Here is a 50938-nt window from a genome sequence, read left to right on the forward strand (position 1 = left end):
AGGCGCGAATGACACCTTCGGCATCGAACTCGTTGAAGGCTGGATCCGTCTCGATGGCAGGCGCCGTGCAACCCGCATCGTGCAGGCACTGGAGCGTCAGCCGCGCGGTGTCCTGCTGGCGCCGGAGGTCACCGGCAATACAGCGGTCCAGGCGCAGGCCCAGTTGGACCAGGTGTTCGCCAAGCGCCTGACTCTGCTGCACGCCCACGGGGGAGAGGACGTCGTAGTCGTCGGCACCGAATGAAGCCTGGCCATGTCGGATCAGATAGATGCTGCCCACGTCGGTCATCCGGCAGTGGTGAGGGTTGCTGCGAGGTTAGGTTGCAGCCGGGTGGCTGTCAACGAGAAAACATACAAGCGTTTGAAAAGGTCGTTTGAACTGTGTTGCGAGCATTTTCCCGTGCTGGCAGCCAGGGGGACGCACCGGTATGCTTGCAACAGTTTCGCGCCGCGACGGCGCAGGTATATCAAGGAGTCAATGTGGAGTTTCTTGCCGAGTACGCAAGTTTTCTCGCCAAAACGGCAACCCTGGTGATCGCCATCCTGATCATCCTCTCGGGTATTGCTGGCTTGCGCAGCAAGGGCCGGCGCAAGGCTGGCGGGCAATTGCAGGTCACCCGCCTGAACGATTTCTACAAGGAGCTTCGCGAACGACTCGAATCGGGCCTGTTCGACAAGCCCCAGCTCAAGGCGTTGCGCAAGCAGCAGGCCAAGGCGCTCAAGCAGCAGAAGAAAAAGCCGGACGAGAAGGGCCGCGTGTTCGTGCTCGATTTCGACGGCGACATCAAGGCCTCCGCCACCGAGAGCCTGCGTAACGAGATCACGGCGCTGCTGACCCTCGCTACTCCGCGCGACGAGGTGGTCCTGCGCCTCGAAAGCGGTGGCGGGCTGGTGCACAGCTACGGCCTGGCGGCCTCGCAACTGGCGCGTATCCGCCAAGCGGGCGTGCCGTTGACCGTGTGCATCGACAAGGTGGCCGCGAGCGGTGGCTACATGATGGCCTGCATTGGCGAGAAGATAATCAGCGCGCCGTTCGCCGTGCTCGGCTCGATTGGCGTGGTGGCCCAGCTGCCCAACGTCAACCGCCTGCTGAAGAAGCACAACATCGACGTCGAAGTACTCACTGCCGGCGAGTACAAGCGCACCCTGACTGTGTTTGGCGAAAACACCGAGAAGGGCCGCGAGAAATTCCAGGACGACCTCGACGTCACTCACAAGCTATTCAAGGACTTCGTTTCCCGCTATCGCCCACAGCTGCACATCGACGATGTCGCCACCGGCGAAGTCTGGCTGGGGGAGGCCGCGCTCAACAAGCAACTGGTGGACGAGCTGCGCACCAGTGACGAGTACCTCAGCGACCGTGCCCGTAACGCCAACCTGTACCATCTGCATTATGCCGAACGCAAAAGCTTCCAGCAGCGCGTGGGCCTCGCGGCCAGCAGTTCGATCGAGAGCGCCCTGATCAGCCTATGGAGCAAGCTTGGGCGCTTTCGCTAAGGCTTTGACCACCTTGAAGATTTTTTCCATTCAAGGGGTTGCAAGCTGTCTGCAATGCGGACATAATGGCGTCCATTGAAGCGCAGCAAGCTTGAAAAAGTTCAGCGTTTTCAAGGAGATAGCGAAGCGTCAAGCTGCTGTTTCCGAACTTTGAGGCCGAGTAGCAAAGTGGTTATGCTCCGGATTGCAAATCCGTCTACGCCGGTTCGATTCCGACCTCGGCCTCCATTATTTGAAAAGCCCCGCAGATGAAAATCTGCGGGGCTTTTTCTTGTGCCTCTGATACTGCCCGATCTCAAAAGTTGACCGCATAGAAGCAAGTCATATTGGCCAGCAAGCGGGGTGTGGGCTATTACTCCTTGTTCGCAATAAACCGAAACAAGGGGGTCACATGGCTTGGGTTGTCCAACTGACCGACAGTGAAGGCAATGTACTCTACAGCTCCGGGCTGTCCTCCAGCGGAACGCGGGTGGTTTGCAGCGCTGCGATCGAGGCTGAAACCTTCGATTCAGAAGCCAAGGCCAGGTCGATGTTTTTCTGGATTCACCGCAATGCGGATCTGCAGCGCTTCGACTTGAAGGCGGTATCGCTTCCTGCGTTTGACCAGGAAGGGGGTGCCAGTGCGCCTTTGATGAAATCCGGGACTGCACTTCCGGGCCTGCTGGGGGGTCATACTCGTACACGATGAGGAGATCCCCATGACAGACGAGAGCAAGCCCCAGCAAGAGCGTACCAATGTCCCCGCGCATTCCACCGAGGAAGAAAAGGCGCGGCTCAAGGACAGGAACAAGGACGGCATTCCCCCCGGGGCGGAATGACTGGAAGCGATCGCCAGACAAAGAAAAACCCGCCAGTGGCGGGTTCAAAGAACGTATCGAAGCCTGGTCAGTGTGCCTGGCTAGTTGTCGTAAATTCGTGAAGACCGTGTCATTAGGACATTCATGAATTTATTCATGCATCAGTTGCAGGTCACTGATCACACACACCGATCCATCCTCGGCCAACGTGGCGTTGCTGTAGTCAATCTGGTTATAGACACCGCCATGGAAGTTGAAGGTCTGGGCCTGCCACGTTGCCGCCATCTGCATCGGGCCGGATGTTCCCGTACGCCCGTTGCATTGGGCGGTAACCGTGGCAACGCCTTGGCCGGTGACTTCGATGGTCACGCTGAAACGCGACCCCAGTGGCACGTCTGCAAGTACATTGCTGCTGACAGGAGTGACCTGGTTGAAGTCCTGGCGGAAACCCAGTGTGATCTTGCCTTTGTTCCAGAACACCTTGATGGCAGGGCTGTCGTCGCCTTTGACATGCAGTTGTGAGATCACCACTTTCAACGCGGCATTGACTTTTTCCAGGGTCATTTCCTGCAGGTTGCGGTGGGTCGTTGCGCTTGCCAGTGGCCAGTAGGTGGTCTCCTTCCACTCGCAGCGGGTCCGGTGGGTGCTCTTGCTTGAAGCCCCACGGGTTGGGGCGCTCATGCGGATGGAACCGTCGTCCAGGCGTTTGATGACTTCTGGCAAGGTTGCCAGGGCCTGCGCGCCGCTGAGTTCGAGCGCTACCGGGTTGGTAGGGGATTTTGCAACTGGGGTAGTGATGGTCAAGTTGTCCATGTTTACAGCCATCGTATATCTCCTCGGTGAAAAATCAGACGCTACCTATTTGTCCGAGAAGACGGATAAAGTTCCATTGGCCTGCCCGCAATTGACCTCAGGGCTCGTTAGGCCTATACAGGCGGCCAGCAAAACAGGAGCCGCCCATGCACGACGAAGATGACATCCACGAGCCGGAGCACGATCACCTGCTCGATCACGAATTCCACGAGCGCGAGGAGCAGGAGCCGGATGCGTCCTCGTTTGAGGACGCGCTGGATGAAGATGAGGACGAAGCGCTGGCGGACGAGCTCGATGGCATGGACCACCCCGCCTGGCATGACGATGTCGAATGAGCCGGCGCGGCCCTCGCAAGACCGCGTCGTGGGCCAACTGTCTTAGCGGCGATCGAGCGAATAACGCCCTGCGCCGGTCACCGCAAGTAGCAGCAGCCCGCCAACAATGCTCAGGTTCTTGAAGAACTGAACCGTGTTGGCGCTGCGCTCAGGATCGACCATGTTCCAGAACGGATGGCCGATCAGCGCTGTGCCGGTCACAAACAGCGCAAACAGCAGCGCCAGCGGCCTGGTGTAGAAGCCCAGCACCAGCAGGATCCCGACAATCAATTCCATGATCACGGCTATTACCGCTGCCAGTGTGGGCGCTGGCGCGCCGAGAGAGGCGAGGTAGCCGACCGTGCCATCGAAAGCGGTGAGCTTTCCCCAGCCGGCGGATATGAACAGAATCATCATGAAAACACGGGCTATAAGAATGATGACGTCGCGTTGACCTTCTAGCAGGCTGTAGCGCATGGCGGCATTTCCAGTGGACAGGGTCACCTTCCACTCTAGCCGCAGGCAGCGTCCCTCGCGGACGCCAGACAGCAAAAAGGCGCCTTCAAGGCGCCTTCGTCAAAAATGGTGCGAGTGGCGGGACTCGAACCCGCAAGGCTCACGCCGGCAGATTTTAAGTCTGCTGTGTATACCAATTCCACCACACTCGCATGCTTGAAAGGGTCGGTGACCGGCACGCTTCAAACAAGAAGAGCCCAGGAGCCAATGTGTTTGCTCCGCAATCAAGCGCGCTTTATAACCCATCGTTATAGGTGCGTCAACCGCGCGGCTTTTTTCCATCGGCATAGGGTAGCGCCCGGACGCCGCGCATGACGAGTTGATTGACGTCGCGATATCATTGGGCCATCCTTTTTGGCTTTAAGTCTTTACCCTACATCGACGCGGCAAACCGATCGAATGCTGAAGTTTGTCTTCCCAGGCGTTGTCCGCGAGCGCTATTGTCTAGGCTCATTACAATACTGCAGTGCCTTGTGGAGTCACCATGGTGTCGACAGACTGCCCAGATCTTCCGGTGATGGCCGCTACTCGCTATGAGCAATTGGTCCAGTCGGTTGTCGATTACGCCATCTACATGCTCGATCCCACTGGCCGTGTCGTGTCTTGGAATGCTGGCGCCCAGCGCATCAAGGGCTACCGTGCGGAAGAAGTGATCGGCCGGCATTTCTCGTTGTTCTTCACCGAACAGGATTGCGCTGATGGCCGGCCTGAACGGTTGCTCAAGCTCGCCTTGACCACGGGTGTGGCGCAGGACGAAGGCTGGCGCCGGCGCAAGGATGGCACCCAGTTCTGGGCGCTGGCGGCGATGGACGTGATCCATGACGAGCACGGCCAGGTCATCGGGCTGGCCAAGGTCACCCGCGACATCACGGACCGGCGCGATTCGGCCTTGCAACTCGACGCCATGCGCGCCCAGCTGTTCCATGCGCAAAAGCTTGAAGCACTGGGACAGTTGACCGGCGGCCTCGCTCACGACTTCAACAACCTGCTGACCATCATCCTCGGCTCTGCCAGGCTGGCGCGCGGCAGTCGCGATCCCAAGCGCATCGAGCGTCTGCTCGAGCATATTCTCGATGCCGGCGAACGGGGCTCCGCGCTCACCGGGCAACTGCTGAGCTTTGCCCGGCACAAGCACCTCCGCGTGGCCCGCATCGATGCCCGCGAGCTGGTCGAGTCCACCCGCGGCCTCGTGTCCCATGCCCTGCCGCCTGGCATCGAGCTTAGCGAAAACCTTGCGGCCGAGCTTCCGGCCATCAAGGTCGATGCGGAACAATTGCAGATGGTGCTGCTCAATCTCATCTTCAACGCCCGTGACGCCATGGGCGAGGAGGGGCTTATCACGCTCCAGGCCACCGCCAGCGAGCTGCGTGGCGAAGTGGACGACTTGCATGGACACTTCCTGCGGCTTGACGTGCGGGACACCGGCAGCGGCATTCCCGCCGATGTAATGCCTCGCATCTTCGAGCCATTCTTCACCACCAAGGCTTTCGGCAAGGGCACCGGGCTCGGGTTGAGCCAGGTGTATGGCTTCGCCAAGCAAAGCAACGGAGCGATTACCGTGACCAGCAAGGTAGGCACAGGGACGTGCATGAGCCTGTACTTGCCGGTCTGGCACGCGCACGACGACAACCTGAACAGAACCGGTGACTGACGATGGTCGAATCACTGAAACGTCTAGCCTCGGGTATCACAGGGCTCGACCACCTGCTCCAGGGTGGGCTCGTGGCAGGATCTTCCTATGTCATCCAGGGCCATCCCGGATCGGGCAAGACAATCCTGGCCAATCAGCTGGCCTTCAATCATGTCAGGCAGCAGGGGCGGGTGCTTGTCGCCACCTTGCTGAGCGAGTCCCATGAGCGGTTGTTCCAGTACCTTTCCACCCTGGAGTTTTTCGATCAGAGCATGATCGGCAACCAGATCCAGTTCGTCAGTGCGTTTGACGTGCTGGAGGAGGACGGCCTGGGCGAGGTAGTGAAGATCCTGCGTCAAGAGATCGCGCGTCAGCAGGCCAGCCTGTTGATCGTCGACGGGTTGCTCAACGCCCGGTCGCGGGCCGAAACGTCGCTCGATACGAAGAAGTTCATCTCCGAGCTGCAGGGGCATGCGGCCTTCGCTGGCTGTACCGTGCTGCTGCTGACCAGCTCGCGGCTGGAGGAAGGCAGCCCCGAGCACACCATGGTGGATGGGGTGATCGAACTGAGCGAACAGCTGTTCGGCAGCCGTGCAGTGCGTCTGATCCAGCTGCGCAAGACGCGTGGCAGCGGCGCAATGGCGGGTCTGCACGAGTTCGAGATCGGCCAGGCCGGGTTGCAGGTCTACCCGCGTCTGGAGTCGCTCTACAGCCTGCCGAGCCACCCCGGTGCCGACATCGTGACCCGCACTTCAAGTGGGACCGAGTCGCTCGACCAGGTTCTCGAGGGCGGGCTTCCCAAAGGCGCCATCACCTTGGTGATGGGACCGTCAGGCATCGGCAAGACCTCCCTGGGCCTGAGCTTTCTCGCGGCTTCTACCGCCGCCGAGCCGGGACTGCATTTTGGTTTCTACGAGACGCCCGAGCGTCTGCGCCTGAAGGCCAGTGCACTGGGTCACGACTTCAAGGAGCTCGAGCGCAGGGGGGTGTTGCACCTCTGCTGGCAGCCGACCACCAGGGGATTGCTTGACCAGGTGGGCGCGCGGTTGCTGGACATGGTCCAGACCCAAGGGATCAAGCGCGTGTTGATCGACAGTCTTGGCGCTTTCCATCGCCTGGCGAACAATCCGGCGCGGCTCAACGAGTTCTTCTGCGCACTGACCGGGGAGCTGCGTGCCCGGGGCGTGACCGTGGTGCTCACCTGGGAAATGCGCGACATTTTCGGCTCGGAGATCAACGCCCCGGCGCCCGACCTCTCAAGTATCGTCGACAACCTGCTCCTCATGCGTTTCGTCGAGCATGATGCGCGTCTGAAACGCATGCTTTCCGTGCTCAAGGTGCGTGACAGTGACTTCAATCCGGAACTGCATGAGTTTGTGATCAGTCACAATGGCATAACCCTGCGCCAGAGCTTTGCAGGCGTCAGCGGTGTTCTTTCGGGTACACCCGTGCCCGCGAGTGCGGGTTGATGATAGGTAGTGAACAATGCACACCATCCTGATCGTCGATGACGAGTACCTGATCGCCGATATCCTGGGCTTCGCCCTGGAGGATGCAGGCTTCCTGGTCGAGAAGGCCAGCAATGGGCGCAAGGCCTTGGACGCCCTGCGGGACAAGCGGGTGGAGCTGGTGATCACCGACTACATGATGCCGGTGCTCAACGGTGAGGAGCTGGTCCGGGCGATACGCGAGGAGCTGCAGCTGCTCGACCTGCCGGTGATTCTCATGAGCGGCGCGCAGGCCAGCCAGGGACGTAACCGTCCGCAGTTGTTCTCCGCGGTGTTCGACAAGCCGTTCGACATGGACAGGATGATTGCCAAGGTGCACGAACTGCTCGACACCTGAGACTGGAAACAGGATCCCGCATGGGCGGGCAATCGGGTCAAGCGCATCCGTGCGGCTTGAAGCAGCAGTCATCAGTGTTGATCTTCTCCCTTTTCCGGCGCGGGATTGCCAGCCTGGATACGTTTGAAGATTTCTTCACGATGAACCTGTACGTCCTTGGGCGCATCGATGCCGATCCTCACTTGCATCCCTTTAACGCCCAAAATGGTGACTTTGATGTCATCGTCGATGACGATGCTTTCGCCAACCTTACGGGTGAGTATCAGCATGTAATTCTCCTTGGTGATGTAGAGTGCCGCGCAGTGGTCTCACCGCGCGGCCGGGAGCGGGGCCCCTTGGCCTGTCCCTCTTCCTTATCATTAAAGACGCTTTCGGCGGATATTAATTCCCCCGCAGGCAAATTCTGCTGCCTGTCTTTAGTTGCAGGAGCCGACAGACAAAGTGTGTTTGCGCTGTCAGCGGAGGTGCTCTGAGGGGAAGGATAGGGGGCTTCGAAGCAGATGGGAAATTTCTCTGCATGATGAAGGGCATAGACGTCCTCAATCAGCGACAACTGCCGCTTGCAAGTTTTGCAGGAACAGCAGAAGTGCTACTTCCTCGGGCTCCAATCCCTTGCGCGAACGTGTGCGGGGCAGAGCGGCCAGTTGCCCGAGCGTGAAGTGTTCCAGCACCGCCGGGTGAATGTAGCAACGTCGACAGACGGCCGGCGTGTTGCCCAACCGCGCGGCCACCTCCCGCACAGTCGTCGCGACTTGCCGCTTGGCTTCGGTGTCCGGCTCCCAGGCCAGCGGCCTCAACAGGTGGAGCGCCAGTGCGCTGCCAGCCCAGGTGCGGTAGTCCTTGGCAGTGAAATCAGCGCCTGTGAGGCTCTGCAGGTAGAGGTTGATGTCGCTTGAGCCGATGCTGTGCCGCTGGCCGTGCTCGTCCAGATACTGGAACAGCTCCTGCCCCGGCAAGTCGAGACAGCGCTTGACGATCCCGGCCAGCCTGCGGTTGCGCAAGGTGACATTGTGCTCTACGCCGCGCTTGCCACGAAAGTTGAAGCGGATGGTGCTCCCTTTGACCTCGACGTGACGGTTGCGCAGGGTGGTCAGTCCGTATGACTTGTTGTCGCGCAGGTAGCGGCGGTTACCGATACGGATCAGGGTGTTGTCAAGCAGGCTCACCACCAGCGCCATGACCTTCTCGCGATCGAGTCCTGGCCGGGACAGGTGGGTATCTACCTGTTTGCGCAGCTTGGGCAAGACCTTGGCAAAGGCCAGCATGCGTCCGTACTTGTGCTCGTCGCGGTGCTCGCGCCATTGGAGGTGATAGCGATACTGCTTGCGCCCGCGCGCGTCGCGGCCTGTGGCCTGGAGGTGACCTTGGGGGTCGCTGCAGATCCACACATCGGTATAGGCCGGCGGGATTACCAGGGCGGCGATGCGGGCAAGCGTGTCCTTGTCGGTGACGCGTTCGCCGTCGGCGTCGTGATAGATGAAGCGGCCACGCCACAGGCGCCGGGTCAGGCCCGGTTGGGTATCGTCCACATAGTGCAGCGTCCGGGGCAAAGGGCAGTCGAGCATGGGCATGATCCATTGACGGTGAGTCTAATCAATGGACCGCGCCGCTTCGCCACGGTGCCGGATTTCAACCGAGCAGCGCCACAGACTTGATCTGCGCCCACAGCGCCTGCCCTGGATGCAGCCCGAGCTGGTCGGCAGAGTAGCGGGTGATGCGGGCCATCAGCTGGTTGCCGGCAGCATCGAGGCTGACCAGCACGTGGGCGGCATTGTCAGCGGGCCTGGACGCGAGGACCCGTACCGGAAGGCGGTTGAGGATGCTGGAGGCGCAGTCTTCGGTCAGGCTCAGGCTCACGTCCCGGGCCTGCACCTTGACCCGTAGCAGGGTGCCGCTGGCCTGCGCCGGATGGGCAATGCGCAGCATCGGGCCATCGCCCGGCAGTTGCAGGTCGAGCAACTGGTAGTGCGGGTCATGCCCGCGCACTTGCCCTTCGAACACCACGCCAGCGTCTTCGCCCTGGGCAAGCGGCAGGTCCAGCCGGGCCAGTGTTTCGGCGATGGGTCCGCTGGCCTGGACCTTCCCCTGTTCAAGCAGCACCAGGTAATCGGCCAGGCGCGCGACCTCGTCCTGGGCATGACTGACATAGACAAGCGGGATATCCAGCTCGCCATGCAGCCGTTCGAGGTAGGGCAATATTTCTCGCTTGCGTGGCCCATCCAGAGCCGCCAGGGGCTCGTCCAGCAGCAGCAGGCGCGGGCTGCTCAACAGCGCCCGGGCGATGCCCACGCGCTGCGCCTCGCCGCCGGACAGCGTGGCAGGCTTGCGCTCGAGCAGGTGATCGATGCCCAGCAGTTGGCAGGCCTGGTCAAGACCGATGGTGCGCTCGCGGGGCGCGATGCGTCGCCAGCCGAACTCCAGGTTGCCGCGTACCGTCATGTGCGCGAACAGGCTCGGCTCCTGGAACACATAGCCCACAGGGCGCTTGTGCGGGGGCAGGAAATAACCGCGCTCGGCGTCTTCCCACACCTCGCCGTTGACTTCGGTATAGGCACTGGAGGCGCGTTCGAGCCCGGCCAGGCAGCGCAGACAGGACGTCTTGCCCGACCCCGAGTGGCCGAACAGGGCACTGATGCCGCTCCCCGGCAAGCGCAGGTCGACATCCAGGGTAAAATCGTCTCGGCCCAGGGTCAGCCGGGCAATGATCGCGTTGCTCATGTTCAGCTCCAGCCGGCCTTGGTGCGGCGACCGCCATACAGCATCAGCAGCACCAGGAAGGAGAACACCAGCATGGCACCAGCCAGCCAGTGCGCCTGCGGATAGGCCATGGCCTCGACGTGATCGAAGATCTGCACCGACACCACGCGAGTCTTGTCGGGGATGTTTCCCCCGATCATCAGCACCACGCCGAATTCACCGACGGTATGGGCAAAACCCAGGATGCTCGCCGTGACAAAGCCTGGCCGTGCCAGCGGCAGCGCCACGTGAATGAATGTGTCCCACGGACTGGCGCGCAGGGTCGCGGCCACTTCAAGCGGGCGCTCGCCGATCGCGGCAAAGGCGTTTTGCAACGGCTGCACCACGAACGGCATGGAATACACCACCGAGCCGATCACCAGGCCCGCGAAGCTGAACACCACGGTGCCCAGGCCGAGAGCCTGGGTGGCCTGGCCGATCCAACCGTTGGGGCCCAGAGCGATCAGCAGGTAGAAGCCGATAACCGTCGGCGGCAGCACCAGTGGCAGCGCCACCACCGCGCCGATCGGCCCACGCAGCCAGGAACGCGTGCGCGCCAGCCACCAGGCGATCGGCGTGCCTACCAGCAGCAGTATCAGTGTGGTCAGGCTCGCCAGTTTCAGCGTAAGCCAGATCGCCTCAAGGTCGCTGGCGTCGAGCGGCATCAGATTTCGTAACCGTAGGACTTGATAACCTCGGCGGCCTTGGGGCCCTTGAGGTATTCAACCAGCGCCTTGGCGGCCGGGTTGTCCTTGCCTTTGGAGAGGATCACCGCGTCCTGTCGAATCGGCTCATGCAACTGGGCCGGGACGATCCAGGCCGAACCGCTTTGCACCTTTCCGTCCTTGAAGATCTGCGACAACGCGACGAAGCCGAGTTCGGCGTTGCCGGTGGAAACGAACTGGTAGGCCTGGGTGATGCTCTGGCCCTCGACCAGCTTGGACCGGGTGGCCTCGGTCAGCTTGAGCTTGTCCAGCACCTGGGTGGCGGCCAGGCCATAGGGTGCGGTCCTGGGGTTGGCGATGGACAGATGCTGGAAGGCATTTGCCTTGAGGATATCCCCCTTGTGGTCGACGTAGCCTTCCTTGGCCGACCACAGGGCGAGCGTGCCGATGGCGTAGGTGAAACGCGAGCCTGGCACGGTCTGGTTTTCCGCTTCGAGCTTGGCCGGGGTACTGTCATCGGCGGCCAGGAACACCTCGAACGGAGCGCCATTCTTGATCTGCGCGTAGAACTGCCCGGTCGCGCCAAAGGCAGCTACCAGCTTATGACCGGTGTCTTTCTCGAAGCCCTTGGCCAAGGCCTGGACAGGGGCGGTGAAATTGGCGGCGACCGCCACCTGGACTTCGTCGGCCCAGGCGCTGCTCAGGGTGAACAGGGAGGCCAGGGCGAGGGGATAGAAGCGGATACGCATGAAGACAGCTCCAACGGCCGGTTATCGTTATGTGGTGGACTATATAACGACAACCTGCACAACGGAATATCCTCCGCGGTGCCGCCTCTACGAATTGATCGCGTCGCTGGCCTGCTGCGCGATCGTGCGAGTCAACTCCCCCGCATCCATTGCCACGCCCAGCCGCAACCCCTGGCCCGCCCACAGGTTGCTGAAATCACTCGACTCCCGGGGCTCGCTGATCGCGCGCAGGGGGATCAGCGCGCCACCCGCCAGGGGAAAGCGCGGCGCAAGCTCGTTCACCGGTCCAAGCTCGCGCATGATGCGGTTGTTGATACCGCGCGCCAGGCGCCCGGTAAACAGGTTGGTCAGCGAAGTCTCGCTGGCCGGCGCAGTGTCCAGGGCTCGCCGATGGGCAGGCGACACCTTGGCCTGTGGGCTGAACAGATAGGCCGTTCCCATCTGCACCGCCGAGGCACCGAGGGCGAGCGCGGCGACCAGGCCACGATGATCGCCAATGCCGCCCGCGGCGATCACCGGCAACTTCACGGCGTCCGCTACCTGCGGTACCAGCGCGAAGGTGCCGATCTGGCTGTGAATGCTTTCGGTCAGGAACATGCCGCGATGGCCACCGGCTTCATAGCCCATGGCGATGATCGCGTCACAGCCGTGGGCTTCAAGCCACAAGGCCTCTTCCACCGTCGTGGCGCTGGAGAGCACCTTGGCGCCGCTGGCCTTGACCCGTTGCAGCAGGGCAGCCTCCGGCAGGCCGAAGTGAAAGCTCACCACCTCCGGGCGCATCGCCTCCACCAGCTGGCAGCCCTGCTCGTCGAACGGCGCACGGTTGGACACCGGCGCCGGCGCGGCAAGGTCCACGCCCAGTTCGTCATAGTAGGGCTTGAGGGCCTGCTTCCAGCCCGCCTCACGCGCGGCGTCGGGCGCTGGGGGCTGGTGGCAGAAAAAGTTGAGGTTCAGCGGGCCTTGGCAGGCCGCCCGAAAAGTCTCTATATCGGCGCGCACCTGATCGAGGGTCAGCATGGCGCAGGGCAGGGCGCCCAGGCCGCCGGCATTGCCCACGGCAATCGCCATGGGAGCGCCGCTGGCACCCGCCATTGGCGCCTGGAGGATGGGCACCTCGATGCCCAGAAGGTCGAGAATGCGGCGATCGGGCCAGGTGCTCATGACGGAATTCCTTATGAGGGGTTTACAAGGCCTTGCTGACGTGAATCTCGGTGATGTTGGCGGTGTCTTCGCCATGGATCTTGCGCAATGCTTCCAATGCCTGCTCTTCACTGGCGTCGGGCAGCAGCGCGAAGTCCCAGCGGCGCTCGCCGTCGAGCTTGTACTTGATCACATACTTGATGGTCTGGGTCATGGCGGCTTATCTCAGTCTCGATGACGAGCGACGGATGATCTTGATCTTGTGCTTGAAGGTCGGCTTGGTCACCGCCGAGAGTGCACGCGGGCCCACGGTGTCGATGGTGATGTTCCAGAAACCGGTGCTGGGCACGGTGATCTTGGCAGGGAAGTCGACGAATGCGCCACCGTGGTAGGTATGGCGGCCGCCATTCTTGAAACTACGGAAGTTGGCGTCGTTCATCAGACGGATGTTGCAGCGCTGGGTGCACTCGATAACGACGATATCGTCCTCGTTAAGGTGCTCGCGCTGGTGTACGAATTTCATGGGGCGCTCCGCAAGGGAAATGTTCAGCAAACGCGAAAGATACCACGATGTCGGGGTACACTGCCGCGCTCGGTACTGGGCCAGGGATAAATCTGCCAATCGAGGGAGCAAAACGGTCCGAATAGGGTCAAAAAATTTCTTTATGGCAGAGGGGCTTTCCAATGAAGTGGGTCGTGGCAGCGGCGGCAGTGACGTTGGGTGGGTGTGTCAGCGTGTCTGAGCTCGAACGCTCGCATGAAACGATGGATGTGATGTCTGGCAAGTCGCCGCGTGAGTACGCTGATTGCGTCAAGCAGAACCTCGCCAAGACGCGCGAAACGCTGGATGAAGAAGTCCGTGGCGATGGCTTGCGCCTGATAGTCCCGCAGAAGCTGGGCGCGGGGCCTGCTGCTCTGGTGGATATCGACAAGCGTGGCAGTGGCAGCAGTATCAAGGTATTCGAGCGGCTCAACAACTTCCCGTTGCGCTTGGGTGATGTACGCACTGCGGCAACCCGGTGTATCTCTGGTTCTTGATCCAGCTCAGCAAATACGCAGTTTGCAGGCCGTTTGCCGTTTCCTCCGCCTGACCGGCGTTGTTCCGGTCAGGCTATAGCCCTACTATCCGTAGGCCTATAACGAGGAAATGGAGTCCCGTGATGTACCTTTTTGGCCGCTTCCTGATCAGCATGCTGGTCAGCGCCTGGCCGGCAGCGCACGCAGCCGACGGCCAGGCAATCTTCGCCCAAGGTGGGCAAGACCCCGCCGCCATGGCTTGCCTGGGCTGTCATGGTCCTTACGGCAAGGGGGTCGCCGCGGCGGGCTTTCCTCGCCTGGCAGGCCTGCCAGCAGGTTACCTGAGCAAGCAACTGCATGACTTCCGCAATGGCAGTCGCAAGCACGCCATCATGGAACCGTTGGCCAAGGCGCTGAGCGATGGGGAAATCCAGGCTGTCAGCGCCCTGTTGGCCGGCATGCCCGCCGCCCCTGCTCCTACGCTGCGTCGTCAGCAGATGAGCAACGATCCCCCTGAGAAAATGGCCCTTTATGGCGACTGGAGTCGGCAGATTCCGGGCTGCATCCAATGCCACGGCCTCGGTGGCGGTGGAGTGGGCGAGCATTTTCCACCTCTGGCCGGCCAGCCGGCGAGTTATCTGGCGGCTCAGTTGAATGCCTGGCGCGATGGCAGCCGACGCAACGACCCTGACCAGATGATGGCAGGGGTCGCCAAGGCCATGACCGATGCCGAGGTCATGTCGCTCGCCGAGTACTTTGCCAATCTCGCCAGTCTGGAGGTCAAGCCATGAAGCGTTCGATGCTTTTGCTTGCGTGGATGGGGCTGGGTTACGCCCACGCAGCCCCTGTCGTCATGGAAGATCAGTCCCAGCTGAAGGTCCCCGGCAGCCAGGTTGCACCGGTGTTTTCACCCCCGTCCGAGCGTGAGCTGCCGGATAACGCCTTCGGGCAGATGGTTCGTGAGGGGCATGCGCTGTTCGTCAACACGCGCCGGCTGATGCCTGAAGCGGTGGGTAATGGCATGAACTGCAGCAACTGCCATCTCGACCAGGGCCGTATGGCCCACTCGGCGCCGCTGTGGGGCGCTTACCCGATGTATCCGGCCTATCGCAAGAAAAACGACAAGGTGAATACCTTTGCCGAACGTATCCAGGGATGCTTCCAGTTCAGCATGAACGGCACGCCGCCTGCCGCCGACAGCCGACAGATGACGGCCCTGTCCGTGTATGCCTACTGGCTGGCGAGCAAGGCACCGATCGGCGTGGAAACCCCTGGGCGAGGCTACCCGGACGTCCCGCAGCCAGCAGGCGGTTACGACTTCAAGCGCGGGCAGGAGGTCTATCAGGCGCACTGCGCGATCTGCCACGGCGAGCAGGGTGAAGGGCAGCAGGTGGCGGGCGACTATGTGATGCCGCCGCTGTGGGGCAAGGGCTCCTACAACTGGGGCGCCGGGATGCACCGGATCAATACGGCGGCGTCGTTCATCAAGCACAACATGCCCCTTGGCAAGCCCGGCAGCCTGAGCGACCAGCAGGCGTGGGATGTGGCCGCCTGGATCAATCGTCACGAACGGCCCCAGGACCCGCGGCTGGTGGACGGTTCGGTGGAAAAGACACGGCTCAGGTTTCATGCCGGTGATGGCGTGAACGTGTACGGACAGGAAGTGGATGGTGTACTGATCGGGCAGGGAACGGGGGGCAGTTGATCGGCCGCGAAACTCTTTATGTGGGGAATCTTTACGAACCTTTGGAACTATCTACACTGGGGTATCTCTATCAAGGCGTTGTTCTGCCCAAGGCGCGGCATTGTAAGGTGACCGCCGCCTGATTAGACTGCGCCGAACCACGTAGGCAAGCCCCTAGTTAAGGACGTATATGATCAAGAAATGCTTGTTCCCGGCCGCCGGTTACGGCACCCGCTTCCTGCCCGCTACCAAAGCCATGCCCAAGGAAATGTTGCCGGTGGTCAACAAGCCACTGATCCAGTATGGCGTTGAAGAAGCACTGGACGCTGGCCTGAGCGAGATCTCCATCGTTACCGGCCGCGGCAAGCGCGCGCTGGAAGACCACTTCGACATCAGCTACGAGCTCGAAACCCAGATCAAGGGCACCGACAAGGAAAAATACCTGGTCGGCATCCGTCGCCTGCTCGACGAGTGCTCCTTCTCCTACACCCGCCAGACCGAAATGAAGGGCCTGGGCCACGCGATTCTGACCGGCCGCCCACTGATCGGCGACGAGCCGTTCGCCGTGGTGCTGGCGGACGACCTGTGCGTCAACCTCGAAGGTGACGGCGTGCTCAAGCAGATGGTCAAGCTGTACGAGCAGTTCCGTTGCTCGATCGTCGCCATCCAGGAAGTCGATCCGCAGGAAACCAACAAGTACGGTGTGATCGCCGGCGAGATGATCCGCGACGACATCTACCGCGTTCACTCCATGGTCGAGAAGCCAAAGCCTGAAGACGCCCCGTCCAACCTGGCGATCATCGGCCGCTACATCCTCACTCCTGATATCTTCAAGCTGATCGAGGAGACCGAGCCGGGCAAGGGTGGTGAAATCCAGATCACCGACGCGCTGATGAAACAGGCGCAAAACGGCTGCGTGATGGCCTACAAGTTCAAGGGCAAGCGCTTTGACTGCGGCGGCGCCGAGGGCTACATCGACGCGACCAACTTCTGCTTCGAGCACTTCTACAAGACAGGCAAGGCGTACTGAGTTCGACTCGTTCCCTGCATGCGAAGCCACCCCTAGGGGTGGCTTTTTTGTTCCTGGCGCCAGTCGGCGGTATGCTGGGCGCCTGCCAAGGAGACTGAATACATGGCCTACGATTTTGATCTGTTCGTGATTGGTGCCGGGTCCGGCGGTGTACGCGCTGCGCGCTTTGCCGCAGGCTTCGGCGCAAAGGTGGCCGTTGCCGAAAGCCGCTACCTGGGAGGCACCTGCGTCAACGTCGGTTGCGTGCCGAAGAAACTGCTGGTGTACGGCGCGCATTTCGCCGACGACTTCGAGCAGGCCTCTGGCTTTGGCTGGACGGTGGAAGATGCCCAGTTCGACTGGGGCACGCTGATCGCCAACAAGAACCGCGAGATCGAGCGCCTCAACGGCATCTACCGCAACTTGCTGGTCAACAGCGGCGTGACCCTGCTTGAAGGCCACGCCCGTATCACCGGCGCCAATGAAGTCGAGCTCGACGGCAAGCGCTATAGCGCTGAACGCATTCTCATCGCCGTCGGCGGCTGGCCGCAGATTCCTGACATTCCGGGCAAGGAACTGGCCATCAGCTCCAATGAGGCGTTCTTCCTCAAGGAATTGCCGCGGCGCGTGCTGGTGGTCGGCGGCGGCTACATCGCCGTGGAATTCGCCGGGATCTTCCAGGGCCTGGGCGCCAGCACCACCTTGCTCTACCGCAAGGAGCTGTTCCTGCGCGGCTTTGACGGCTCGGTGCGCACGCACCTGAAGGAAGAGCTCGAGAAACGCGGCCTGGACCTGCAGTTCAACAGCGATATCCAGCGTATCGACAAGCAGCAGGACGGCAGCCTCAAGGCCACCCTCAAGGACGGCCGCGAGCTGGCCGCCGACTGCGTGTTCTATGCCACCGGCCGGCGCCCGATGCTCGACAACCTCGGGCTGGAAAACACCGGTGTGGAGCTCGACGAGAAGGGCTACATTCGCGTCGACGACCAGTACCAGACCACCGCGCCGTCGATTCTTGCCATTGGCGATGTGATCGGCCGCGTTCAGCTCACTCCGGTGGCGCTGGCTGAAGGCATGGCGGTTGCACGCCGTCTGTTCAAGCCTGAGCAGTACCGCCCGGTGGACTACCAGAACATTCCCACCGCCGTATTCAGCCAGCCGCCGATTGGCACTGTGGGCCTGACCGAAGAGCAGGCGCTGGAAGCCGGGCACCAGGTGCAGGTGTTCGAAAGCCGGTTCCGGCCGATGAAGCTGACCTTGACCAGCGTCCAGGAAAAGACCCTGATGAAGCTGGTGGTCGACGCCCAGACCGACCGCGTGCTCGGCTGTCACATGGTCGGACCGGATGCTGGCGAGATCGTCCAGGGGCTTGGCATTGCGCTCAAGGCTGGCGCGACCAAGCAGCAGTTCGACGAGACCATCGGAGTGCACCCGACGGCGGCGGAGGAGTTTGTGACGATGCGTACGGTTACGCGCTGATGTGTTGAACTGAGGCCTTTTCGCGGGCAAGCCCGCCATAAGGGCCTCAGCTCAATCCCTTCTATTAATATTCTCCTGTTATAGCCAAAACCAATCATCAGCATGAACTTTGCCAATGAGCCATCCGCCGCCTCATTGGTTAGGATTCTCCCATCAAGTTTTCCAAACCCCTGAAGGAGCGTCACTCATGCCTATCATCAACAGCCAGGTAAAACCGTTCAACGCTACCGCTTACCACAACGGCGAGTTCGTCGACGTGTCCGAAGCCAACCTCAAGGGCAAATGGTCGGTAGTGTTCTTCTACCCAGCCGACTTCACCTTTGTCTGCCCAACCGAGCTGGGTGACCTGGCCGACAACTACGACGAGTTCCAGAAACTCGGCGTCGAGATCTACGGCGTGTCGACCGACACCCACTTCACCCACAAAGCCTGGCACGACACCTCGGAAACCATCGGCAAGATCAAGTACCCGCTGATCGGTGACCCGACCCACGTCATTTCGCGCAACTTCGACGTGCTGATCGAAGAAGCCGGCCTGGCCGACCGCGGTACCTTCGTGATCAATCCGGAAGGCCAGATCAAGATCGTCGAGCTGAACGACGGCGGTGTAGGCCGTGACGCAACCGAGCTGCTGCGCAAGGTCAAGGCTGCCCAGTACGTTGCTGCTCACCCAGGCGAAGTCTGCCCGGCCAAGTGGAAAGAAGGCGAGGCCACCCTGGCCCCATCGCTGGACCTGGTTGGCAAGATCTAAGACCGTGAGCCAGCCACGGGCGGTGAGCAACCGCCACTTCTAAGTTCTCATCGCCCCGCCAAAACGCCCGGGCACCTGTGCCTGGGCGTTTTTATTTGCACAATCGAAAAAGGAAATCGCCCGTATGTTGGACGCCACTCTCAAATCGCAACTCAAAGCCTACCTGGAGCGGGTCACCCAGCCGATCGAGATCGTTGCATCCCTCGACGACGGCGCGAAATCCCGCGAAATGCACGACCTGCTGGTCGAGATCACCAGCCTGTCGACCCAGATTTCCCTGCGCGTGGACGGTGACGACGCCCGTCGCCCATCGTTCTCGCTCAACCGCCCAGGGGGCGATATCAGCCTGCGCTTCGCCGGCATCCCCATGGGCCACGAATTCACCTCGCTGGTGCTGGCGCTGCTGCAAGTCGGCGGTCACCCTTCCAAGGCCAGTGCCGATGTGATCGCGCAAATCGCATCGCTCAAGGGCGAGTTCAATTTCGAGACCTACTTCTCGCTGTCCTGCCAGAACTGCCCGGACGTGGTCCAGGCGCTGAACCTCATGGCCGTGCTCAACCCCAATGTGCGCCACGTGGCCATCGACGGTGCGCTGTTCCAGGACGAAGTCGAGGCGCGCAAGGTCATGGCCGTGCCGAGTCTGTACCTGAACGGCGAAGTGTTTGGCCAGGGCCGCATGGGCCTGGAAGAAATCCTCGGCAAGATCGACACCAGTGCCGGTGAACGCCAGGCCGAGAAGATCAACGCCAAGGACGCCTTCGATGTGCTGGTGGTCGGTGGTGGACCTGCCGGTGCGGCGGCTGCCATCTATGCGGCGCGCAAGGGCATCCGTACCGGTGTCGCGGCCGAGCGCTTCGGCGGCCAGGTGCTCGACACCATGGCGATCGAGAACTTCATCTCGGTCCAGGAGACCGAAGGGCCCAAGCTGGCCACCGCCCTGGAAGAGCACGTCAAGCAGTACGACGTCGACATCATGAACCTGCAGCGCGGCGAAGCACTGATCCCGGCTACCGACGGTGGCCTGCACGAAGTACGCCTGGCCAGTGGTGCCTCGCTGAAGGCCAAGACCGTGATCCTGGCCACCGGCGCCCGCTGGCGCGAGATGAACGTGCCGGGCGAAAAGGACTATCGCAACCGTGGTGTGGCCTACTGCCCGCACTGTGACGGCCCGCTGTTCAAGGGCAAGCGCGTTGCGGTGATCGGCGGGGGCAACTCTGGCGTGGAAGCGGCGATCGACCTGGCCGGCCTCGTCGCCCATGTGACCCTGATCGAGTTCGACAGCCAACTGCGTGCCGATGCCGTGCTGCAGCGCAAGCTGCACAGCCTGCCCAACGTCAAGGTAATCACCAGTGCGCTGACCACTGAAGTGCTGGGCGATGGTCAGAAGGTCAACGGTTTGCGCTACAAGGATCGCACCACGGAGGAACTGCATGACGTGCAGCTCGAAGGCATCTTCGTGCAGATCGGCCTGCTGCCCAACACTGACTGGCTCAAGGGCACGGTCGAGCTGTCGCCGCGCGGCGAGATCATCGTCGATGCCAAGGGCCAGACCAATGTGCCAGGCGTGTTCGCGGCGGGTGACGTGACTACCGTGCCTTACAAGCAGATCGTCATCGCCGTGGGCGAGGGCGCCAAGGCCTCCCTGGCAGCCTTTGACCACCTGATCCGCACCTCGGTGCCAGCGTAAGACTCATCCGGGCCTGTGCCAAGGGTGTCTATAGTGAACATGGACACCCTGTCGCAGAGGCCCGCCGATGACCTTGATAAGCCGTGAACCCTGGTGGCTCGTGCCGCCCAAGCCTGGGCAGCAGGAGCAGGACCTGCATTGGGGGTATCTGGAGATCTACGCTGACGGGCGCACCGTGTTCGTCGACCAGCGCCCCAGCGACCAGGAACTGGACCAGCGCAAGAGTTGCCGCCACTTCCCCAAGCCCGACAAGCCCTGAGGCCGCTGGGGATTATTCCAGCTCGGCCAGGCGGGCTTCCAGGACGGCGATCCTGGCTTCCAGCGCCTCGATGCGCTCCTCTGACACCCCACCGCCGCCGCTACGTTCCCCCCCTTGCTGACGTGCCGCCAGAATCGCTTCGATCTCGGCCGGATCCCCTAGCGCATGTGTGTAGCGATCTTCACGCTGTCCTGCCTGACGCGGCAGATGCACGGCCAGTTCTCGCGAAACCAGACGCTCAAGCTGATGCTGAACCTGATCGGCGTCTTCGAATGCATGCAAGCGATTACTGCGAGTCAACAGTTCGTTGATGGTCTGCGGTCCACGCAGGAACAATAGCCCCAGCAGCACTAGCTGCGCTGGCACCAGCTCGAGGGCCTTGTCGACCCGCTGCTCCCAGCGGTCAGCGCGGCTGCCCATCTGCAGGCGGGTCATGCCTTGACCTTCCAGTGCCCGCAATGCCTGGCCCACCTGGCCAGGGGAGAGGTTCATGACAGGCTCCCGGCTGGTCTTCTGGTTACAGGCCAGTGCCAGGGCATTGAGGGTCAATGGGTAGCTTTCCGGGCTGGTGGCCTGCTTTTCGATCAGTGCGCCGAGGATGCGGATCTCGGCGCTGCTGAAACGGCCTTCGCCTGCGGTATCGTGTTCTGACATGGCCCAGTCTCTGTGCGAGGAAAGGCCCCTAGACTAGGGGCCTGGCAGGGCAAAAACAAGGCGCCTCAGGCGGCCCGGCGCGCCTGGGCTTCGCACGCAGCGGCGGTGAAAATCACATCGGTGGACGAGTTGAGCGCGGTTTCCGCCGAATCCTGCAGCACGCCGATGATGAAGCCCACGGCGACTACCTGCATGGCAATCTCGCCAGGAATGCCGAACAGGCTGCAGGCAAGCGGAATCAACAGCAGTGAGCCACCGGCCACGCCCGAGGCTCCACACGCGCAGATCGACGCCACCACGCTCAGCAGTACCGCGGTTGGCAGATCGACCGAGATGCCCAGGGTGTGCACCGCCGCCAGGGTCAGCACGGTGATGGTGATCGCCGCGCCCGCCATGTTGATGGTCGCGCCCAGCGGAATGGAGACTGAATAGGTGTCCTCGTGCAGGCCGAGTTTTTCGCTCAACGCCAGGTTGACCGGGATGTTGGCCGCCGAACTACGGGTGAAGAATGCCGTGATGCCGCTCTCGCGCAAGCACAGCAACACCAGCGGGAAAGGGTTGCGGCGGATTTTCCAGTAGACGATCAGCGGATTGACCACCAGCGCCACGAACAGCATGCAGCCCATCAGTACGCCCAGCAGATGCAGGTAGCCCAGCAGCGCGTCGAGGCCAGATTGCGCGAGGGTCGAGGCCACCAGCCCGAAGATCCCCAGCGGCGCGAAACGGATTACCATCCGCACCAGTCGGGTAACGGCATTGGACAGGTCGTCGACCGCCTGGCGCGTGCTGTCGCTGGCGCTGCGCAGTGCGATGCCCAGGCCGATCGACCAGGTCAGCACACCGATGAAGTTGGCATTGACCAGGGCGTGCACCGGGTTGTCCACCGCGCTGAGCAGCAGGTCCTGCAACACCTCGGTGATGCCCTCGGGGGCGCTCAGCGCGGCCTCGCTGGCATTCAGCACCAGGTGTGAGGGAAAGCTCATGCTGGCCACGACTGCAACCAGTGCCGCCGAAAATGTCCCCAGCAGATAAAGCCAGAGAATCGGACGCATATGGGTCTGGGTCCCATGCTGATGGTTGGCGATGGACGCCATCACCAGCACGAACACCAGTATCGGTGCCACGGCCTTAAGGGCGGAGACGAACACCTTGCCAATGAACGCCACGTTGGCGGCGGCGGCGGGCGCCATCAGCGCCAAGGCTATGCCGGCCACTAGGCCGATGACGATCTGCGTCACCAGGCTGGTGCGGTTCAAAAGGCGCAGGACTGAGGACATGTCGAAAAAATCTCTGTCTTGTAGAAAAAAGGCCGCGACTTTAGCACAGACCGTCCAGGTCTTTTGCGCTTACCAGTGAAACAGCTCCCGCCGCGCCCCCTCGGTAATCGCGACAATTCCAGGGTGCTTCACCTTGCGGTCCACGGAAATCGCGTAGAACGACTCGTTCACCGCCTCCGTATCGCCGATCAACTGCACGCCGTATTGCCGGCACACCTCATCGGCAATCACACTCGGCGCGACAAAGATCCCACTGCCTGACTGACCAAACGCCTGCATCAACGCGCTGTCATCGAATTCTCCGATGATCCGCGGCTGTACCTGCTGCTCGGAGAGCCAGCGCAGTAGCCGGCTGCGCACCACGGTCTCCTGGCCAGGTATCAACAGCGGCGCACCGTGCAGGCAGGCGGGGAAGGGCTGGCCGTGCTTGCGGGCCAATGCCGGGGTGGCGAAAAAGCTCAGGCCGCATTCGCCCAGCTTCTGGCTGTAGCCCTTGATGTCCAGGTGGCTTGGCATGGGGCTGTCGGAGATCACCAGGTCGAGGCGCTGGATCGCCAGGTCTGCCAGAAGGCGCTCGAGCTTGTCTTCGCGGCAACTGATTCGCAGGCCGTTCTCCACCTCCATGGTGGGTGCCAGCAGACGGTAGACAATGGACTTGGGCACCACATCGGCGACGCCTACCCTGAACAGGACCTGTTGCTCCTCTGGCCCCGCCCGCAACATCGTTTCCAGCTCGCTGCCGATCTGGAACATCTGCTCGGCATAGTCCAGGGTCTGGCGGCCGCTCTCGGTCAGCTCCAGCTGCCGGCCTACTCGCTGGAACAGCTCTATGCCGTAGGTCTGCTCGAACAAACCGATCTGCCCGCTGATGGTCTGTGAAGTCAGGTTGAGCTGCTCGCTGGCACGCACGATGCTGCCGGTCCGGGCGACCACCCAGAAGTAATGCAGCTGCCGGTAGTTGAGCATAGAGAGCAGTCCCGATTCGTAAAAACCGAAGTATACCCGCTAAAAAAAACGAATTTTCCTGATGTATTACGCTCTCTAGAATGCCTTCCCATCAGGCGCGCCAGGTATGGCGTCGTCGATAAATCAAGAAGAGAGGGATCCATGCTTCAGTTCAAATCCATCGGTACACCCATGGTGGTGCTGTTGGCCGCATTGTCGATGACAGGTTGCGAGCAGGCCGAGAAATCGGCGCAGTTGGTCCTCGACCAGGCGGCCGAATCGGCCAAGCAAGCCATCGACCAGACCAACAAGGCTGCCCAGCAGGCACTGAACGACACGCTCGGCACCGAGCCTGGCAAGTCGCTGCGCAAGGCCGATGACGAAAACCAGACTCAGGACATCTGAGCCCAGACCCGATACAGGATTGAATCATGGATTATCTACTGGAACTCGCTTCTAACCCGACCGCCTGGGTAGCCCTGGCCACGCTGGTGGCCATGGAAATCGTGCTCGGCATCGACAACCTTATCTTCATCTCCATCCTGACCAACAAGTTGCCTGAGCAATATCGCTCCAAGGCGCGGCGGATTGGCATCAGCATGGCCTTGGTCATGCGCCTGGCGCTGCTCAGCACCGTGGCCTGGATTGTCCAGCTGACCGATCCGGTCTTCGAGGTGTTCGGCCAGAGCTTCTCCTGGAAGGACATGATCCTGATCGCCGGTGGCCTGTTCCTGCTGTGGAAAGCGACCAAGGAAATCCATGAAAGCGTCGATCCTCGCGGTGCCAAGGAAGAAGCCAAGGTATCGAGCGCGATCACCCTGGGCTTTGGGGCGGCGATCTTCCAGATCCTGCTGCTCGACATCGTCTTCTCGGTCGACAGCATCATCACCGCCGTGGGCATGACCGAGCACTTGCCGATCATGATCATTGCCGTGGTCAGTGCCGTGATTGTCATGCTGGTGGCTGCAGACCCGCTGGCCGACTTCATCAACGACAACCCGACCGTGGTGATGCTGGCGCTGGGCTTCCTGATCATGATCGGCATGACCCTGATAGCCGAAGGCTTTGGCGCCCATGTGCCGAAAGGCTACGTGTATGCCGCGATGGCGTTCTCGACCCTGATCGAGATCCTCAACATCATGACGCGCCGGGCGCGCCTGAAGCGCGAGGCTGCCGAAGGCTGACGGGGGGACTGCGCCGGGCTTCAATGGGCATTCATATGCCGGCGCACGGTTTTCGGGGGGCGTTGATGACGCGGTTGATGCCGCCGTACGATGCGCATCACGCCCCAGAGCATGGCGGCAGCGACACTGACCCACATGCCAATAAGCATAAGTATTGCCATTGTCAGACTCATCGAAGCCTCCTCCCTGCGGACTCTTCAAGTCTAGCTCGTCGTCCGTGACGTTCCATTCCCCGATGGTCTATCGCCTTTCGTCCCGCCGCCCTATCATCAGCCCCAGTGCCGGGCGCTGCCTGCCTGGCGACAGTCCAAGCGAGTGTCCATGTTGCAAGTTACCGCGAAGTCCCTCGCCGCCGCGCCGCGCCGCCTGCTGGCGGCATGCCTGGTGGCCGCCGGCCTGGCCGGTTGCGCCGGCCAGCCTCCATCCTCGTTGCAAGGCCTGCCCCAGCGCGTAGAGCTGGGCAGCGTGCCGTTCTATCGCGGCAACGCCAATCACAGCGGGGCCATGGCCCTGGCCGCGTTGCTGTCGCAGCAAGGCGTGCAGATCACCCCTGGCTTGCTGGACAAACCGCTGAACCTGCCCCAAGGCGCCGAAACCCTGCAGACCGGTATTCCCAGCGCGGCCCGTGAATACGGCATGGTCGTTTATCCACTGGATTCGCGCCTCGACGCCTTGCTGACACAGGTCGCCGCTGGTAATCCGGTGCTGCTGCGCTACCAGGAAGGCTCGGCTTTCTGGAGCGAGCCACGCTATGCCTTGCTGGTTGGCTATGACCGGTACAAATCGCGGGTGCTGCTGCGCTCCGGGATGAGCCGGCGGCTGTTGATGGATTTTGATGAATTCAATTCGGCCTGGGCGAAGGAGGGGAGTTGGGCAATCCTGGTTCAGACACCCAGCCAACTGCCGGCTCAGGTCGACAGTCAGCGCTGGTTGCAGGCGGCCGATGAACTCTCCCGCGCAGGGCAGGAGCGGGCGGCTCGCCAGGCGGTCAGCGCCCTGGGGCAATGACCGCTGGCATTGCGGGCGATCAGAAGCCCAGGCGGTCGCGCAGGCTGTAGTACCAGGCGCCTAGCGCACTGAATGGCACCCGCAGCATCTGCCCGCCGGGGAAGGGGTAGTGCGGCAGTTCGGCAAACGCATCAAAGCGCTCTGCCTGGCCACGCAGGGCCTCGGCCAGCACCTTGCCCGCCAGGTGGGTGTAGGTGACGCCGTGGCCACTGCAGCCTTGAGAGTAGTAGATGTTGTCCCCAAGGCGGCCGACCTGTGGCAGGCGTGACAGGGTCAGCAGGAAGTTGCCCGTGCAGGCATAGTCGATCTTCACGTTCTTGAGCTGCGGGAAGGCCTTGAGCATCTTCGGGCGGATGATTGCCTCGATGTTAGCCGGATCCCGGGCACCATACACCACGCCACCACCAAAGATCAGGCGCTTGTCACCCGTAAGGCGATAGTAGTCCAGCAGGTAGTTGCAGTCTTCCACGCAGTAATCCTGTGGCAGCAGGGTGCGCGCCAGTTCCTCTCCCAGAGGCTCGGTAGTGATCACCTGGGTGCCACAAGGCATGGACTTGGAGGCCAGCTCAGGCACCAGATTGCCCAGGTAGGCGTTACCCGCAACGATGATGAATTTCGCCCGCACCTTGCCTTGTGGCGTGTGCACCACGGGGTTCGCGCCGCGCTCGATGCGCACGGCAGGGGTCTGCTCATGGATAATCCCGCCAAGCGACTCCACGGCAGCGGCTTCGCCCAGGGCCAGGTTCAATGGGTGGATATGACCGCCGCTCATGTCGAGCATGCCGCCTATATAACTGTCGCAGGCGACGACTTCACGGATGCGCTTCTGGTCCATCAGCTCCAGCTGGGTATGGCCGTAGCGTTCCCACAGGCGCTGTTGCGACTCCAGGTGTCCCATCTGCTTGGACGTCAGGGCAGCGAAGACGCCCCCGTCCTTCAGGTCGCACTGAATGTTGTACCTGGCCACGCGCTCACGGATGATGCGCCCGCCCTCGAAGGCCATGTGGCCTAGCAGCTGGGCTTGCTTGGGACCGACGGTGCGTTCGATCACATCGATGTCGCGGCTATAACTGTTGACGATCTGGCCGCCGTTACGGCCAGATGCACCGAAACCGACCCTCGCGGCCTCGACGATGGTCACCTTGAAGCCGCTCTCCAGCAGGAACAGCGCACTCGACAGGCCTGTGTAGCCTGCGCCGATGACGCAGACGTCGGTCTCCACCTCGCCCTGCAGCGCCGGACGTGGCGGCACCGGGTTGGCCGAGGCGGCGTAGTAGGACTGGGGGTAAGGGGTGTTGGCCATGCTCGGAGCAACCTCTGTGTTATATTTTTAACGAATGTACCAATGCTATCAATAATAATAAACACCCGCTAGTCGTCTGTTAAAAATCCCTGACGTCTGACTTGTAGAAATAGTTTTTAGATTCAGTGGCTTAGGCTGAAAAAAACTGTTGACACGTTTTTTGGAATGAGTAGAATGGCGGCCACACGACAGGCACATAGCTCAGTTGGTTAGAGCACCACCTTGACATGGTGGGGGTCGTTGGTTCGAATCCAATTGTGCCTACCAAATTGAAAAGGGCGATCCCGCAAGGGTTCGCCCTTTTTGCTGTTTCAGCGTCAGCGATCTCGGGTGTGAGGCGCGACATGGCGGCACACACAAACCGATATCGCGCCGAACCGAAAGTTTTTGATTATCCTCGGAAAAATCGCTTTACAGGCATCGGTATCGCCAGTATAGTGCGCCCCACACGACAGGCACATAGCTCAGTTGGTTAGAGCACCACCTTGACATGGTGGGGGTCGTTGGTTCGAGTCCAATTGTGCCTACCAAATTGAAAAGGGCGATCCCGCAAGGGTTCGCCCTTTTTCCATCTCGCGATCCGTAACAGCCCGTTACATCGCGACACTGCGCCACTCCTTCGTCCAAAGGTAATGCACCCCTTGGCATGCTAGAATCCGCCGCTCGAAATCAGGAGATAAGCGCGTGCGCAAAGTGGCGGTGGTAATGGCGGTGCTGGCCCTGGCTGGCTGTGAGAACGAAGTCGAAGGCGTGCACAAGCAGGTCGCCGAGCATCTGCAGAACCCCAAGACAGCCAAGTTCGCCAACGTGCGGTTCGACACCGACGGCTCCATCTGCGGCCAGGTCCGCGGCAAGGACAACGCCGGTGTGTTCGAGGCCTACCGCAGCTACGTGGCGGTCAAGCACGACGGCAAGTTCGATATCATCATCGACACCACCGGCAACGACTTGCGCATCCGTGAGCGTTGCGGCGGCGCCGACCTGCAGCGCCGTGCCGACGCCCTGGCTGGCCAGCCCGCGCCCGAAGGCTGGGACGTCGAAGTTGTCCAGGGCCCGAACATGGGCGCCCTCACCGACATGACCGCACGCCTGATCGAGAAGGGTATTCCGTCATCCGTCGAGTACCGCGACGGCAAGCCCGTGGTGCTGATGGGGCCGTTCCCCAGCAAGGCCGACGCCGAGGCGCGCAAGGCCGACGTCATGGCCCGTCTTGGCACCGACACCGTGGTCATTCAGCACGGCGCCGAACGATAGCTGCCAATCTTCGTTAGGGCATTGAACTTGTAGGAAATTTCCCCGACTATGCTGGGTAAGAGGGCGGTGTAGTTGTCGCCAGTGCCGTGGCGCGTCATTGACGACGCGATCGTTAAGCAGGAGGGCTTCATGTCTACGCTGGAGCGGGCTATTGCGGTGGCTGCCAGGGCGCATGAAGGGCAGCGCGACAAAGGGGGTTCGGCCTACATCCTGCACCCGTTGCGGGTGATGATGCGGGTCCAGACGGCAGAACAGCGCATTGTCGCGGTCTTGCACGACGTGCTGGAAGATTCAGGCATCACTCTCTCGGACCTTGCCCGCGAGGGCTTCAAGCTCAAGATTCTCGCCGCCGTGCTCGCCCTGAGCCGGCGCAAGGGTGAGACCTACGAAGACTTTGTCGTGCGCGTAGGCGATGACCCACTGGCTCGAGTGGTGAAACTTGCCGACCTTGCCGACAATAGTGATCTTTCGCGTATTCCATGCCCTGGCGCCAGCGACCTCGATCGACTGGCCCGTTACCAGCAGGCCAGCGCCTACCTGCAAGCGCTGGCCTGAGCCTCAGCTGCAAGCCTTGAGGTCGACCGGCCCGACGAACTCGTTGCCGCGGCCCATCAGGCACGCAACGCGCTGATTGCGCTGCTGCTCCCACACCTGCGGCGGGTAGGTCTTGTTCCAGGCGTTGTATAGCTGGCGGTCCTGCTTTGACAGGCGCAGGTCGTACTGCTTGCTCATGTAGAAGTAGGTGCGCGCGATCATCCCCCGGATCGACGGCCGCGGCATGACCTTGCGCGCCTTGAAGTCGACCTGTGTCAGGCAGCTGCCGTACTGGCCCTGCTGCACAGGCAGCCAGCCAAACCCATAGTTGCTGCGATCCCCGTTTACCTCGCCGATGCTCGGCACCAGGTTGTGCAGGTCGGCTTCGGCACGCTGGAACACCTTGTCATGGGCCGAGCAGTTCTTGCGCCCACCGTTCTGCCAGCACTGGCGTTGATGGCCGATCTGCCAGGCCGGAACAATGTGTTCCCACTCGATGCGCGACGCGCGCTTGGCGTTTTTGCGCGGTACATAGCCGCAGCCCTTCAGGTCGACCTTGTTGCCGTTGTACTTGCACCCGCAGTAGAACTCCGTCGATTGCGGCGCATACAGGCGCCACGCCACCTTCTTGGCTTCGCTGAAGGTACGCGGGGCATCGGCTTGGGCGGTGGTGAAAGCAAGCAGCAGGCAAGCGGTAGCTAGAAGCGAAACTCTCATGCGCGGTCAGTCATCCTTGGGAACGGTCCAGAAGATCTGTACGCCACCGTCATCGCGGTGGGCGATGGTGACGTTGTCGTTCTCGGCGATCTCTTCGAGCAGGGTTTCCCAGTCATCCGGCGACTCATGGTCCAGGCGCATCAGCAATGCTGTACGGCTGCGCTGGGCGATAGGGTTGTTGATGATCTTCTGGATGCGAGTTCCCAGAAGTTCATAACTGCCAGGGGAAGAAGCTGCGGGCTTGGCCACGAGTTTGTTTCCTTGTTTGCTGTATGCGCATACAGTATTTGAGTGTGGCCGTTTTCGCAATACAGCGTCAGCGCAAGTTACCCGTGACAATCGATGCGGTCACAATCAATCTTTGGAAAGTCAGGAGCGGGATTTTTATTGCTCTGCCTGTTCGGTTTTGATGAGATTTCTCGGATAATCCCCGCGCCTGGCACCGGGCGGCTCACCAGGATTTGACAAATGCCGTCCCCGTTTCCATAGTTACGTCCTGCAAACGTTTGCGACCCGAAAAAAATCACAAGATCCGGAGTCAACACATGCAATTGCCCTCCGCTGGCCGTCTTTTGGCCATAGCCGTTCTCGCCACGCTTTCCCTGTCACAGGCTCATGCCGACGACAAACCCAAGGTTGCGCTGGTCATGAAATCCCTCGCCAATGAGTTCTTCCGCACCATGGAAGACGGCGCCAAGGCCTACCAGAAAGAGCACTCCACTGATTTCGACCTGGTCGCCAACGGCATCAAGGACGAATCCGACACGTCCAACCAGATTCGCATCGTCGAGCAGATGATCGTGTCCGGCGTCACCGCACTGGTCATTGCTCCGGCCGACTCCAAGGCCCTGGTGCCTGTGGTGAAGAAGGCCATGGATGCTGGTATTACCGTGGTCAACATCGACAACCGCCTTGATCCCGATGTGCTCAAGAGCAAGAGCATCTCGGTGCCTTTCGTAGGCCCCGACAATCGCAAGGGTGCACAACTGGTCGGCGACTATCTGGCACAGCAGAAGCTCAAGGCAGGGGACCAGGTCGGCATCATCGAAGGCGTGCCCACCACCACCAACGCCCAGCAGCGCACCGCGGGCTTCAAGGACGCCATGGCTGCCGCAGGGATGAACGTGGTCTCGGTGCAGTCGGGCAACTGGGAAATCGACAGAGGCAACGCCGTCGCCGCCGCCATGCTCAACGAATACCCCGAGCTCAAGGCGCTGCTCGCCGGCAATGACAGCATGGCCCTCGGTGCCGTCTCGGCCGTGCGCGCCGCAGGCAAGGCGGGGCAGGTGCAGGTAGTCGGCTACGACAACATCAATGCCATCAAGCCGATGCTCAAGGACGGCCGCGTACTCGCAACCCTCGAGCAGCACGGGGCAGGACAGGCGGTGTACGGCATCCAGGCCGCGCTGCAGATGATCAAGGGCGAAAAGCCTGCAGTGGATGCCGACAACGTCATCCAGACCCCGGTCGAGCTGATCACCCAACCCTAGTCGTCACGTGCGCGCCTGCCCGTGCGGCAGGCGCTTGGAGAACCGGCCATGTCAGCGACGGCGAATGTCGTGCTAGCAGTCAGCGCCCTGGGCAAGACCTACGCACAGCCCGTGCTCGGCGATATCGAGCTGAACCTGCACGCAGGCGAGGTGTTGGCCCTTACCGGCGAGAACGGCGCCGGCAAGAGCACTTTATCCAAACTCATCAGCGGCCTGGAAACCCCAAGCACCGGCCGCATGCACTTCCTGGGGCAACCCTACGCGCCTGCCAGCCGCAGCGAGGCCGAGCGGCTCGGCGTGCGCATGGTCATGCAGGAGCTCAACCTGCTGCCGACCCTGACCGTCGCCGAGAACCTGTTCCTGGATAACCTGCCCAGCCGCGCTGGCTGGATCAACCAGAAGCGCCTGCGCCAGCTGGCAACCGCGGCCATGGCCCAGGTCGGCCTGGACGCCATCGACCCAGATACCCCGGTGGGGGAGCTGGGCATGGGCCATCAACAGATGGTCGAGATCGCCCGCAACCTCATCGGCGATTGCCGGGTACTGATCTTCGACGAACCCACCGCCGTGCTCACTGCCCGCGAGGTGGAGTTGCTGTTCACCCAGATCGAGCGCCTGCGCAAGCGCGGTGTCGCCATCGTCTATATCTCGCACCGCCTCGAAGAGCTGCAACGCGTCGCACAGCGCATCGCCGTGCTGCGTGATGGCAAGCTCGTATGTGTCGAGCCAGTCCGGCGCTACAGCAGCGGCGAGCTGGTCAATCTGATGGTCGGGCGCGAGTTGGCCGAACACATCGACCTGGGCCGTCGGCAGATCGGTGCGCCGCTGCTGCGGGTCAACGGCCTGAGCCGTGCCGACAAGGTGCGCGGCGTGTCGTTCGAGGTCAGGGCAGGGGAGATCTTCGGTATCTCTGGCCTGATCGGTGCGGGCCGCACCGAGCTGCTGCGCCTGATCTACGGGGCCGATCACGCCGACAGCGGCAGCATCGAGCTGGGGCAGCCACCGCGCCCTGTGACCATTGATTCCCCAAAGGCCGCCGTGCGCGCCGGCATCGCCCTGATCACCGAAGACCGCAAGGGCGAAGGCCTGCTGATGTCGCAGTCGATCAGCGCCAATATCGCCCTGGGCAACCTGGATGCCGTGTCCCGCGCTGGTGTGCTCGACCATGAAGCCGAGCGCGCACTGGCGCTCCGGCAGATCAGTGCCATGCGCATTCGCAGCGCCGGCCCTGAGCAGGCAGTAGGCGAGTTGTCGGGCGGCAATCAGCAAAAGGTTGTGATCGGTCGTTGGCTGGAGCGCGACTGCCAGGTGCTGCTGTTCGACGAACCGACCCGAGGCATCGACGTTGGCGCCAAGTTCGACATCTACGGCCTCTTGGCAGAACTGGCGCGTCAGGGAAAGGCCTTGGTGGTGGTGTCCAGTGACCTGCGCGAGCTGATGCTGATCTGCGACCGCATCGCCGTGCTCTCGGCAGGACACCTGATCGACACCTTCGAGCGCGACCACTGGAGCCAGGATCAGCTCCTGGCCGCCGCTTTCGCCGGATACCAGAAACGTGACGCCTTGCTGCACGCCGCAGCGCCCAGGATGGACCCATGAAACCCACCCCCCTTGAAGCATCTGCAAGCCCAACGCAGCGCCGCTCCGGTACCTGCTTCGGCCTCGGCACCTACCTTGGCCTGGCGGGCGCCTTGCTGGCGATGATCGTGCTGTTTTCATCACTGAGCAGTCACTTTTTTTCCTACGGCACCTTCAGCACCCTGGCCAATCAGATCCCCGACCTGATGGTGCTGGCGGTCGGCATGACCTTTGTGCTGATCATCGGCGGCATCGACCTCTCGGTTGGTTCGGTGCTGGCGCTGGCGGCTTCGGCCGTCAGCGTGGCGATTCTCGGCTGGGGCTGGAGCGTGGTGCCCGCGGCCTTGCTGGGCATGGCTGCGGCCGCACTGGCCGGCAGTATTACCGGCGCCATCACCGTAGCCTGGCGCATCCCGTCGTTCATCGTTTCGCTCGGTGTCCTGGAAATGGCCCGCGGACTTGCTTACCAGTTTACCGACTCGCGCACTGCCTACATCGGTGACGCCTATGCCTGGTTTTCCAATCCGATCGCGTCTGGCATCTCGCCAGCGTTCATCATCGCCTTGCTGATCATTGTCGTCGCCCACCTGGTGCTGACGCGTACCGTGTTCGGCCGTTACCTGATCGGTATCGGCACCAATGAGGAGGCCGTGCGCCTGGCGGGCATCGACCCGCGCCCCTACAAGGTCATGGTGTTCGCGCTGATGGGTCTGCTTGCGGGTGTTGCCGCGCTGTTCCAGATATCGCGCCTCGAAGCCGCCGACCCCAACGCCGGTTCCGGCCTCGAACTGCAGGTGATCGCCGCCGTGGTCATCGGCGGTACAAGCCTCATGGGAGGGCGCGGTTCGGTCATCAGCACCTTCTTTGGCGTACTGATCATCTCCGTATTGGCCGCGGGCCTTGCGCAGATCGGCGCCTCCGAACCCACCAAGCGCATCATCACCGGGGCGGTCATCGTGATCGCCGTCGTACTCGACACCTACCGCAGCCGGCGCGCAGCCCGGCGGAACTGAACTATGGCAACGATAAAAGATGTCGCGGCACTGGCAGGCATTTCCTACACAACGGTTTCGCATGTGCTGAACAAGACCCGCCCGGTCAGCGAACAGGTACGGCTCAAGGTGGAGGCGGCCATCCTCGAGCTCGACTACGTGCCCAGTGCCGTGGCCCGCTCGCTCAGGGCGCGCAGCACTGCCACCATCGGGCTGTTGGTGCCCAACAGCATCAACCCGTACTTCGCCGAACTGGCTCGAGGCATCGAGGACGGCTGCGAACGCAACGGCTATTGCGTGATCCTCTGCAACTCCGACGACAACCCGCAAAAGCAGCGCAGCTACCTGCGTGTGCTGCTGGAAAAGCGGGTCGATGGTTTGATCGTCGCCTCGGTAGGCGAAGACCGCGACCTGCTCGACAGCCTCGCCTGCGTACGCACCCCCATGGTCATCGTTGACCGCGCGCTTGAGGGTGTTCCCGCCGACCTGGTGCGCATCGACCACGAGCAGGGCGCCTATCTGGCCACCCAGCATCTGCTTGAGCTCGGCCACAGCGACATTGCCTGCATCGGCGGCCCGACCGACACCGGCGTCGGCCAGTTGCGCCTGGCGGGTTTCCATCGGGCCATGGCCGAGGCCGAAGTGGTAGTGGACGAGCAGCGGCTCCTGCAATGCGACTTCACCAGCGATGGCGGCTATCACGCGGCGGCGCGCCTGCTGGGTGGCCGGCCGCCCACGGCGATTTTCGCCGGCAATGACATGATCGGCTTCGGTGTGTTGCGCGCCGCCGCCGAGCGCAACATCAGCGTGCCCGGCCAGCTTTCGGTCATCGGTTTCGACGATATCCAGCTCAGCCGCTACGTATATCCGGCACTGACCACTGTCGGCCAGTCGATTCGCGAGCTTGGCGAGAGCGCCGCCGAAGTGCTGCTCTTGCGTATCGCCTCGCCCCAGCGCCAGGCTGAACAACGCATCGTGCCGCCAAAGATCGTGCTGCGCGAATCCACCGGGCCGCGCCAGAGCCTGTTCAATGACTACCGGTGAGGTCCTGACATGAGCGCCAAGGTGGTAGTGGTGGGGAGTCTCAACATGGACCTGGTGGCATGGGCCGAACGCCTGCCGCGCGTCGGCGAGACCCTGACCGGCGAGCGCTTTTTCACAGCGCCGGGAGGCAAGGGCGCCAACCAGGCGGTAGCGGCGGCGCGGCTCGGCGCCACGGTGGCGATGATCGGCAATATTGGCGATGACGCGTATGGCCAGCAATTACGCCAGGCGCTGGCAGACGAGCGCATCGATTGCCAGGCGGTGAGTGTTTGCCCGGGCGTCTCCAGTGGGGTGGCACTGATCGTGGTGGATGCCACCAGCCAGAACGCAATTGTCATCATTCCCGGCGGCAACGGTCATCTGCTGCCCGAGTCGGTGAAGCGCTTCGATGCCCTGCTGCAGGACGCCGAGGTCATCGTTTGCCAGCTGGAAGTGCCCTTGGCAACAGTGGCCTGGACCTTGCGGCGCGGTCGCGAACTAGGCAAAACGGTTATTCTCAACCCGGCACCGGCCGCCGGACCATTGCCCCAGGGCTGGCTTGGCCACATCGACTACCTGATTCCCAATGAAAGCGAGGCCCAGGCCCTGACCGGCTTGCCGGTGCACGACCTGGACAGCGCGCGCCGCGCGGGAGAGCGCCTGATCCAATGGGGCGTGGGAAAGGTTATCGTCACCCTCGGCGCCCAAGGTGTACTGTTTGCTGACGGCAGCGGCAGCCAGCATTATCCGGCAACCCCGGTCACTGCGCTGGATACCACCGCAGCGGGGGACACCTTTGTGGGTGGCTTCGCTGCAGCCCTGGCACGAGGGCTGGGGGAGGGCGATGCCATCGAGCTCGGCCAGCGCGCCGCTGCGGTCTCGGTCACTCGAGCCGGCGCGCAGCCCTCTATTCCGAGTCTTGCGGACCTGGCGCCATGAAAAAGACCCCGCTGCTCAACATCGCACTGTCGCGTACAATCGCCAGTCTCGGTCACAGCGATATCCTGGTGATCGGCGATGCCGGTTTGCCAGTTCCGCCTGGTATCGAGCTGATAGACCTGGCCCTCACGCCCGGCATCCCGGACTTTGCGAGCACCTTGCGCGTGGTGTTGAGCGAGATGCAGGTCGAGCATCACGTGCTGGCCGATGAAATCTTCATGGCCCTGCCGCCGGCCTTTGCCTTCATCGAGCAACTGCATGGACAGCAGCAAATCGGCCTGCGTCGATGTGTGCCCCATGACGCCTTCAAGGCGCTTTGCAAAACAGCCCGCGCCGTGGTGCGTACCGGCGAATGCCAACCCTACAGCAACATTGCCCTGATCGCCGGCGTGACTTTCTGAATCCAGGCACAAGGAGTGCAAGATATTGATACAAGCTGCCAAACGTTTGCTACAAGGAGCCCTGCTGATGTCTGCCCTCACTGTCACCGCCGCGCATGCTGCTGTGCGTGACCTGATCATCGACACCGACCCAGGCGCCGATGACGTAGTGGCTCTGCTGCTCGCCATGGCCTCGCCAGACGAACTGAACATTCGCGCCATCACCACCGTGGCCGGCAACGTGCGCCTCGAGAAGACATCGCGCAACGCCCGCCTGGCGCGCGAGTGGGGAGGTCGAGAGGAAATTCCGGTGTACGCCGGGGCAGGGCGGCCGCTGGTGCGCGCACCCATCTATGCCGCCGAAGTCCATGGTCAGGAAGGTTTGATCGGCGTGCCGGTCCATGAGCCGCGCCAGGGCCTGGCCAGGGGCAATGCCGTGCAGTATCTGGTCGATACCTTGAGCCAGGCCGAGCCCGCCAGCGTGACCATCGCCATGCTTGGCCCGCAGACCAACCTGGCCCTGGCGCTGATCCAGCAGCCGGACATCGTGAAAGGCATCAAGGAAGTGGTGGTCATGGGTGGCGCCCATTTCAACGGCGGCAATATCACGCCCGCCGCGGAATTCAATCTGTACGCCGATCCTCATGCCGCCGAAGTGGTGCTGGCCAGCGGCGTCAGGCTCACCTACTTGCCGCTGGACGTCACCCACAAGCTGCTGACCAGTGACGCCCGCCTGAAGCAGTTGGCCGCGGTCAAGAACCAAGCCAGCAGCAAAGTGGTGAATATCCTCAACGCCTACATCCAGCATGACATGGACCTGTATGGCATGAGCGGTGGCCCGGTGCACGATGCCAGCGTCATCGCATATCTGCTCAAGCCCGAGCTGTTCAGCGGGCGCGACCTCCATCTGACAATCGACACCCGCGAGGGCCCGACCTTTGGTCAGTCCGTCGCCGATTGGTACGGCGTGCTCAAGCAGCCAGCCAATGTCCACTGGATCAACACTGGCGATGCCCAAGGCCTTTTCGACCTGCTCAGCGCGCGCCTGGCTCGACTGCAATAGCCGCGTGCGGCGAATAGCGCTCGAACACCTGGTCGATAAAGCTGCGCGCCGCCTCGTGGCCGCGATCGCGGACCAGCAGGTCGATTGCGATCAACAGTAACTCTTCCGGGCTGCCTGGGCTGTAGGCACTCTGGCCTTCTGCCCATTTGACCTTGATATCGGCAACGATTGTATGACTGCTCATGGTGATCTCGGCGTGGGCCTGTAGTGGACGATTCGGATGCCTGACCCTGGCACTCGAAGGGAAGGCACATTGCCTTCTCACTTCATGCAGTAAATCATGCCCTTGCGTCAAGAGCACTCAGACTTAGGCATAGCAAAATCCAGACACGATTGCCTTGCGACTGTCATGCTGGATTCAGGCAGACGTGGCCGGTTTTGCAACGAAATCTCTGTCGAACTGTCGCATAGGGCAGTTCCCGTGATCGATATTAGGAGGATTCATGTTCCGTACCCGTGCTTCCCTGGCTACCTTGCTGGTAGCTGCAGTCCTGGCAGGTTGCAGCACTGGTGGTTCTTCGAATGGTGGTGGCAATGGTGCGCCATCGGCCCCGGCCAACAACGACGGTCGTTGCGAGGCCAGCGGCGCCGACTTCAGCATCGGCAAGCAAGGCAGTGCCGAGTTGCTCGAGCAGGCCCGTGCCTCCAGCGGTGCGCAAACCGCCCGTATCCTCAAGCCCCACGACGTGGTCACCCTCGAATACCGTTCCGACCGCCTCAACCTCAATGTCGATGAGAAAGGTGTCGTCAACCGCGTCAACTGCGGCTAGTTGTCTGCAGGGGCGACCCGGTACCAGTCCGCCCCTTCACCTGAGTACCGCTCGAATCGCATTGATCCGACGAATTTCAGGCAACAAAAAACCCGCCACCAGGGCGGGTTTTTTGAAGCTCTACCGAATTACTCCGGGCGAACCTGTGCAGCCTGCATGCCCTTCTGGCCTTTCTCGGCAACGAAGGAAACGGTCTGGCCTTCTTTCAGGCTCTTGAAGCCGTCAGTTTCGATGGCTTTGAAGTGAACGAACAGGTCGTCGCCGCCACCTTGTGGAGTGATGAAGCCGAAGCCTTTCTCATCGTTGAACCATTTGACGGTGCCGGTTTGGCGATTGGACATGGGTGAATCTCCAGAAACATGATTTTTCAATGGTGCGATGTTGCCGAGGCCACAAGGTGCACGAGCAACATCATAGTCTAATTTTGCGTGTGTCGCGCCTTTTACATTAACTGAATGCGCGTCAGACGTAAAAAAATGTGATCCAAGGTGCGCTGGATCAGTTTTTCTTGGGCGCGCAGGCCTGTGTTACCACGGTTTGCGCCCGCTGCATCAGCTTGGCGTCAACACCGTCCTTGCTGTCGAGATCTTCGATCTCAGCCTTGGAAAAATTCTTTTCGATGGCCTCTGCACCACATTTGCAGTGCGCATCGGCGGTTTTGGCGTCGACGCCCTGACCGGTGGCTACCTGGACACACTGTTCCATATAGGCGCCTTTCTTGCCCGCCGGCCAGTCTGCCTGGGCTGCCATGGGCAGCAGCAGGGCGCCAGCGGCGGTCAGGGCGAGAAGAGACTGAAGTCGCATAACCAGACACTCCTAGGGGTAAGGTCTTATCAAGAGTAGGATGCTTCAAAACCTCTGAACAAAAAATTTCCCCCCAAGTTCACCGCCACTACGCGATTTCCAAAATTTTCTCCGTGGCCCATACCCTGCGTGCTAGCATGCCCGGCTTGCAGCTTGCCCCGTGCGGCGTGCAACCCTATTTCCAGTCACTCTGGTTCGACCCTGAAAGGCTACGGCTGCTGCCACTGTGAGGCAGGCTTTGCTGACGCAAAGGCAGGGGCGGATCTTGTACTGGCTCATCCCAACCCACGTGACCTTTGGTAGGGGTCACCACTAGGAGAGGAGGCGCCATGCCCACTATTACTCTTCCCGATGGCAGTCAACGTACGTTCGACCACGCCGTATCCGTAGCCGAAGTCGCCGCCTCCATTGGTGCGGGCCTCGCCAAGGCCACCGTGGCCGGCAAGGTCGACGGCAAGCTGGTCGATGCCTGTGACCTGATCGAACACGACGCCACCCTGCAGATCATCACGCCCAAGGATGAAGCAGGCGTCGAGATCATTCGTCACTCATGCGCCCACCTGATCGGCCACGCCGTCAAGCAACTGTACCCGACTGCCAGGATGGTCATCGGTCCGGTGATCGACGAAGGCTTCTATTACGACATCGCCTATGAGCGTCCTTTCACCCCAGAGGACCTCGCCGCGATCGAGCAGCGCATGCAGCAGCTGATCGAGAAAGACTACGATGTCGTCAAGAAAGTGACCCCGCGCGCCGAAGTCATCGACGTATTCCAGAGCCGTGGCGAAGACTACAAGCTGCGCCTGGTCGAAGACATGCCCGAAGAGCAGGCCATGGGCCTGTACTATCACGAAGAATATGTCGACATGTGCCGCGGCCCGCACGTGCCTAACACGCGCTTCCTCAAGGCATTCAAGCTGACCAAGCTGTCCGGGGCCTACTGGCGCGGCGATGCCAAGAACGAACAGCTGCAGCGCGTATACGGCACTGCCTGGGCTGATAAAAAGCAGCTGGCTGCTTATATCCAGCGCATCGAAGAAGCCGAAAAGCGCGACCACCGCAAGATCGGCAAGCGCCTGGGTCTTTTCCACCTCCAGGAAGAAGCGCCTGGGATGGTGTTCTGGCACCCCAATGGCTGGACGATGTACCAGGTGCTCGAGCAGTACATGCGCAAGGTACAGCGTGATCACGGCTACCTGGAGATCAAGACTCCGCAGGTCGTCGATCGCTCGCTGTGGGAAAAGTCCGGCCACTGGGCCAACTATTCCGAAAACATGTTCACCACCGAGTCCGAAAGCCGCGACTACGCCATCAAGCCGATGAACTGCCCTTGCCACGTGCAGGTGTTCAACCAGGGCCTGAAGAGCTACCGCGAGCTGCCGCTGCGCCTGGCCGAGTTCGGTGCCTGCCACCGTAACGAGCCATCGGGTGCCCTGCACGGCATCATGCGCGTGCGTGGCTTTACCCAGGATGACGCGCACATCTTCTGCACTGAAGAGCAGATGCAGTCCGAATCGGCTGACTTCATCAAGCTGACCATGGACGTCTACGCCGACTTCGGCTTCAAGGACATCCAGCTCAAGCTGTCGACCCGCCCTGAGAAGCGCGTGGGTTCCGATGAGCTGTGGGACCGCGCCGAAGCCGCATTGGCCGCAGCGCTGGACAACGCAGGCCTGGAGTACGACCTGCAGCCGGGTGAGGGCGCGTTCTACGGGCCGAAGATCGAATTTTCCCTGAAGGATTGCCTCGGCCGCGTCTGGCAGTGTGGTACCCTGCAGCTCGACTTCAACCTGCCGATCCGCCTCGACGCCGAATACGTCACCGAAGACAACGGCCGCAAGCATCCCGTGATGCTGCACCGCGCCATCCTCGGTTCGTTCGAGCGTTTCGTCGGAATTCTCATCGAGCACTACGAAGGTGCATTCCCGGCCTGGCTCGCGCCAACGCAGGCGGTGATCCTCAATATCACCGACAAACAGGCCGATTTTGCCCTCGATGTCGAAAAAATTCTCGTCGGTGGCGGTTTCCGTGCCAAGTCCGACTTGAGAAATGAGAAGATCGGCTTTAAAATCCGCGAGCATACTTTGCTCAAGGTCCCGTACCTTTTGGTTATAGGGGACCGCGAAGTCGAAACGCAAACCGTCGCTGTGCGTACTCGCGAAGGCGCAGACCTGGGCTCCATGCCCGTCGCCCAATTCGCCGAGTTCCTTGCGCAAGCGGTTTCCCGGCGTGGTCGCCAAGAATCGGAGTAATTACTATTAAGCGTGAAATGAGAAACGATAAACGAGCTGCACCGAAGGCCCCGATCAACGAGAATATCTCGGCCCGTGAGGTTCGGTTAATTGGCGCTGACGGCGAGCAGGTTGGCATCGTCTCAATTGATGAAGCGCTGCGTATCGCTGAAGAAGCGAAGCTGGATCTGGTAGAGATTTCTGCTGATGCCCTCCCTCCTGTCTGTAAAGTCATGGACTACGGCAAGCACCTCTTCGAGAAGAAGAAGCAGGCCAACGAGGCCAAGAAGAATCAAAAGCAGATCCAGATCAAAGAAATCAAGTTTCGACCAGGGACGGAAGAAGGGGATTACCAGGTAAAACTACGCAACCTGGTACGTTTCCTTAGCGAGGGGGATAAGGCCAAGATCTCATTGAGATTCCGCGGCCGTGAGATGGCTCACCAGGAGCTGGGCATGGAACTGTTGAAGCGGGTTGAAGGTGACCTGCTCGAATACGGTACCGTTGAACAGCATCCAAAGATGGAAGGACGCCAGCTTATGATGGTCATCGCCCCCAAGAAAAAGAAATAACCACCAGGGCACGGCAGGCCTTGCGGTTATGTTTATCAACTGAATGCGGAGTATCCGAACATGCCAAAAATGAAAACCAAAAGCGGTGCAGCCAAGCGTTTCCTGAAAACGGCAAACGGCATCAAGCACAAGCACGCTTTCAAGAGCCACATCCTGACCAAAATGTCGACCAAGCGTAAGCGTCAACTTCGTGGTAGCAGCTTGCTGCACCCGTCGGACGTTGCAAAAGTCGAGCGCATGCTGCGCATTCGTTAATTCTGGTCAAAGATAGAGGAAGTTACTCATGGCTCGTGTAAAGCGTGGCGTCATCGCTCGTAAGCGTCACAAGAAAATTCTGAAACTGGCTAAAGGCTACTACGGTGCACGCTCGCGCGTATTCCGTGTTGCCAAGCAAGCGGTCATCAAGGCAGGCCAATACGCCTACCGCGACCGTCGCCAGAAGAAGCGTCAGTTCCGCGCTCTGTGGATCGCTCGTATCAACGCTGGTGCTCGCGTCAACGGTCTGTCCTACAGCCGTCTGATCGCTGGCCTGAAAAAAGCGTCGATCGAAATCGACCGTAAAGTTCTGGCTGATCTGGCAGTGAACGAAAAAGCGGCGTTTGCTGCGATTGTCGAGAAGGCTAAAGCCGTTCTGGCTTAAGTACCCACGACAATCACCCGGCGGCGCTAGCGTTGCCGGGTGCTAAACGTCATCGATAGGGGAAGAGCCTTCAAAAGCTCTTCCCCTATTTTGTATCTGGAGTCTGTACATGGAAAACCTGGATGCGCTGGTCTCCCAAGCCCTGGAGGCCGTGGAGCGCGCTGAAGACATCAATGCCCTGGAACAGATCCGGGTTCAATTCCTTGGCAAGAAAGGCGAGCTGACCCAGGTGATGAAGACCCTGGGCAACCTGCCAGCCGAAGAGCGGCCAAAGGTTGGCGCGCTGATCAACGACGCCAAGGAGCGCGTCACGGTAGTGCTCAACGCACGCAAGGCCGCCTTTGAAGAAGCCGAGCTCAGCGCTCGCCTGGCCGCCGAATGCATTGATGTGACCCTGCCAGGCCGTGGCCAGACGACCGGTGGCCTGCACCCGATCACCCGTACCCTCGAGCGCATCGAAGAATTCTTCACTCACATCGGCTACGGCATCGCCGAAGGCCCTGAGGTCGAAGACGACTACCACAACTTCGAAGCCCTCAACATTCCCGGCCACCACCCGGCCCGGGCAATGCACGACACCTTCTATTTCAATGCCAACATGCTGTTGCGCACCCACACCTCGCCGGTGCAGGTACGGACCATGGAGTCGACCCAGCCGCCAATCCGCATTGTCTGCCCGGGCCGCGTCTACCGCTGCGACTCGGATATCACCCACTCGCCGATGTTCCACCAGGTCGAAGGCCTGCTGGTCGATCGCGGGATCAATTTCGCCGACCTCAAGGGCACCATCGAAGAATTCCTGCGCGTGTTCTTTGAAAAAGAGCTGTCGGTGCGCTTCCGCCCGTCGTTCTTCCCCTTCACCGAGCCTTCGGCTGAAGTCGACATCCAGTGCGTGATGTGCAGCGGCAACGGCTGCCGTGTCTGCAAGCAGACCGGCTGGCTCGAAGTCATGGGCTGCGGCATGGTTCACCCCGACGTGCTGCGCATGTCCGGCATCGACCCTGAGGAATACCAGGGCTTCGCCTTCGGCATGGGCGCCGAGCGCCTGGCCATGCTGCGTTATGGCGTCAACGATCTACGGCTGTTCTTCGACAACGACTTGCGATTCCTCGCGCAATTCCGCTAGGTCCGCACCCGTAACGCAACTTTCAGGAGAACAGCATGAAATTCAGTGAAAAGTGGCTGCGCGGTTGGGTCAACCCGCAAGTCAACCGTGACGAGCTCGTCGCCCGCCTGTCCATGGCCGGCCTCGAGGTCGACAGCGTTACCCCGGCTGCTGGCGAGTTCACCGGCATCGTCGTCGGCGAAGTGCTCAGCACCGAGCAGCACCCGGACGCCGACAAGCTTCGCGTGTGCCAGGTCGGCAACGGCAGCGAGACCTTCCAGGTAGTGTGCGGCGCACCCAACGTGCGCCCCGGCCTGAAGATCCCGTTCGCGATGATAGGCGCCCAGCTGCCAGGCGACTTCAAGATCAAGAAGGCCAAGCTGCGGGGCGTCGAGTCCAACGGCATGCTCTGCTCGGCCGCCGAACTGCAGATCAGCGAAGAAAACGACGGCCTGCTCGAGCTCGCCGCAGACGCTCCGGTGGGTGAAGACATCCGTGTCTACCTGGACCTGGACGACGCCAGCATCGAAGTCGACCTGACCCCGAACCGCGGTGACTGCCTGTCCCTGGCAGGCCTGGCCCGTGAAGTCGGCGCCCTGTACAACACCCCCGTCACACGCCCGCTGATCCCGGCCGTGGTTGCCGCCCACGACGAAATACGCCCGGTCGAGATCCTCGCTCCGGCAGCCTGTCCGCGTTACCTGGGCCGGGTGATCCGCAACGTCGACCTGTCCCGCCCGACCCCGCTGTGGATGGTCGAGCGCCTGCGCCGCGCGGACGTACGCAGCATCGACGCCGCGGTCGACATCACCAACTACGTGATGCTTGAGCTTGGCCAGCCGATGCACGCCTTCGATCTCGCCGAAATCAACGGCGGCATCCGCGTGCGCATGGCTGAAGAGGGCGAGAAGCTGGTCCTGCTCGACGGTCAGGAAGTTGCCCTGCGCGGCGACACCCTGGTTATCGCCGACCACACCCGCGCGCTGGCCATGGCCGGCGTCATGGGCGGCGAGCACAGTGGTGTCGCCACCGACAAGACCCGTGACCTGTTCCTCGAAAGCGCTTTCTTCGACCAGATCGCCATCGCCGGCAAGGCCCGTTCATACGGTCTGCACACCGACGCCTCGCACCGCTACGAGCGCGGCGTCGACTCGCAGCTCGCCCGCGAAGCCATGGAGCGCGCCACCGCGCTGCTGCTGGAGATCGTCGGCGGTGAAGCCGGCCCGATCACCGAAGCCGTGAGCGAGCAGCACTTGCCGAACATCGCCCCGGTTACCCTGCGCGCCGAGCGCATCGACCAGATGCTGGGTATGCAGATGCCAGCCGCCGAAGTCGAGCAACTGCTCAACGGCCTTGGCCTGAAGACCACCGCCAGCGGGGAAGGGCAGTGGCAGGTCGAAGTACCTAGCCATCGCTTCGACATCAGCATCGAAGTCGACCTGATCGAAGAGCTTGCACGCCTGTACGGCTACAACCGCCTGCCGGTTCGTTACCCGCAAGCTCGCCTGGCCCCGCAAGCCAAGCCAGAAGCCCGCGCCGAGCTGCCAAGCCTGCGCCGCCTGCTGGTCGCCCGCGGTTTCCAGGAAGCCATCACCTACAGCTTCATTGATCCAAAGCTGTTCGAGCTGTTCAGCCCGGGCGTCGAGCCACTGCTGCTGGCCAACCCGATCTCCAGCGACATGGCTGCCATGCGCGCCACCCTGTGGCCGGGCCTGGTAAAAGCCCTGCAGCACAACCTCAACCGCCAGCAAGACCGTGTGCGCCTGTTCGAAAGCGGCCAACGCTTCGTCGGCCAGCTCGGTGACCTGCAGCAACAGCCCATGATCGCCGGCGTCGTCTGCGGCAGCCGTCTGCCGGAAGGCTGGGCCAATGCCCGTGACAGCATCGACTTCTTCGACGTGAAAGCAGATGTCGAAGCCGTGCTAGGCTATTCCGGTGCCCTTGACGACTTCACCTTCGTCGCCGGCAAGCATCCAGCCCTGCACCCAGGCCAGACCGCCCGCATCGAGCGCGACGGCCGCGAAGTTGGCTTCCTCGGCGCCCTGCACCCAGAGCTCGCGAAAGCCCTGGGCCTGGATCGCCCGGTGTACCTCTTCGAGCTGGTCCTGGAAGAAGCTGTCCAAGGCCACCTGCCCAAGTTCAGCGAACTGTCCAAGTTCCCTGAAACCAGGCGTGACCTGGCTTTGATCGCAGGTCGTGATGTAGCTTCTAGCTCCGTGCTGCAGGTTATTCGAGACAATGCAGGTGAATGGCTCACGGACCTCAGGCTCTTTGATGTCTATCAGGGTAAAGGCATTGATCCGGATAGAAAAAGCCTCGCCGTCGGCTTGACCTGGCAGCATCCATCGCGCACTCTTAACGACGATGAGGTGAACGCCACCCTGCAAAATATTCTCACCTCGCTCGAACAAGGGTTGAACACCACGTTAAGGAAATAGCGTATGGGTGCTCTGACGAAAGCTGAGATGGCCGAGCGGCTCTATGAAGAGCTAGGCTTGAACAAGCGTGAGGCCAAAGAGCTGGTAGAACTCTTCTTCGAAGAGATCAGGCACGCGCTTGAAGACAACGAGCAGGTCAAATTGTCGGGTTTTGGCAATTTCGACCTGCGGGACAAACGGCAGCGACCGGGTCGCAACCCCAAGACAGGGGAAGAGATCCCGATCACTGCGCGCCGCGTCGTCACCTTTCGTCCAGGGCAGAAGTTGAAAGCCCGGGTTGAGGCCTATGCTGGAACCAAGTCATAACGACGAGCTTCCGCCCATTCCAGGCAAACGCTACTTCACCATTGGTGAAGTCAGCGAGCTTTGTGCCGTAAAACCGCACGTGCTCCGTTACTGGGAGCAGGAATTTCCCCAACTCAACCCGGTCAAGCGCCGCGGAAACCGACGGTATTATCAGCGCCAGGACGTGCTGATGATCCGCCAGATCCGCGCCCTCTTGTACGAGCAGGGCTTCACTATCGGCGGCGCGCGGTTGCGCATGTCGAGTGAAGAAGCCAAGGAAGACAACAACCAGTACAAGCAGATGATTCGGCAGATGATCGTCGAATTGGAAGATGTGCTGGTGGTTTTGAAGAAGCCCGTTTGATCCGACGAGTGGAAAGATTTTTGAAAAAAAGCTTTCTTCTTTCAAAAGCTTGCGGTACATTCTTCAACGTTCTCAGCAGGTTTGGGAACAAGCTTCAAAGCCCAGTCGGGGCGTAGCGCAGCCCGGTAGCGCACTTGCATGGGGTGCAAGGGGTCGAGTGTTCGAATCACTCCGTCCCGACCATATATTCCTGAGTAAAATCAGACACTTAAGCCGGTTACTTAAACCGGCTTTTTTGTGCCTGCGCAAAGCATGCGCAAAACTCGCGCAAAACTATCCGGCGAAGTCGCCAATATTCAGGTCCGCTTCGACCTCGGACCAGACCACATCCTCGTGTCCCTTCTGATAGTTCCTGGTCATACCTTCGGTGGTATGCCCGGCGATCTTCTGGCCGTCTTTCCCTGCTCGCTTGTACAAGTGAAGGGAGAGGGCGCGCACCTCATGGAACCCCGGCATCTCTTCCTCTTTGAGGTCGCTATAGCAGCCGGCGGCATCCCTCGCATCCTTGAAGGCCCGGGTGAGAAATCGCTCATCCACCTTCGTCCAGTGATCCTTTCCCTCTCGTTTCTTCTTCCGCTCCGGCCGCCTGTGCACCAGGTAAGGTGACAGGATGTCGTCTCGACACCTGTTCAGCACTTGGCTCAACTGCTCGCTGATCTTGAGTTTGAGCCAGCCCGCGTCGGACGCTTTCTCGGTTTTGCTCTGCACGACATACAGAAAGCCGTCGCGGGCATCCTCGAACTTCATGTTGAGAATGTCACCCCGGCGCTGCGCGGTGATCAGCGCGAGGTCGATCGCGTTCTGGAGCCAGCGCGGCGACTTCTCGCGAATGGCCTTGAGCCCCTCGACGGTATGCCGCTTGCGCTGCTTCTTCTCGATCTTCGGAATGGTGCTGGCGGCTGGGTTGTCCGGACAGAGTCCCTTTGCAGCAGCATGGTTGAACAGATCGATCAGGATTGCCCGAGCCTGGTTGCTGGCGCGGGCTGTAAGTGGCTCCAGGAACTCAGCCACCATCCGGATTGTGACCTGGTCAATCGGCCGATCGCCGAGCACGGCCCGAACCTGCTTGAACCGCACGGCATAGAGGTCCAGTGTGGCCTTGGCCAGCTCGCGCGGCGGCAGCACGTCCCGCTCATAGGCGGCCAGGAACTCGGTAACCGTAACGGTCGTTTCGCCCAGCACGGCGGCGACCAAGTCCTCGCCGCGCAGGAAGTTGGTGTTGAGCTGGGCCGCGGCATCGATAGCACGGCCCCGATCTTGGCCAAACTGGAACCACTTACCGTCGGTTGGCCGACGATACCGATAGGTACCGCGGCGTGCGTCGAAATACAGATTGGGGGGCAGGCCTTTGTTGGCCTTGTTCCTTGGTCGAGGAACCATCAGGCAGCTCCTTTAAGCACCATGTCGACCAGTGCGTTGCCGGTAGTCCGCTGGTAGGCGGCCCAGTCAACGTACCAGATATTGCCGATGCGCTCGCCGGGCAGCTTGCGATCGCGCAGGTAGTTGCGAATTGCTTGGGAGCAGAGCGGGGTGCCGTTTTCACCCCACTTACGGCGCTGAAATTCGCTGATCTTGATGAGTTCTTTTTTCATTCGAGGCTCCATGCCGCCAGTGGCGACAGGTAAGTGTTATCGCGAAGCCGACCATTTGAAGGTCAGGCTCTCGGGTGGGAAAAAGAGGTGGCGCATGTTGGCGACATTGACGATGTCGCGGTCGGCCGGGAAGACCTCCACCGCATCCATGCCGCCGCGACCGCACTCGCGCTTAAGCTGCATGAGCTCGTCCCAGGTAACCTGGTCGACCCAGGTGGTACCGTTATGCGCCGTGCGGCAGATGCTCATTCGTTGATAGCCGGCGGGCTCGGCGAAGACCTGGACGAGGAAGGCTTGGGACCGCCAGACCTCGGTCAGTCCCGGTGGTGGCAGGCTTGGCCACTCGTCCTGCGATACGCGCCGAAGCACTGAGGGTTCTTTGGCGTTCTGCTTTGCCAGCAGACGGCGTTGAATCCGATCCGTTTTCATGACAACAGCTCTCCATGCCCGCGCATGTCGGCGGGCTTGAGTTGTAGGGGAGGGGTTAACGCTTTTCGACGTCGGTGGTGATGGCTTCGACGATCACCGGGCCAAGGATGCGGGTGCTGGCAACGTGATCCTTGAACACCTTGTTCAGCCGCCCGATCGCTGCTTCGCGGGCCTGCCGGTAGACCTGATCGAGAGTGCAGTCCGGGCCCCATGAGCCGAGGTTGGTAAGCTCGACCGTGATAGTGACCTTCGCGCCGGTGGTGGTTCGTGCACGCGGTTTGCTCATCGCGGACCCCTGTAGATCAGGTAGGCCATATAGGCGAGGGGGATCACGTCTTCTTCTCCTGGGCGCGGGCCAGCGCCTTGTCCATCATGGCAATCGACTTGCGTCGGCGCTCTTGGACCTCAGTGCTGTCGGGGTCATAGCTTCGACCGAGGAAAGTTTTGGGGTCCTTCGCCATAGCCCGCTTCACACGTTCGAAGTTCTCGTCGCGCTGCCACACGCTGCTGTAGACCAGGAACGGCTTCTTGCCCTGTGTTTCGGCATCCGCCAGTTTCCAGATGGCCTGGCGGTCGAAGGTCATGAGCGCATCCATGGCGCACACCGCCAGGCGCAGCTCATCGTACTCCGGCGGCTCGCCAGATCGTGCGGCGTCGATGATTTCGCCGAGAGTTTTCATGGCATCAGCTCCTTCGGCACCTGGACGGTATCGCCGAGCTTGGCGCAGACGATTGCCCGGCACGCGGCAGTAAGATGGGTCGATCCGCTGCCATCGCCAGCCTCATAGTTCAACCCCGTGCAGGCAAAGTAGGCATCCGGGTAGAGCCCGAAGCCGATGCGGTATTGGTCAAGCAGCGGACCGCCTAACGACCAGTCCTCCTGCGGGTTGTACCGTTCGACCCTGGTGGTCGCCTCGCCGGCGCGCCGCACGAACACCCGCCAGGGGTTGCCGTACTGCGGCGGTTCCAGCAGCACGTCCTGGCCGTCGGCCTTGCCCACTGCCCAGGCCAGTTGCTCGCCAACCAGGTCGGCTGCCTTCACTTCGATCAGGTTGGTCATGGCTCGAATCCTTTGGCGCGCATCGCTACCGACAGACTCTTTACGGTCTGGGCGTGCGATACGACCTCTCCGGGGCGCATATCGGAAAGCTTGCCAGCCCGGGCACAGTCCACGAACTGCTCGAGCTCCTGCACCTGAGCTGGGATATGGCCGTCTGATGAGCAGGTGACCTCATGCTCTACGCCGTCGACGACGATGCGCCGAGGGTGGCGCCTAAGTCCGCGCACGACAATGGTGGTGAATTCGCTCACAGCTGATACCTCTCATCAATCCAGCGCCCAGGCGCCAGTGCGGGTGTAGGTTCGGGTTGGGTTTCGTGCGGGGAAAGCTGGCGCTCGGTGCCGGCCTGCAGCTGGCTATCGGGTATGCAGCTGATGCCGGCGCCCTGGCCTGGCCCGTACAGGTAGCAGGTGACGCCGCGGGCATCGTCACGTACGACGACCACTCGGTTATCAAGGATCTCGGTTGCGCTGGCGCCGGTGGCCAGCAGCAGGAGGCAGAAGGCGAGGCGGGTCATTGGCTCACCTCACGCTGGTAGCCGGCGTATGCCTCTGCGTTGCACTTCGGGCAGGGGATGTCGCCGCCGCTCAGCAGCGGCCCGCCTGGTACATCGCAGCTGTCTTCATCCCACAGGAAGCCATCGGAACACTGAGCATCTGGATACGGCGCGCCGAAGTGGCTGCCCTGGTAGTCGCACGGCTTGATCACTTTGAATTCGACGACCCAGACCCATGGGTTGGCGTCCCAGCTTTCGGCGCCATTGATCGATCGCCAGAGGCCTGCAAAAGCCTTCGAGGCGTGAGTCTCGAGCGGAGTCGTTCCGTCGTCCGGCCCAACCATGTATCCGGTGCAGAGGGGCCAGCCGTCATCGGGACGGAATGGCACGCCAACAATGCCCTCGGCAATTGCCTGCTGCTCGCTGATGTCCTGCAGGCGCTCGACGCGCACGTCGGTGATCTCCAGTAGGATGCGGCTGGCCCAACGCGGCATGTGGATGCTTGGCCGCCAGGTGATCAGGCTTTCTTCGCCTTCCCAATCCGGTAACGGGTCGGCGCGGTAGACCACGTCGACACCGGCTCGCTCGTCAACGGGCACATTGGCTTGCCGGTAGTCGTTGATGAAGCAGGTTTCGCGTACCCACAGGCGGTCGCCTGGCTGGCCGTATGGACACTTCGCTTCCCACTGTCCGCCGGACCGGGTGGTGTATGCCCAAAAGCCATCCACCTCGTCGCCATTTTCAGCGCGACCGGAGACATATTCGAAACGGTGATCGCGGCGCGACCAGCTCAGATCGAACGGCTGATGCTTGACAGGGCGCCTGGTGACCGTCTTCCGCCCCTCCAGGATGGCGCGCACCATCGGCGCGCTGAACAGGATCGGGCGTTCCTTTGCTTCAGGCATGACTACTCCAGGGCCGCCACATGGCGGCTTCTATAGATAGGGGGGTATAAATTCGGCAACCAAGCGCGCCGATGGTCCGACTACTTCTCAAAATCAGCCGATACAGTTGCAGTGGTGGAGAGTTCCGTTATGTTTGTCTAACGGCTGTACAACTCGACCGGTGGATCTGGAGGAACCATGAGAAAGCGAGGCGATCTTTTTTGGGACTGGGCAGACCCAACGCTTCACCACCGTTCGCATGACGAGAAGCTCAGCGACGGCACCTACATTGATGTGCAGGTTCGGCTGTCCCGAGTCGGTTCCACTCAGTTGTTCATC

The 50938-nt window shown here is 61.4% G+C and carries 64 protein-coding genes and 5 tRNA genes (2 of these 69 cut by a window edge); 39 read left to right on the forward strand and 30 right to left on the reverse strand.

The genetic code is table 11. The features are described 5' to 3' along the window. Positions 1 to 280 carry the start of a histidine phosphatase family protein gene (locus AC0ZZU_RS10945; protein WP_476340615.1) on the reverse strand. The gene continues 431 nt to the left of window position 1, outside the view, so only the first 280 of its 711 coding nucleotides appear in the window; its start codon is at positions 278 to 280; the stop codon falls past the left edge of the window. Positions 281 to 480: 200 nt separating this feature from the next. Here AC0ZZU_RS10945 and sohB point away from each other — a divergent pair, with 200 nt between their 5' ends. Beyond that, a complete protein-coding gene (sohB, locus tag AC0ZZU_RS10950; protein WP_476340617.1) occupies positions 481 to 1497 on the forward strand; it encodes a protease SohB in 1017 nt (338 codons plus the stop codon). 154 nt (positions 1498 to 1651) lie between these two features. After that, positions 1652 to 1725, forward strand: a tRNA-Cys gene (locus AC0ZZU_RS10955). Positions 1726 to 2444: 719 nt separating this feature from the next. Here AC0ZZU_RS10955 and AC0ZZU_RS10960 read toward each other — a convergent pair. Beyond that, a complete protein-coding gene (locus AC0ZZU_RS10960) occupies positions 2445 to 3119 on the reverse strand; it encodes a polysaccharide lyase family 7 protein (RefSeq protein WP_476340618.1) in 675 nt (224 codons plus the stop codon). Positions 3120 to 3253: 134 nt separating this feature from the next. Between AC0ZZU_RS10960 and AC0ZZU_RS10965 the strand changes: the two genes are divergently transcribed. Continuing rightward, complete coding sequence (locus tag AC0ZZU_RS10965; protein ID WP_476340619.1) at positions 3254 to 3442, forward strand: hypothetical protein; 189 nt, start codon at positions 3254 to 3256, stop codon at positions 3440 to 3442. 42 nt (positions 3443 to 3484) lie between these two features. Here the strand turns inward: AC0ZZU_RS10965 and AC0ZZU_RS10970 are convergent, their stop codons facing one another. Together AC0ZZU_RS10970 and AC0ZZU_RS10975 are read right to left on the reverse strand one after the other, a co-directional pair. Further along, entirely contained in the window at positions 3485 to 3898 is a 414-nt protein-coding gene (locus tag AC0ZZU_RS10970) for a DoxX family protein (protein ID WP_476340621.1), read from the reverse strand. Between the two features lie 106 nt (positions 3899 to 4004). Further along, a tRNA-Leu gene (locus AC0ZZU_RS10975) sits at positions 4005 to 4089 on the reverse strand. Positions 4090 to 4421: 332 nt separating this feature from the next. Between AC0ZZU_RS10975 and AC0ZZU_RS10980 the strand changes: the two genes are divergently transcribed. Genes AC0ZZU_RS10980 through AC0ZZU_RS10990 form a run of 3 tightly spaced genes read left to right on the forward strand, consistent with a single transcriptional unit; the run spans position 4422 to position 7412 of the window. Then, positions 4422 to 5588: a two-component system sensor histidine kinase NtrB gene (locus AC0ZZU_RS10980; RefSeq protein ID WP_476340623.1), complete on the forward strand. Its 1167-nt coding sequence runs from the start codon at positions 4422 to 4424 to the stop codon at positions 5586 to 5588. Positions 5589 to 5590: 2 nt separating this feature from the next. Beyond that, the gene (locus AC0ZZU_RS10985) at positions 5591 to 7036 is read left to right on the forward strand and encodes an ATPase domain-containing protein (protein ID WP_476340625.1); all 1446 of its coding nucleotides are present in this window, start codon (positions 5591 to 5593) and stop codon (positions 7034 to 7036) included. A gap of 16 nt (positions 7037 to 7052) precedes the next feature. Then, positions 7053 to 7412 carry a response regulator gene (locus tag AC0ZZU_RS10990; protein WP_476340626.1) on the forward strand — a complete coding sequence of 120 codons (360 nt, stop codon included), beginning with the start codon at positions 7053 to 7055 and terminating at the stop codon, positions 7410 to 7412. A gap of 71 nt (positions 7413 to 7483) precedes the next feature. Here AC0ZZU_RS10990 and csrA read toward each other — a convergent pair whose 3' ends face one another. The 8 genes from csrA to AC0ZZU_RS11030 form a co-directional block, all read right to left on the reverse strand. Beyond that, a complete protein-coding gene (csrA, locus tag AC0ZZU_RS10995) occupies positions 7484 to 7681 on the reverse strand; it encodes a carbon storage regulator CsrA (RefSeq protein ID WP_324118996.1) in 198 nt (65 codons plus the stop codon). A gap of 270 nt (positions 7682 to 7951) precedes the next feature. Further along, a complete protein-coding gene (locus AC0ZZU_RS11000) occupies positions 7952 to 8977 on the reverse strand; it encodes a DNA topoisomerase IB (protein ID WP_476340627.1) in 1026 nt (341 codons plus the stop codon). A 64-nt stretch (positions 8978 to 9041) separates the two neighbouring features. Continuing rightward, a complete protein-coding gene (modC, locus tag AC0ZZU_RS11005; protein WP_476340629.1) occupies positions 9042 to 10130 on the reverse strand; it encodes a molybdenum ABC transporter ATP-binding protein in 1089 nt (362 codons plus the stop codon). Between the two features lie 2 nt (positions 10131 to 10132). Beyond that, on the reverse strand, positions 10133 to 10813 hold the full coding sequence (gene modB / locus AC0ZZU_RS11010; protein WP_476340631.1) for a molybdate ABC transporter permease subunit: 681 nt from the start codon (positions 10811 to 10813) through the stop codon (positions 10133 to 10135). Further along, entirely contained in the window at positions 10813 to 11562 is a 750-nt protein-coding gene (gene modA, locus AC0ZZU_RS11015) for a molybdate ABC transporter substrate-binding protein (protein WP_476340632.1), read from the reverse strand. The genes modB and modA overlap by 1 nt, the downstream gene beginning before the upstream one ends. Before the next feature lie 87 nt (positions 11563 to 11649). Next, a complete protein-coding gene (locus tag AC0ZZU_RS11020; protein ID WP_476340634.1) occupies positions 11650 to 12723 on the reverse strand; it encodes an NAD(P)H-dependent flavin oxidoreductase in 1074 nt (357 codons plus the stop codon). 22 nt (positions 12724 to 12745) lie between these two features. Next, positions 12746 to 12916, reverse strand: coding sequence for a hypothetical protein (locus AC0ZZU_RS11025; RefSeq protein WP_476340635.1), 171 nt, complete (start codon positions 12914 to 12916; stop codon positions 12746 to 12748). Between the two features lie 6 nt (positions 12917 to 12922). Next, positions 12923 to 13225 carry a DUF1883 domain-containing protein gene (locus tag AC0ZZU_RS11030; protein ID WP_476340636.1) on the reverse strand — a complete coding sequence of 101 codons (303 nt, stop codon included), beginning with the start codon at positions 13223 to 13225 and terminating at the stop codon, positions 12923 to 12925. Between the two features lie 161 nt (positions 13226 to 13386). Here AC0ZZU_RS11030 and AC0ZZU_RS11035 point away from each other — a divergent pair, with 161 nt between their 5' ends. The 8 genes from AC0ZZU_RS11035 (at position 13387) to AC0ZZU_RS11070 (ending at position 20588) form a co-directional block, all read left to right on the forward strand. Further along, positions 13387 to 13740 (forward strand): hypothetical protein, encoded by a 354-nt coding sequence (locus tag AC0ZZU_RS11035; RefSeq protein WP_476340637.1) that lies wholly within the window; start codon positions 13387 to 13389, stop codon positions 13738 to 13740. 122 nt (positions 13741 to 13862) lie between these two features. Continuing rightward, the gene (locus tag AC0ZZU_RS11040) at positions 13863 to 14510 is read left to right on the forward strand and encodes a c-type cytochrome (protein ID WP_476340638.1); all 648 of its coding nucleotides are present in this window, start codon (positions 13863 to 13865) and stop codon (positions 14508 to 14510) included. Beyond that, complete coding sequence (locus AC0ZZU_RS11045; protein ID WP_476340639.1) at positions 14507 to 15424, forward strand: c-type cytochrome; 918 nt, start codon at positions 14507 to 14509, stop codon at positions 15422 to 15424. Before AC0ZZU_RS11040 ends, AC0ZZU_RS11045 begins: the two co-directional genes overlap by 4 nt. Before the next feature lie 169 nt (positions 15425 to 15593). Further along, positions 15594 to 16433, forward strand: a complete 840-nt coding sequence (gene galU, locus AC0ZZU_RS11050; RefSeq protein ID WP_158460697.1) for a UTP--glucose-1-phosphate uridylyltransferase GalU — start codon at positions 15594 to 15596, stop codon at positions 16431 to 16433. Positions 16434 to 16535: 102 nt separating this feature from the next. Beyond that, positions 16536 to 17891 carry a glutathione-disulfide reductase gene (gorA, locus tag AC0ZZU_RS11055; protein ID WP_476340643.1) on the forward strand — a complete coding sequence of 452 codons (1356 nt, stop codon included), beginning with the start codon at positions 16536 to 16538 and terminating at the stop codon, positions 17889 to 17891. A 187-nt stretch (positions 17892 to 18078) separates the two neighbouring features. Continuing rightward, the gene (ahpC, locus tag AC0ZZU_RS11060; protein ID WP_158460695.1) at positions 18079 to 18642 is read left to right on the forward strand and encodes an alkyl hydroperoxide reductase subunit C; all 564 of its coding nucleotides are present in this window, start codon (positions 18079 to 18081) and stop codon (positions 18640 to 18642) included. Positions 18643 to 18766: 124 nt separating this feature from the next. Then, positions 18767 to 20329 carry an alkyl hydroperoxide reductase subunit F gene (gene ahpF / locus AC0ZZU_RS11065; RefSeq protein WP_476340645.1) on the forward strand — a complete coding sequence of 521 codons (1563 nt, stop codon included), beginning with the start codon at positions 18767 to 18769 and terminating at the stop codon, positions 20327 to 20329. A gap of 67 nt (positions 20330 to 20396) precedes the next feature. Next, on the forward strand, positions 20397 to 20588 hold the full coding sequence (locus tag AC0ZZU_RS11070) for a hypothetical protein (protein WP_476340647.1): 192 nt from the start codon (positions 20397 to 20399) through the stop codon (positions 20586 to 20588). A gap of 12 nt (positions 20589 to 20600) precedes the next feature. Here the strand turns inward: AC0ZZU_RS11070 and AC0ZZU_RS11075 are convergent, their stop codons facing one another. The 3 genes from AC0ZZU_RS11075 to nhaR all read right to left on the reverse strand — a co-directional run bounded on the left by AC0ZZU_RS11075 (position 20601) and on the right by nhaR (position 23485). Continuing rightward, a complete protein-coding gene (locus AC0ZZU_RS11075; protein WP_476340648.1) occupies positions 20601 to 21242 on the reverse strand; it encodes a YceH family protein in 642 nt (213 codons plus the stop codon). A gap of 65 nt (positions 21243 to 21307) precedes the next feature. Further along, positions 21308 to 22519 carry a serine/threonine transporter SstT gene (gene sstT / locus AC0ZZU_RS11080; protein WP_476340650.1) on the reverse strand — a complete coding sequence of 404 codons (1212 nt, stop codon included), beginning with the start codon at positions 22517 to 22519 and terminating at the stop codon, positions 21308 to 21310. Positions 22520 to 22588: 69 nt separating this feature from the next. Beyond that, the gene (gene nhaR / locus AC0ZZU_RS11085; RefSeq protein ID WP_476340652.1) at positions 22589 to 23485 is read right to left on the reverse strand and encodes a transcriptional activator NhaR; all 897 of its coding nucleotides are present in this window, start codon (positions 23483 to 23485) and stop codon (positions 22589 to 22591) included. A 141-nt stretch (positions 23486 to 23626) separates the two neighbouring features. On the opposite strand from nhaR, the gene AC0ZZU_RS11090 reads away from it, so the two are divergent. The 3 genes from AC0ZZU_RS11090 to AC0ZZU_RS11100 all read left to right on the forward strand — a co-directional run bounded on the left by AC0ZZU_RS11090 (position 23627) and on the right by AC0ZZU_RS11100 (position 25656). Further along, positions 23627 to 23869 carry a hypothetical protein gene (locus tag AC0ZZU_RS11090; RefSeq protein WP_476340654.1) on the forward strand — a complete coding sequence of 81 codons (243 nt, stop codon included), beginning with the start codon at positions 23627 to 23629 and terminating at the stop codon, positions 23867 to 23869. Positions 23870 to 23895: 26 nt separating this feature from the next. Next, positions 23896 to 24648, forward strand: coding sequence for a TerC family protein (locus AC0ZZU_RS11095; RefSeq protein ID WP_476340656.1), 753 nt, complete (start codon positions 23896 to 23898; stop codon positions 24646 to 24648). 321 nt (positions 24649 to 24969) lie between these two features. Then, positions 24970 to 25656 (forward strand): peptidase C39 family protein, encoded by a 687-nt coding sequence (locus AC0ZZU_RS11100; RefSeq protein ID WP_476340658.1) that lies wholly within the window; start codon positions 24970 to 24972, stop codon positions 25654 to 25656. Between the two features lie 19 nt (positions 25657 to 25675). On the opposite strand, the gene AC0ZZU_RS11105 is transcribed toward AC0ZZU_RS11100, so the two are convergent. Beyond that, on the reverse strand, positions 25676 to 26959 hold the full coding sequence (locus AC0ZZU_RS11105; protein WP_476340660.1) for an NAD(P)/FAD-dependent oxidoreductase: 1284 nt from the start codon (positions 26957 to 26959) through the stop codon (positions 25676 to 25678). A 190-nt stretch (positions 26960 to 27149) separates the two neighbouring features. Here AC0ZZU_RS11105 and AC0ZZU_RS11110 point away from each other — a divergent pair. The 4 genes from AC0ZZU_RS11110 to AC0ZZU_RS11125 all read left to right on the forward strand — a co-directional run bounded on the left by AC0ZZU_RS11110 (position 27150) and on the right by AC0ZZU_RS11125 (position 28768). Continuing rightward, positions 27150 to 27226: transfer RNA gene (locus AC0ZZU_RS11110), tRNA-Val, on the forward strand. A gap of 186 nt (positions 27227 to 27412) precedes the next feature. Further along, positions 27413 to 27489: transfer RNA gene (locus AC0ZZU_RS11115), tRNA-Val, on the forward strand. Between the two features lie 154 nt (positions 27490 to 27643). Further along, on the forward strand, positions 27644 to 28213 hold the full coding sequence (locus tag AC0ZZU_RS11120; protein ID WP_476340662.1) for an SPOR domain-containing protein: 570 nt from the start codon (positions 27644 to 27646) through the stop codon (positions 28211 to 28213). Between the two features lie 129 nt (positions 28214 to 28342). Continuing rightward, complete coding sequence (locus AC0ZZU_RS11125; protein ID WP_476340663.1) at positions 28343 to 28768, forward strand: GTP pyrophosphokinase; 426 nt, start codon at positions 28343 to 28345, stop codon at positions 28766 to 28768. A 3-nt stretch (positions 28769 to 28771) separates the two neighbouring features. Here the strand turns inward: AC0ZZU_RS11125 and AC0ZZU_RS11130 are convergent, their stop codons facing one another. Then, entirely contained in the window at positions 28772 to 29464 is a 693-nt protein-coding gene (locus tag AC0ZZU_RS11130; protein WP_476340665.1) for an endonuclease, read from the reverse strand. A 6-nt stretch (positions 29465 to 29470) separates the two neighbouring features. Continuing rightward, positions 29471 to 29713, reverse strand: a complete 243-nt coding sequence (locus AC0ZZU_RS11135) for a DUF1654 domain-containing protein (RefSeq protein ID WP_476340666.1) — start codon at positions 29711 to 29713, stop codon at positions 29471 to 29473. 296 nt (positions 29714 to 30009) lie between these two features. Here AC0ZZU_RS11135 and AC0ZZU_RS11140 point away from each other — a divergent pair, with 296 nt between their 5' ends. The 7 genes from AC0ZZU_RS11140 (at position 30010) to AC0ZZU_RS11170 (ending at position 36929) form a co-directional block, all read left to right on the forward strand. After that, on the forward strand, positions 30010 to 30954 hold the full coding sequence (locus tag AC0ZZU_RS11140; RefSeq protein ID WP_476340667.1) for a substrate-binding domain-containing protein: 945 nt from the start codon (positions 30010 to 30012) through the stop codon (positions 30952 to 30954). Positions 30955 to 31002: 48 nt separating this feature from the next. Continuing rightward, the gene (locus tag AC0ZZU_RS11145) at positions 31003 to 32553 is read left to right on the forward strand and encodes a sugar ABC transporter ATP-binding protein (protein WP_476340669.1); all 1551 of its coding nucleotides are present in this window, start codon (positions 31003 to 31005) and stop codon (positions 32551 to 32553) included. Further along, entirely contained in the window at positions 32550 to 33545 is a 996-nt protein-coding gene (locus AC0ZZU_RS11150) for an ABC transporter permease (protein ID WP_476340671.1), read from the forward strand. The genes AC0ZZU_RS11145 and AC0ZZU_RS11150 overlap by 4 nt, the downstream gene beginning before the upstream one ends. 3 nt (positions 33546 to 33548) lie before the next feature. Then, on the forward strand, positions 33549 to 34568 hold the full coding sequence (locus tag AC0ZZU_RS11155; protein ID WP_476340673.1) for a LacI family DNA-binding transcriptional regulator: 1020 nt from the start codon (positions 33549 to 33551) through the stop codon (positions 34566 to 34568). A 9-nt stretch (positions 34569 to 34577) separates the two neighbouring features. Continuing rightward, complete coding sequence (gene rbsK, locus AC0ZZU_RS11160; protein WP_476340674.1) at positions 34578 to 35486, forward strand: ribokinase; 909 nt, start codon at positions 34578 to 34580, stop codon at positions 35484 to 35486. After that, positions 35483 to 35887, forward strand: a complete 405-nt coding sequence (gene rbsD / locus AC0ZZU_RS11165) for a D-ribose pyranase (protein ID WP_476340675.1) — start codon at positions 35483 to 35485, stop codon at positions 35885 to 35887. Before rbsK ends, rbsD begins: the two co-directional genes overlap by 4 nt. A 67-nt stretch (positions 35888 to 35954) precedes the next feature. Further along, complete coding sequence (locus AC0ZZU_RS11170; protein WP_476340676.1) at positions 35955 to 36929, forward strand: nucleoside hydrolase; 975 nt, start codon at positions 35955 to 35957, stop codon at positions 36927 to 36929. On the opposite strand, the gene AC0ZZU_RS11175 is transcribed toward AC0ZZU_RS11170, so the two are convergent. Continuing rightward, positions 36901 to 37113: a hypothetical protein gene (locus AC0ZZU_RS11175; RefSeq protein ID WP_158457751.1), complete on the reverse strand. Its 213-nt coding sequence runs from the start codon at positions 37111 to 37113 to the stop codon at positions 36901 to 36903. The genes AC0ZZU_RS11170 and AC0ZZU_RS11175 overlap by 29 nt on opposite strands. A gap of 259 nt (positions 37114 to 37372) precedes the next feature. Here AC0ZZU_RS11175 and AC0ZZU_RS11180 point away from each other — a divergent pair, with 259 nt between their 5' ends. Then, positions 37373 to 37699: an I78 family peptidase inhibitor gene (locus AC0ZZU_RS11180; RefSeq protein WP_476340677.1), complete on the forward strand. Its 327-nt coding sequence runs from the start codon at positions 37373 to 37375 to the stop codon at positions 37697 to 37699. Positions 37700 to 37827: 128 nt separating this feature from the next. On the opposite strand, the gene AC0ZZU_RS11185 is transcribed toward AC0ZZU_RS11180, so the two are convergent. After that, complete coding sequence (locus AC0ZZU_RS11185; protein WP_007956027.1) at positions 37828 to 38040, reverse strand: cold-shock protein; 213 nt, start codon at positions 38038 to 38040, stop codon at positions 37828 to 37830. A gap of 157 nt (positions 38041 to 38197) precedes the next feature. Further along, the gene (locus AC0ZZU_RS11190) at positions 38198 to 38503 is read right to left on the reverse strand and encodes a hypothetical protein (RefSeq protein ID WP_476340679.1); all 306 of its coding nucleotides are present in this window, start codon (positions 38501 to 38503) and stop codon (positions 38198 to 38200) included. Positions 38504 to 38832: 329 nt separating this feature from the next. On the opposite strand from AC0ZZU_RS11190, the gene thrS reads away from it, so the two are divergent. From thrS to AC0ZZU_RS11235, 9 genes are all read left to right on the forward strand, one after another. Continuing rightward, the gene (gene thrS, locus AC0ZZU_RS11195; protein ID WP_476340680.1) at positions 38833 to 40755 is read left to right on the forward strand and encodes a threonine--tRNA ligase; all 1923 of its coding nucleotides are present in this window, start codon (positions 38833 to 38835) and stop codon (positions 40753 to 40755) included. Then, entirely contained in the window at positions 40755 to 41306 is a 552-nt protein-coding gene (infC, locus tag AC0ZZU_RS11200) for a translation initiation factor IF-3 (protein ID WP_191622461.1), read from the forward strand. Before thrS ends, infC begins: the two co-directional genes overlap by 1 nt. Positions 41307 to 41366: 60 nt before the next feature. Next, positions 41367 to 41561, forward strand: coding sequence for a 50S ribosomal protein L35 (rpmI, locus tag AC0ZZU_RS11205; protein ID WP_130265274.1), 195 nt, complete (start codon positions 41367 to 41369; stop codon positions 41559 to 41561). A 28-nt stretch (positions 41562 to 41589) separates the two neighbouring features. Beyond that, complete coding sequence (gene rplT / locus AC0ZZU_RS11210) at positions 41590 to 41946, forward strand: 50S ribosomal protein L20 (RefSeq protein WP_043860801.1); 357 nt, start codon at positions 41590 to 41592, stop codon at positions 41944 to 41946. A 109-nt stretch (positions 41947 to 42055) separates the two neighbouring features. Further along, the gene (gene pheS / locus AC0ZZU_RS11215) at positions 42056 to 43072 is read left to right on the forward strand and encodes a phenylalanine--tRNA ligase subunit alpha (RefSeq protein ID WP_476340681.1); all 1017 of its coding nucleotides are present in this window, start codon (positions 42056 to 42058) and stop codon (positions 43070 to 43072) included. Between the two features lie 35 nt (positions 43073 to 43107). Then, positions 43108 to 45489, forward strand: a complete 2382-nt coding sequence (gene pheT, locus AC0ZZU_RS11220) for a phenylalanine--tRNA ligase subunit beta (RefSeq protein WP_476340682.1) — start codon at positions 43108 to 43110, stop codon at positions 45487 to 45489. Positions 45490 to 45492: 3 nt separating this feature from the next. Continuing rightward, positions 45493 to 45795, forward strand: a complete 303-nt coding sequence (gene ihfA / locus AC0ZZU_RS11225) for an integration host factor subunit alpha (RefSeq protein ID WP_002553164.1) — start codon at positions 45493 to 45495, stop codon at positions 45793 to 45795. Continuing rightward, entirely contained in the window at positions 45776 to 46138 is a 363-nt protein-coding gene (locus AC0ZZU_RS11230; protein ID WP_476340683.1) for a MerR family transcriptional regulator, read from the forward strand. The genes ihfA and AC0ZZU_RS11230 overlap by 20 nt, the downstream gene beginning before the upstream one ends. Before the next feature lie 106 nt (positions 46139 to 46244). Beyond that, a tRNA-Pro gene (locus AC0ZZU_RS11235) sits at positions 46245 to 46321 on the forward strand. A 90-nt stretch (positions 46322 to 46411) separates the two neighbouring features. On the opposite strand, the gene AC0ZZU_RS11240 is transcribed toward AC0ZZU_RS11235, so the two are convergent. From AC0ZZU_RS11240 to AC0ZZU_RS11280, 9 genes are read right to left on the reverse strand one after another with little or no spacing between them, the layout of a single operon-like run. Next, positions 46412 to 47518: a phage integrase Arm DNA-binding domain-containing protein gene (locus tag AC0ZZU_RS11240; RefSeq protein WP_476340684.1), complete on the reverse strand. Its 1107-nt coding sequence runs from the start codon at positions 47516 to 47518 to the stop codon at positions 46412 to 46414. Next, on the reverse strand, positions 47518 to 47730 hold the full coding sequence (locus tag AC0ZZU_RS11245) for a hypothetical protein (RefSeq protein WP_181128233.1): 213 nt from the start codon (positions 47728 to 47730) through the stop codon (positions 47518 to 47520). Before AC0ZZU_RS11245 ends, AC0ZZU_RS11240 begins: the two co-directional genes overlap by 1 nt. Before the next feature lie 36 nt (positions 47731 to 47766). Continuing rightward, positions 47767 to 48159 carry a DUF7694 domain-containing protein gene (locus AC0ZZU_RS11250; RefSeq protein ID WP_476340685.1) on the reverse strand — a complete coding sequence of 131 codons (393 nt, stop codon included), beginning with the start codon at positions 48157 to 48159 and terminating at the stop codon, positions 47767 to 47769. A gap of 55 nt (positions 48160 to 48214) precedes the next feature. Continuing rightward, positions 48215 to 48445, reverse strand: a complete 231-nt coding sequence (locus AC0ZZU_RS11255; RefSeq protein ID WP_476340686.1) for a hypothetical protein — start codon at positions 48443 to 48445, stop codon at positions 48215 to 48217. Between the two features lie 43 nt (positions 48446 to 48488). After that, positions 48489 to 48839 carry a hypothetical protein gene (locus AC0ZZU_RS11260; protein WP_476340687.1) on the reverse strand — a complete coding sequence of 117 codons (351 nt, stop codon included), beginning with the start codon at positions 48837 to 48839 and terminating at the stop codon, positions 48489 to 48491. Continuing rightward, positions 48836 to 49219, reverse strand: coding sequence for a phage protein NinX family protein (locus AC0ZZU_RS11265; protein WP_476340688.1), 384 nt, complete (start codon positions 49217 to 49219; stop codon positions 48836 to 48838). Before AC0ZZU_RS11265 ends, AC0ZZU_RS11260 begins: the two co-directional genes overlap by 4 nt. Beyond that, entirely contained in the window at positions 49216 to 49470 is a 255-nt protein-coding gene (locus tag AC0ZZU_RS11270) for a hypothetical protein (protein ID WP_476340689.1), read from the reverse strand. The genes AC0ZZU_RS11265 and AC0ZZU_RS11270 overlap by 4 nt, the downstream gene beginning before the upstream one ends. Further along, a complete protein-coding gene (locus tag AC0ZZU_RS11275) occupies positions 49467 to 49736 on the reverse strand; it encodes a hypothetical protein (RefSeq protein ID WP_476340690.1) in 270 nt (89 codons plus the stop codon). The genes AC0ZZU_RS11270 and AC0ZZU_RS11275 overlap by 4 nt, the downstream gene beginning before the upstream one ends. Continuing rightward, the gene (locus AC0ZZU_RS11280) at positions 49733 to 50620 is read right to left on the reverse strand and encodes a hypothetical protein (RefSeq protein ID WP_476340691.1); all 888 of its coding nucleotides are present in this window, start codon (positions 50618 to 50620) and stop codon (positions 49733 to 49735) included. Before AC0ZZU_RS11280 ends, AC0ZZU_RS11275 begins: the two co-directional genes overlap by 4 nt. 177 nt (positions 50621 to 50797) lie before the next feature. Here AC0ZZU_RS11280 and AC0ZZU_RS11285 point away from each other — a divergent pair, with 177 nt between their 5' ends. Then, a protein-coding gene (locus tag AC0ZZU_RS11285; RefSeq protein WP_476340693.1) for a hypothetical protein crosses the window boundary here: on the forward strand, positions 50798 to 50938 show its beginning. It continues 174 nt past the right edge of the window; only the first 141 of its 315 coding nucleotides appear in the window; it begins with the start codon at positions 50798 to 50800; its stop codon lies beyond the right edge, outside the window.

This window comes from Pseudomonas sp. JE3303 (assembly GCF_056312565.1).

Coding starts and splice junctions, on each gene's coding strand:
- AC0ZZU_RS11185 (WP_007956027.1), bottom strand. CDS start 38,040: ATGTCCAATCGCCAAACCGGCACCGTCAAATGGTTCAACGATGAGAAA.
- modC (WP_476340629.1), bottom strand. CDS start 10,130: ATGAGCAACGCGATCATTGCCCGGCTGACCCTGGGCCGAGACGATTTT.
- AC0ZZU_RS11245 (WP_181128233.1), bottom strand. CDS start 47,730: ATGAAAAAAGAACTCATCAAGATCAGCGAATTTCAGCGCCGTAAGTGG.
- AC0ZZU_RS11280 (WP_476340691.1), bottom strand. CDS start 50,620: ATGCCTGAAGCAAAGGAACGCCCGATCCTGTTCAGCGCGCCGATGGTG.
- ahpF (WP_476340645.1), top strand. CDS start 18,767: ATGTTGGACGCCACTCTCAAATCGCAACTCAAAGCCTACCTGGAGCGG.
- galU (WP_158460697.1), top strand. CDS start 15,594: ATGATCAAGAAATGCTTGTTCCCGGCCGCCGGTTACGGCACCCGCTTC.
- pheS (WP_476340681.1), top strand. CDS start 42,056: ATGGAAAACCTGGATGCGCTGGTCTCCCAAGCCCTGGAGGCCGTGGAG.
- gorA (WP_476340643.1), top strand. CDS start 16,536: ATGGCCTACGATTTTGATCTGTTCGTGATTGGTGCCGGGTCCGGCGGT.
- AC0ZZU_RS11265 (WP_476340688.1), bottom strand. CDS start 49,219: ATGACCAACCTGATCGAAGTGAAGGCAGCCGACCTGGTTGGCGAGCAA.
- AC0ZZU_RS11260 (WP_476340687.1), bottom strand. CDS start 48,839: ATGAAAACTCTCGGCGAAATCATCGACGCCGCACGATCTGGCGAGCCG.
- AC0ZZU_RS11040 (WP_476340638.1), top strand. CDS start 13,863: ATGTACCTTTTTGGCCGCTTCCTGATCAGCATGCTGGTCAGCGCCTGG.
- AC0ZZU_RS11250 (WP_476340685.1), bottom strand. CDS start 48,159: ATGAAAACGGATCGGATTCAACGCCGTCTGCTGGCAAAGCAGAACGCC.
- AC0ZZU_RS11230 (WP_476340683.1), top strand. CDS start 45,776: ATGCTGGAACCAAGTCATAACGACGAGCTTCCGCCCATTCCAGGCAAA.
- sstT (WP_476340650.1), bottom strand. CDS start 22,519: ATGTCCTCAGTCCTGCGCCTTTTGAACCGCACCAGCCTGGTGACGCAG.
- csrA (WP_324118996.1), bottom strand. CDS start 7,681: ATGCTGATACTCACCCGTAAGGTTGGCGAAAGCATCGTCATCGACGAT.
- AC0ZZU_RS11125 (WP_476340663.1), top strand. CDS start 28,343: ATGTCTACGCTGGAGCGGGCTATTGCGGTGGCTGCCAGGGCGCATGAA.
- AC0ZZU_RS10985 (WP_476340625.1), top strand. CDS start 5,591: ATGGTCGAATCACTGAAACGTCTAGCCTCGGGTATCACAGGGCTCGAC.
- rplT (WP_043860801.1), top strand. CDS start 41,590: ATGGCTCGTGTAAAGCGTGGCGTCATCGCTCGTAAGCGTCACAAGAAA.
- ahpC (WP_158460695.1), top strand. CDS start 18,079: ATGCCTATCATCAACAGCCAGGTAAAACCGTTCAACGCTACCGCTTAC.
- AC0ZZU_RS11170 (WP_476340676.1), top strand. CDS start 35,955: ATGTCTGCCCTCACTGTCACCGCCGCGCATGCTGCTGTGCGTGACCTG.
- AC0ZZU_RS11105 (WP_476340660.1), bottom strand. CDS start 26,959: ATGGCCAACACCCCTTACCCCCAGTCCTACTACGCCGCCTCGGCCAAC.
- AC0ZZU_RS11045 (WP_476340639.1), top strand. CDS start 14,507: ATGAAGCGTTCGATGCTTTTGCTTGCGTGGATGGGGCTGGGTTACGCC.
- AC0ZZU_RS11090 (WP_476340654.1), top strand. CDS start 23,627: ATGCTTCAGTTCAAATCCATCGGTACACCCATGGTGGTGCTGTTGGCC.
- AC0ZZU_RS11240 (WP_476340684.1), bottom strand. CDS start 47,518: ATGGTTCCTCGACCAAGGAACAAGGCCAACAAAGGCCTGCCCCCCAAT.
- AC0ZZU_RS11145 (WP_476340669.1), top strand. CDS start 31,003: ATGTCAGCGACGGCGAATGTCGTGCTAGCAGTCAGCGCCCTGGGCAAG.
- ihfA (WP_002553164.1), top strand. CDS start 45,493: ATGGGTGCTCTGACGAAAGCTGAGATGGCCGAGCGGCTCTATGAAGAG.
- rbsD (WP_476340675.1), top strand. CDS start 35,483: ATGAAAAAGACCCCGCTGCTCAACATCGCACTGTCGCGTACAATCGCC.
- AC0ZZU_RS10960 (WP_476340618.1), bottom strand. CDS start 3,119: ATGGCTGTAAACATGGACAACTTGACCATCACTACCCCAGTTGCAAAA.
- AC0ZZU_RS11000 (WP_476340627.1), bottom strand. CDS start 8,977: ATGCTCGACTGCCCTTTGCCCCGGACGCTGCACTATGTGGACGATACC.
- modA (WP_476340632.1), bottom strand. CDS start 11,562: ATGCGTATCCGCTTCTATCCCCTCGCCCTGGCCTCCCTGTTCACCCTG.
- AC0ZZU_RS10965 (WP_476340619.1), top strand. CDS start 3,254: ATGCACGACGAAGATGACATCCACGAGCCGGAGCACGATCACCTGCTC.
- AC0ZZU_RS10990 (WP_476340626.1), top strand. CDS start 7,053: ATGCACACCATCCTGATCGTCGATGACGAGTACCTGATCGCCGATATC.
- modB (WP_476340631.1), bottom strand. CDS start 10,813: ATGCCGCTCGACGCCAGCGACCTTGAGGCGATCTGGCTTACGCTGAAA.
- AC0ZZU_RS10980 (WP_476340623.1), top strand. CDS start 4,422: ATGGTGTCGACAGACTGCCCAGATCTTCCGGTGATGGCCGCTACTCGC.
- AC0ZZU_RS11025 (WP_476340635.1), bottom strand. CDS start 12,916: ATGACCCAGACCATCAAGTATGTGATCAAGTACAAGCTCGACGGCGAG.
- AC0ZZU_RS11190 (WP_476340679.1), bottom strand. CDS start 38,503: ATGCGACTTCAGTCTCTTCTCGCCCTGACCGCCGCTGGCGCCCTGCTG.
- pheT (WP_476340682.1), top strand. CDS start 43,108: ATGAAATTCAGTGAAAAGTGGCTGCGCGGTTGGGTCAACCCGCAAGTC.
- AC0ZZU_RS11140 (WP_476340667.1), top strand. CDS start 30,010: ATGCAATTGCCCTCCGCTGGCCGTCTTTTGGCCATAGCCGTTCTCGCC.
- AC0ZZU_RS11035 (WP_476340637.1), top strand. CDS start 13,387: ATGAAGTGGGTCGTGGCAGCGGCGGCAGTGACGTTGGGTGGGTGTGTC.
- rbsK (WP_476340674.1), top strand. CDS start 34,578: ATGAGCGCCAAGGTGGTAGTGGTGGGGAGTCTCAACATGGACCTGGTG.
- thrS (WP_476340680.1), top strand. CDS start 38,833: ATGCCCACTATTACTCTTCCCGATGGCAGTCAACGTACGTTCGACCAC.
- AC0ZZU_RS11175 (WP_158457751.1), bottom strand. CDS start 37,113: ATGAGCAGTCATACAATCGTTGCCGATATCAAGGTCAAATGGGCAGAA.
- AC0ZZU_RS11150 (WP_476340671.1), top strand. CDS start 32,550: ATGAAACCCACCCCCCTTGAAGCATCTGCAAGCCCAACGCAGCGCCGC.
- rpmI (WP_130265274.1), top strand. CDS start 41,367: ATGCCAAAAATGAAAACCAAAAGCGGTGCAGCCAAGCGTTTCCTGAAA.
- AC0ZZU_RS11255 (WP_476340686.1), bottom strand. CDS start 48,445: ATGAGCAAACCGCGTGCACGAACCACCACCGGCGCGAAGGTCACTATC.
- AC0ZZU_RS11070 (WP_476340647.1), top strand. CDS start 20,397: ATGACCTTGATAAGCCGTGAACCCTGGTGGCTCGTGCCGCCCAAGCCT.
- AC0ZZU_RS11075 (WP_476340648.1), bottom strand. CDS start 21,242: ATGTCAGAACACGATACCGCAGGCGAAGGCCGTTTCAGCAGCGCCGAG.
- AC0ZZU_RS10970 (WP_476340621.1), bottom strand. CDS start 3,898: ATGCGCTACAGCCTGCTAGAAGGTCAACGCGACGTCATCATTCTTATA.
- AC0ZZU_RS11100 (WP_476340658.1), top strand. CDS start 24,970: ATGTTGCAAGTTACCGCGAAGTCCCTCGCCGCCGCGCCGCGCCGCCTG.
- AC0ZZU_RS11180 (WP_476340677.1), top strand. CDS start 37,373: ATGTTCCGTACCCGTGCTTCCCTGGCTACCTTGCTGGTAGCTGCAGTC.
- AC0ZZU_RS11030 (WP_476340636.1), bottom strand. CDS start 13,225: ATGAAATTCGTACACCAGCGCGAGCACCTTAACGAGGACGATATCGTC.
- AC0ZZU_RS11130 (WP_476340665.1), bottom strand. CDS start 29,464: ATGAGAGTTTCGCTTCTAGCTACCGCTTGCCTGCTGCTTGCTTTCACC.
- AC0ZZU_RS11275 (WP_476340690.1), bottom strand. CDS start 49,736: ATGACCCGCCTCGCCTTCTGCCTCCTGCTGCTGGCCACCGGCGCCAGC.
- AC0ZZU_RS11095 (WP_476340656.1), top strand. CDS start 23,896: ATGGATTATCTACTGGAACTCGCTTCTAACCCGACCGCCTGGGTAGCC.
- AC0ZZU_RS11155 (WP_476340673.1), top strand. CDS start 33,549: ATGGCAACGATAAAAGATGTCGCGGCACTGGCAGGCATTTCCTACACA.
- nhaR (WP_476340652.1), bottom strand. CDS start 23,485: ATGCTCAACTACCGGCAGCTGCATTACTTCTGGGTGGTCGCCCGGACC.
- AC0ZZU_RS11020 (WP_476340634.1), bottom strand. CDS start 12,723: ATGAGCACCTGGCCCGATCGCCGCATTCTCGACCTTCTGGGCATCGAG.